Genomic DNA, 57671 nt, shown 5'->3' with positions numbered 1-57671 from the left:
TGATCACCCTGGTGCGCCCGCGGGTGATGCCGGGCGAAGCACCGGAGCCCTGCAGCACGTCGCCGACGTTGACGGGCTCGACACTCGACTGGCCCTTCCGTCCCAACGTGGACAGGGCCGGCAGAGGTTCGCGGGCATCGAGGAAGGTGGGCAGTTCGAGCCCGAACAGACCCTCCCACTCCTTGTGCCGCTCGGCCAATGTGGCCTTCATCGACCCCGGCGCGCTCGCCAGCGCGTCGAGCTCGTCGTCGACGGCCATGAACACGTGGTCGGCGGCTTCGAGGTGCCCCTCTGCATGCAGCCGGCGACCGAGTTCGACCAGCGGCACCCGGGCCTCGTGGATGACCTTGATGCAGTTGGTCTTGGCGCGCTCACGCCAGGCAGCGAAACGGCGCGCCGAGGCGAGTGCCGCGGTGAGAGTGGCCTGACCTTCGGCGTCATCGCCGACGATCGCAACAGCCTTGGCGAGGGCGGCGTCGGTGTCAGAGGCATGGTCGCCCAGGCGTGCGGTCGGCGACGCCGAGTCGTCCTGCAACCTCAGCCGGTCGATCAGTCCGAGGACGAGTTCGGGCTGGGTCTCCCACGAGACGGACCCGAGGTCCCACTCGTTCGGTCCGCGATATCCGAAGTCGAGGATGAACTGCTCGAAGGTGGCGTCGAACTTGGGATCGATCCCCTTGACCCGGGCGCCGACACCCTGGACGCCGGCGTCGAACGCGGCCATCAGCTTCTCGTCGGCCCGCACCATGCGGCCCAGCTCCCAGAGGGCGTAAGACGGCAGCGCCGAATCCACATCGCCCGCTGCGCCGACCAGGGTGACGATCAGGTCCTGGTGCTCGGCACCGAGCAGCTGCCCGAGCACGGCGGGGCCGACCGCGGCGCAGTTGGTGGCGACGACCTCTCCGCGCCAGGCGACACGCTCGAGCGGCATGACCGAACGTGCCCGTGCGACGAGAGCTGCCGGGGTCAACAAGGTGAGGTCTGGGCGTTCGGTGCGCAACTTGTCGGCCAGGGTCCGATCCTCTTCCAGCTCGGGGAAGGTCTCGGTCGAGAGCGCCCACGCGTTACGCGCGGCCAGTCGCTCGGTGGCCTCGGCGTTCTGGTCGTCCGGGTGACCCACGTAGGGCGGGATGTTGGGATCGCCGCCGTACCAGAGCTGGTCGACGAGTTCCACCGGCAGGCCGCCGCGGATACCGACAAGCCTCGACATCGACATGTTGATGTAGAGGTGGCCGTAGAAGATGCCTGACGACGCAGCGACATCCGGCTTCTCCGCGAGAGAGTAACTGCCCAGGCTCGCATACCCGAAGTTCCAGCCCGGCAGGATGTTCTGGATCCATCCGAGGTCCGCTCCGAGAGGCGTGATCGGGTCCGAGAGCACATCGCTCGCATTGAGGCGCGTGTACACGGGGAGACGGTTGCTCGGGTCGGTGTCGACCAACCAACGCTGTTCGGCCATTGCTGTATCTCGTCTCTCTGCAGCACCGATCGTGATTCACGACGGGTAGTTTCTTTATTTGGACTTCACACAGTGTGTGACTTATGACACTGTACATGCAAGGCTGTAGTCGATCACAAGTTACTTGTCTGTGGTCAGCCCGAATCTGTTTAGGAGACACTCGATGAAACTGCAAGACAAGGTCGTTGCCATCACCGGCGGCACCCAGGGAATCGGCCGCGGAATCGCCGAGGCGGCTTTGGCAGAGGGTGCGAAGGTTTCGCTCAACGGCCGTTCGAAGGAGAAGGGCGACAAAGCCCTCGCGGAGTTCGGTGTCGGAGAGCGGGCTGCGTTCTTCGCCGGCGACGTCACGGTGCAGGCCGATGTGGAGGACTTCATCGAGCAGACGGTTGCGACCTTCGGCCGTATCGACGTCTTGGTGAACAACGCCGGCGGCGCCAAAGACCTCCAGCCCACCGCCAACCTCAGCGATGAGGAGTGGACCCTGGTGATGAACTGGAACCTCAACTCGAACTTCTGGGCCACCCGTCGCGCCCTACAACACATGTTGCCCAACAAGTACGGCCGCATCATCAACATCTCGTCCGTCGAGGGCAAACACGGCAAGCCGGTGTTCACCGCCTACGTGGCCGCCAAACACGCGATCAACGGCATGACCAAATCGATTGCCCGCGAGGTGGGCACCGAAGGCATCACCGTCAACTCCATCTGCCCCGGCCTGGTGATCACCGACATCATCAAGAACAACGGCCCTGACACGGCCAAGGCCATGGGCATGTCGTTCGACGAGATGGTCGCACTGTTTGCGGAGGAGTCGGCGATCAAGCGTCCGAACACCATCGAGGAGGTCGCGGCGGTGGCGATGCTCCTCGCCTCTGACGCCGGGGCCGGTATCACCGGGTCAATCCTCAGCGTCGACGGTGGAACCGCGATGTACTGAGATTCACCCGACCTGCAGTGGCGCCGTCACCTCACCGGTGACGGCCCACGACAGGCACCGCCCCAGAATGGTGTGGAACTCGGGCACGGCCCAGCTCCCGAGATCGACCCGGCCGAGATCGTCGATCCCCAGATCCTGGACGTCGAACCGTCCGCGGCAATGCCCCAGCGTGAAGTAACAGACGCTGCCGGCGCCGTGATCCTTGATATACAGGACCGGCCGCGGCTCGTCCACAGAGGTGTGCCCCTCTTCGAATCCCGTTGACTCACCGACGAATCGAGTGTGCGCGAGAACCTGGATCGGCGGATGGAGCTCGCTGACGTAGAGTTCATCGGTCACCTCGAACGGCTCGACACCGGAGACGAACGGGTGCTCGGGGTCGGTCAGCTCGACCAGATACGGCGCGATCGGCGGATGCCCGAGGAACTGGCTACCGAGTACTGACGGCAACTCCCCCAATGTCCGCGGCGTCACGTATTTGCTTGCCGAACCGGGCGGAGTCCGGTCGATCGCCGAGTTGGTCCCGTGCAGGGCCAGCCAGCGGCCGCCCCGAGACACGAACTCGACCAATGCCTTCTGCTGCGCCTCGTCCGGCACCCGATTGCAGGTGTAGGTGATCAGCAGATCTGCCGACGCCAGGGCTTCGAGACAGTTGTAGTCCTCGAAGACCCGCGTGCGGACGTGCTCATACCCGGCCAGCGCCGAGAGCAGTTGCAGTCGCGCGTAATCGAAGTCATGCCACTGTCCGCCACAGACGACGACTGCGTCGAGCCTGCCCGCTGGTCCCGCCATTGTTTCTTCTCTCAGTACCTGGTGCCGAACGCTAACTGTGCGCGTGCAGTGCCTTGCCGGCCAACGCCAGATGCGCCTCGCCCAAGGCCTCGGCCTGGGTCGGATGGGCGTGGATGTGTTGGGCGACATCGCCTGCGGTGGCTTCCCAGTTGTAGATGAGCTGGGCTTCGCCGATGAGCTCACCGACACGGGCGCCGACGAGGTGGATTCCGACAACCGGACCGTCCGGGCCGGCCGACACGAGTTTGACCCCACCCGAGGTGCGCAGGATCCGGCTCTTTCCGTTGCCCCCGAGGTCGTAGACCACCGTCGACACGTCGTCGTACTGTGCGGTCGCCTCGACTTCGGTGAGACCGACCGACGCAACCTCGGGGTTCGAGTACGTCACCCGTGGAATTCCTTTGTCCGCGATGGGAACACAATCGAGTCCCGCGAGCTGCTCGGCCACCAGGATGCCCTGGGCGAAGCCGCGGTGCGCCAGCTGCGGTCCGGCGACGATGTCGCCCACGGCGAAGACGCCGGGCGCAGAGGTCTGCAGCCATTCGTCTGTCACCACGAACCCGCGCTCGAGGTCGATACCCGCTTCGGCGAATCCCATGTCCGCGGTGCGCGGGCCCCGGCCCACCGCCACGAGCATCACGTCGGCCTCGATGTGCGATCCATCGGCCAGTTCGACGTCGACGCCGCCGCCGGATTCGGTCACCGAGCTGAAGGCGGTTTTGGTCCGCAGCACGAGCCCGCGCTTGCGGAACGCGCGCTCGACCTGCTTGGACGTCCATGGATCCTCGGTCGGGAGCAGGTTCGGCGCCGCTTCGACGATCGTGACATGTGCGCCCAGAGACGACCAGACGCTGGCGAACTCGCACCCGATCACGCCGCCGCCGAGCACCACGACACGTTCGGGAACGCTGTCGAGCTCCAGCGCGCGGTCGCTGGTCATGACTGCGCCGCCGATCGACAGACCTGGCAACGACTTCGACTGTGAACCGGTCGCGAGCACAAGTGCTTCACCGTGATAGCGCGCGGTGCCGCCGTCGGCCAGTTCGACCTCGACGGTGCGATCGCCCACCACTCGACCGTGCCCGCTGACGAGTCCGACCTCACGAGAGGCCACGAGCCCCTGCAGGCCGCGGTACAGACCCGCGATGACGTCGTCCTTGTAGCTGTTCACCGCACTCATGTCGATGCCGTCGAGCGTTGCCTTGATCCCGAATCCCGGTGCCTCCCGGACGGAATCGGCGACCTCGGCCGCGTGCAGGAGTGCCTTGGTCGGGATGCACCCGTTGTGTAGGCAGGTGCCGCCGAGTTTGTCGGCCTCGATGAGGATCACCGACATACCCAGCTGGGCAGCCCTCAGAGCACAGGCATACCCGCCTGATCCGCCACCGAGGATCAACAGATCCGCCGACTTCTCGCTTGCCATGTCAGGACTCAGAAGTCGAAGCGATTGGTGAATCCGCCGTCGACCACCAGGTTGGTTCCGGTGATGTGTCCGGCAGCCGGGGAAGACAGGAAGACGACGGCGTTGGCGACGTCTTCGGCGCCACCGAGCTTGCCGAGCGAGGCGGAGGCGAGTGCGGCCTCGTACAGGGCCGGGCGAGCGGTCTGGATCGTGTCCCAGGCGCCACCTTCGAAGAATATCGGCCCGGGGGAGATGGCGTTGACGCGGATTCCCTTGGGCCCCAGTGCGCGCGCCTGCGCAGATGAGTGCTGCAGCACGGCTGCCTTCAGCGCGCCGTAGCTGTTGGCGGTGCTGATGGGGCCGGCCTCCAGCGCGGAGGTGGTGCTGATGGTGACCACGGAGGCCGACTCGCTCGCCTCGAGATGCGGCGTGGCGGACTCGATGAAGTTCACCAGGCTCATCAGGTCGACGTTGAAGCTGTTGACCCAGGCCTGATGTCCCTTGCCGGTGGCTGCCGAGGCGTTGACCACCACGATGTCGATACCGCCGAGGGCCTCGGCCGCTTCGTCGACGAACGACTTCACCGAATCGGCGTCGCCCACGTCGACGGCCTTGTGAAACACCGTCCCTTGCTCCGACAGCTCGCTCGCAACCTCGGCGAGGTGCTCTTCCCCGCGGGCACAGATGCCCACCGAGGCACCCTCGGCGAGCAGGGTCCGGGCGATCGCCAGGCCGATGCCGCGGCTCGCACCGCTGATGAGTGCGCGTTTTCCTTTGAGATTGAGATCCATGGCAAGACTCCTTCACTACTGCGGGGTGGTACCCCGTTCGATGTACGGCGGACTAGAGGTTCATGGCTCCGACGTGTGTCTGGAACGGCAGGACGTGTGAGAAGTCGTTGATCGACTGCACTGCCCGCCGGGTGTCGGCTCCACGGATGACGCTGACGGACGTGTGGTGAACCCGCACGGGCATGTCGAAGCCGCTTCCGAGCGCATCGGCGAGAATGGCGTTGATGACCCCGCTGTGGCAGGTCACCACCACTCGCTCGCCCGGATGCTGGTCGACGATCGCGCTGATCTCACCGAGCACCCGCTCCCGGAATCCGACCGGATCCTCCGCATATGGGAACGCGTCGTAGCGCCGCGTTCGGATGTGCTCTCGGAAGATCTTCGAGATCTCATCGTGAGGTAGCACCTCGAATGGCGACTGATCGGCCGGAAACTTCTGCCACGGTTCGTATTCCGTCAATTCCTCGCGCACGACCGGGATCAGCCCGTGTTCGTCTGCGATCGCGGTCCCGGTACGCAGCGCACGACTGAGCGGCGAGCTGTACACCGCGTCGATGTGGCGTTCTGCCAGTCGCTGCGCCACCGCCCGGACCTGGTTCTCACCGAGTTCCGACAGCGGCGGGTCCACGGTTTCTGCTGCGCTGAGCTCTTTGCTGAGCTGCTGCTCGCCATGCCGGACGAGCACCAATTCACACAGTCCGGTCAGTGGCGCGAAGGGGTTGTCCAGGTCGATGGACCGGGCTCGAGGCTGGTTGGGCACGATGCCAAGTCAACCACAAACTGTCGTCAGTCTAAAGATACTTTCCAGAAGTGCCTGGTCAGGCGAGATCAATCCGCCGTAACTTTGTGCGCACGACCGCGACGGGGATCACACACTCGCGATGTCGGCGGCCAGCTCGCGAACCTCGTCAGAGAAGCGCCGGCGCCCCAGATTGGCCAACGTGGCGTCCTCGGTCAGCCACGACGACACCGACACCTCGAGCAGACTCGACAGCGCGGTCGCCGCAGCAGCCTGCTTCGCCTTCGTGGCGATGCCGTTGCGTACCCGAAGCTCGGCGGAGAAAAGGTTGAGCATGTCCAGCCGCACCTCGCGGCGCAGCGCCTCGATCGACAGGCTCCAGCCCGGTGACCGGACGAAGAACACCAGCGAGGCCGGGCGGTGCTGGTCGGTCCACTCCAGGATCCGCACGATGATGTCGCCGAGCGGTGCCTGCGGGTTGGCCAGCAACTGTGCCCGAAACTCGTCGAGCAGCCCCGTCGCATACAGCCGCAGGCCACCGAGCAGGACTTCGTCCTTCGACGGATAGTGGTAGTACACCGCCGCGGAGGTCATGTGCGCTTCGGCGGCTATGTCGGCCACCGTCACGTCCTCGATCGAGCGGACCGAGTAGAGGTGCATGGCTGCCTCGACCACCACCTCGCGACGAGAAGGCCGGTGCGCTGCCCGCTTGGCACCCTTGGTCGTCGGCGTGCTCGCGGCGGCTTTTCGGCCGGCACCGACCTGTCCTGACGTCACTCCTTTACCTCCCATGGGCTAGATCATGACACCCGGAGCCGGGATCATGACACCCCACGGCGCGGCCTGCGGACGCCGCGGCCCCGGTCTGGGAGTAGCTTGGGGGCAATTCAGTGATCCGCAGGTGGAGGAGGACCGCTGTGCCACGGCGAAACAGCAAGGCAGAAGACGACACTGCACGGCTCGACGTCCCCGAGGGCGGTGACACCGAGCAGTGGGGCTGGGATTCGTCCCCGGCCGCCGACGACATCCCGGCGGCGATGGTGGTCCCCGCCGACCGCGAACCGGAGGTCGAGGACGCCCCCGCCGAGCCAACGGTCCAGGTCAAGGGATCGGCCCATCGGCCGTCGCGGCGACACCTTATCGTCAAGGCCGCCGTGCGAGTCTTCTCTAAGAAGGGGTTCGCAGAGGCGTCGATCCAGGAGATCGCCGAGGAAGCCGGCATGGTTCCGACAGCGGTGTACTACCACTTCTCCAGCAAGGAAGACCTGTTCGAGAGCGCCCTGGGCTATGCCATGGACGCCAGCTCCGCGGCGGCGCAAGCGGCTCGCCCGGATGACGTCACCGGAGACGCGCAGTCGTTCAAGGATGTGGTGGAGGCCGTCTGGGATTGGACGGCCGCTCACCCGAATGCCGCCCGGATGCTGTTCTTGCAGATGGCCGGAGGTGCGACCCCGGGAACCCGACTTCTCACCAAGGAGTACGAGGATCGCCACATCCGGCGAGCCTTCGACTACTTCCCCGTCGACGAGATGCCCGCCAACAAACGCTCGGCAGCAGCGCAACAGGCGGCGCGGACACTGCGGGTGCGGACGATGATCGCCACCACGATCGCCATCCAGCCACTGCGCATCGAGGGCGGTCCACTCGCCACCATCTCGGTTCCGCGCCTGCGTTCGGCCACCACAGATGTCTGCTCCAAGATGATCGAAGGTCGCTGAACCGACTCCACGAGGCCATTCCGGTCGAGTAACTTGACTGCAACCCCAGTTGACTTACTCAGAAACGGAGTGTGGCCATGCGTGTAGCGGCCTTCACCGGCGGACACTCGTTCGACCGCGACGCCTTCACCGATTTCCTGGGCTCGCTGCCCGGCGAGATCACCTGGCTCGAGCATCCCGACGCCGACCTCGAGGCCGCCGAGCTGGCCGAATTCGATGTGTCCCTGCACTACGACATGCCCGGCACCCTGCCCGAGCCTGCCGACCCCCCGGCAACCCTGCGGGCGGCCGTCGCCGCAGCACCCGACACCGGTCACGGCTATGTGGTGCTGCATCACGCCATCGCGTCCTGGGCGAACTGGGACGGCTGGGCCGAGTTCGTCGGCGGTCGCTACCTGTACCGACCCGGCGTCGTACGGGGCGAGAGCTGCCCCGACTCGGGATACCGACACGCAGTGCCGCAGCAGATCACCGTGGCCGATCCTGCGCATCCGATCGTCGCCGGACTCCCCACGACCTTCGACCTCGTCGACGAGACGTACCTGTGCGAGGTCTTCGAAGACGACGTCACGCCACTGCTGCGCACAGACGCCGAGATGAGCGATGCGGTGCACTGGTCCACCGCGCTGGCGATGACCGGCCGCCGGGACGAACGCGAAGGCTGGCACCACCGGGCCGGATCGCAACTGGTCGGGTGGACCAAGACCACCGGCCGCAGCCGGCTCGCCTACCTCCAACCCGGGGACAAGGCACCCACGCTCTCCGATCCGGTCTACCGGCAACTGGTTGCGGGGTCCCTCGAATGGGCCGCGCACACACGCTGAGACGTTATTGGAGTGAACGTAAAGAAAAGTGTGCTCACGATCACCCTTCGCTGCTACAGTTAGTGCATTCGGTGCCAAGTAAGGCAGCAGCCCCGACAAAGGAGACCGCGATGCGACAGATCAAGCATCCGATGAGCCGCGCAATCTACGAGTTCGACGAGGACTACAACGTGCTCGTCACCACGAAAGACGGCAAGACCGGAACATTCGACCCCGAGGGTCGCTACCTCCACGGCGAGGTGAAGGCGGTCGATCCCGAGATGGCCCGGTGGGTCGGACTCGGCCCCCGCGAACCCGTCCCGATCACCCAGAACCGTCGGTTCATGGGCGCAGCCAAACTGCTCGAGAAGATGCAGGCCGACAAGGCGGCACAAGATGCTCTCGCCGTCAGCCTGGAACAAGGAGGCAAACTGTGACGAACATCGACGAACGACCGGCCGAGCAGACCAGTGACGAAGGATTCATCGACAACGGCACCGGCTACCAGCGTCTGCTGGAGACCGACACGCACCCCGTGCCCGACATCCTGCGCGAAGAGTCGTACGAGAAGTACGAGGACCAGAACTTCGTGCCGGTGTCCCGCTACATCAGCCGTAAGTACCACGAGCTCGAGCGCGACCGGGTCTGGTACAAGGTCTGGCAGATGGCGTGCCGTGAAGAAGAGATCCCCGAGCCCGGCGACACCCTGGTCTACGAGATCTGCGAGAAGTCGATCCTCATCGTCCGTGGCAAGGACATGAGCATTCGCGCGTTCTACAACTCCTGTCTGCACCGCGGCCGCACCCTTCGGGAAGAAGACGGTCCGGCAGGTAACGAGATCCGTTGTCCCTTCCACGGTTTCGCGTGGAACTTCGACGGATCACTGAAGTCCATGACCTGCGCCTGGGACTTTCCCCAGGTCGACCAGGGCAAGATGGACCTGCCGCAGGTCAAGGTCGGCACCTGGGGCGGGTTCGTCTTCATCAACATGGATCCCGCGTCCGAGTCGCTCGACAGCTTCCTCGGCGATCTCGGTAAGCATTTCGAGGCCTGGCCTCTGGAAGACCGGTACATCCAGGCGCATGTCGCCCAGGTCATCCAGGCGAACTGGAAGATCGCCCAGGAGGCCTTCTCCGAGGCCTTCCACGTGATCACCACCCACCCGCAGCGCGTGGTCGGCACCGGCGACTCGAACAGCCAGTACGACAGCTGGGGCAACTTCAACCGTGGGATCACCGCGAACGGTGTACCCAGCCCGCACATCAAGTTCGTACCCTCCGAGCAGGAGATGTTCGACTCGATGGTCGACGCTCGCATCGACGAGGACCCGATGGTGACCCTGCCCGAGGGTGTCACGGCCCGCGAGATGTCCGGCATGCTCGCCCGCGAAGGACTGCGCGACATCATCGGAGATGTCAAGGCCGACAACATGTCCGATGCCGAGTCCCTGGACAGCATCTACTACACGGTGTTCCCGAACTTCCATCCGTGGGGCGCATACCAGCGCATCGTCTACCGGTTCCGGCCCAACGGCGACAACCACGAGACGTCGATCATGGATGTCTACCTGCTCGGCCCCTTCAAGGGCGAGCGGCCGAAGCCCGCCAAGACTCAGTGGCTCGACCCGGAGCAGTCCTGGCTGGAGGCAACGGTTCTGGGCAGTTCGGCTCGGGTGTTCGACCAAGACGCGTACAACATGCCGAAGGTCCACAAGGGGCTCAAGTCGGCTCAATCGAAGTCCCTTCCGCTGGCCCGCTACCAGGAGGTCAAGATCCGCCACATCCACCATCTGCTCGCGAAGTGGATCGGCGAGGAAGTCGACGACTGACATGACGACGATGCGGGCGCTGCAGTATCGCGAGTTCGGGGCCCGCCCCGAGGTCGTGGAGATCGACAGACCGGTCCCGGGTGCCGGTGAAGTCCTGTTGCAGATGACCGCCTCCGGCGCCTGTCATTCCGACGAGTTCATCATGTCGACCCCGGCCGATCAATATGTGTTCGCGCCACTCCCGCTCACCCTCGGGCACGAGGGGGCGGGAGTGGTCGCCGAACTGGGACCCGGTACCACCGGTGTCGAGGTCGGCGATTCGGTGCTCGTCTACGGCCCCTGGGGCTGCGGCGTCTGCCATTCGTGCGCGCAGGGTAGCGAAAACAACTGCGTGCACGGGATTTCCGCTCCCGGAATCCATCGACCGGGCACCATGGCCGAATACATGATCGTCGACGACGTCCGGCATCTGGTACCGCTCGGCGAGCTCGATCCGATCCCCAGCGTCTCACTCACCGATGCCGCACTGACGCCATATCACGCGATCAAACCGTCTTTGCCTGCCTTGATCCCCGGAACGACCGCACTCGTGATCGGGGTCGGCGGACTCGGTCACGTGGGAGTGCAACTGCTCAAGGCGCTGACGCAGGCCACCATCATCGCCGTCGACATCAACCAGGCGAGCATCTCCCATGCCCTCGAACTGGGAGCCGATCACGCGTTCGCCTCGGATGGTGATGCGGCTGAGCGGATCCGGGAACTCACCGGCGCACGCGGTGCAGATGTCGTCTTCGATTTCGTCGGTGCCGAACCGACGGCCGCACTTGCGCAGTCGACGGTCGCCATCGCCGGTCAGATCGTGATGGTCGGCGTCAGCACCGGCGCGGTCCCTGTCGGCTATCTGACCCTGCCGTTCGATGTGTCGGTGCGGGTGGTCAATTGGGGAACCCGGGCGGAGCTGATCGAGGTTGTGGAACTCGCCCGCCGCGGTGCGATCGAGATCGCCGTCGAGGAGTTCGCGATGGACGCTGCACCCGACGCCTACGAGCGGCTCCATGCAGGCCAGATCCGCGGGCGGGCGGTAGTGGTGCCCACCCGCTGATCCGGCCCCGCCGAGCGCGGCCGTCGGCTAGCATCCGGACGTGATCTTCGCCCGCATCCGCGACCGCAAGCAGTTCCATCCGGACCTCCGATCGGCGTCCGTGCTCATTCCCGGCCACCTCATCACGAAGCGCACGCTGCCGGTGGTGCGCACCCTGAGCAGGTTGGTGCGAGGTAGCTCACGAGCTCAGGTGCACGAGGTTGTCCCCGGCGTCAGCGTCAGGGTGTTCCGGCCCCGGGTGCCCTCCGCCGTGCCCGGACCTGCGCTGCTGTGGATTCACGGCGGCGGCTATGTGATCGGCACTGCAGCCCAGGACGACAAGATGTGCCAACGATTCGCGGACGACGTCGGCCTGACCGTTGCGTCTGTGGAGTATCGACTCGCACCCGAGTTCCCGTTCCCCACCCCCGCCGAAGACTGCTATGCGGCGCTCCAGTGGCTTGCCGCCAGAGGCGATGTCGACGCGGCGCGCATCGCCGTCGGTGGTGCGAGCGCAGGGGGTGGCCTGGCTGCCACCGTCGCCACCTTCGCTCACGACCGCGGTGAGATCACACCGGCACTCCAATTGCTCGTCTACCCGATGCTGGACGACCGCACCGCCACCCCGAACACCCTGCACCGCCTGTGGGATGCGACCAGCAACCGATTCGGCTGGTCCTCCTACATCGGCAGCGCGGCCCCGGCGGACGTAGCTCCGGCACGCCGCGCGGATGTCTCCGGTCTGCCACCCGCGTGGATCGGCGTCGGATCGCTGGATCTGTTCCGCGAAGAGGACGAGGTGTACGCGAAGCGCCTGGAAGAAGCCGGCGTCGCGGTGACATTCACGGTGATACCCGGCGCATTCCACGGGTTCGACGCGATCATGCCCTCCGATGTGGGACGGGATTTCTTCGACCAGCAGTGTGCAGCCCTACGAGAGGCCCTGAAAGTTCAGTAGATCGCGTCGCGTCCCGGATCGCTGAACTGTTTGACCAAGTGGGGCGACATTCAGTAGATCGCGTCACGGCCCGGATCAAAATAGTGCCCGATCCGACGCGCCGACAACTGCCGAAAGATCTCACCCGCCGCCGCAGGCCACGCGGACGTCGTCACCGACTCGCTCGCCCGCAGCACCGTGACCGACACCAGCGCCACCCGCCCGAGGGGGGTGTCGAAGCCGCTCGGGGCACCCCAGCCCTTGTTGCTCAACAGCACACCCATGGTGTTGCCGACGAGCCACTCCCTGGGGGCGGTGACGCCCGATAGCTCCACGTAGACCGCGTCCGGTGACCCGGTGATGGTGGCGACAAAATCCGATCCTCCGGCAGCTCCCTGGGCGGCGACGGCAGACAGGACGCTGAACAACCAATGTTCGCGGGCACTTTCGTCGGCCCGCAGCTCGGGATCGATCGTCTCCACGAAGAACTCGGCGCCCACACCCAGGATCGACCCGCCGGGGATCGGTCCGAATGCGGCGCTGGTTCCGCCTCCGATCAAACTCGGAGCCGACAGCCCATCGGTCGCGAGCAGCGTGGTGCGGGTACGTCGGATCACCCGGTAGCCTCGCATGCCGCCCGGCCACAACTCGGCATTGTCCGCGAGCGGCGGGAGCAGCTGCTCGTACATCTGACCGACGCCGCGCCACATGTTGTCGCGCGCGACCTGGGCCTCACGGGCGCCGGGCACATCCTGGGTCGACTCCTGCGGACCCCTCGTGGCCACCCCGACGCCACCACCGGACTGCTCAGGATTCGGCCCGGATTGCGCGGGGGTCAGGACGGACGGCATCTGATTGCGCAGCCTGGACCGCTCGAACGTCCGCTGCGTGAACATCAGTTCGTTCGCCTCGGGTGTCATCGCGGATGACGGCATCTCGACGACCCCGTCGTCGGCCACCAGGAAGATCAACCGCATCCGGCCACCGGCCCTGGCAGGATCGACGGGGGCCTGCGTGAAGACCCGCCAGCCGGCCTGGATGCGTTGAGCTGTCAGCGAATACAGATTGTGCCCGGTGAAGTCGAGGTTGCGGACCCGGATGAAGTCGAGAGCGATGGCCACCGCGGCCTGGCCGTTCGTGGCGTGAGTGGGGACGGATGCCGCCGGTGGGAACGGGAAGTACGACCCGGACGTCAATTGCGCCAGAGGTGTCCCGCCGACGTATTCGACCAACCACGCGGGCGCTCGCCGTGGGTAGCGCATCAGGTCGTCGCGGTACGCATCGGCCGGGAAGATCAGACCCTGGTCGATCGGTCCGTTCTCGCCGTGATCGAAGCGGATCACCGGAGTCCCGACGCCGACGGTGATCTCCATGAGAAGGCAGGCGTCACCACCCGACTGATAGCGGCCGACCCGGAGATCCCTCGCCAGCTCGAGGGTCTGCGGCGGAATCTGGACGGGGTACTGCGGCACCTGACCGAAGTAGGTCACGGCGTACCGCGTGCCGGTCCCCGCAAAACCGAAGGCAACCCGCGCGCCGGTCGCACCCGGCGGCGCTGCGGACTGCAGCAGCGCCGCGATGGCAGCGATGAACTCGGGCTCGCTCATCAGGCGTCCCTGAGAGTTGGACCAGTAGGTCATCGCAGCTCACCTCCCCATGTCAGTGTGCGGCCGCCTGCGCCGGGACCATTATCGCCCAGATTCACCGCGATGCGGCCGCCATCACCGGTGCACGCGGCTCAGCCGTTCCTGCGGTCGCGCCACTCGCACAGGCCACGGGCCAGATCGAGGTCGTAGTCGGGTCCGTTCACGGCAACGGTGAACAGGGTCACACCTTCGGCTACGAGCGCGTCGGCGAGTTTCACGGCGTCGTCGATATTGCCTTCGCGGGACAGTTCACTGGATCGGACGATCTCGCCCGGATCGCGGCCCACCGTCGCGCAGTGGTCGGCCAGGACCTGCGACTTGTGGCGATAGGTCTCCACATCGACGAACGAATGCCAGATGTGGGCATGCTCGGCGACGTACTTGAGGGTCTTCTTCTCCCCGCCGCCGCCGATAAGGATCGGGATCTCACGGGTCGGTGCCGGGTTGAGGGCGTCAAATCGACTCTTGATCCGCGGCAGCGCCTCACCAAGGGCATCGAGGCGTTTGCCCGCGGTACCGAACTCGTAGCCGTATTCGGTGTAGTCCTTCTCGAACCAGCCGGATCCGATCCCGAAGATGAGTCGGCCGCCGGAGATGTGATCGACCGTCCGTGCCATGTCCGCGAGCAGATCCGGATTGCGGTAACTGTTGCAGGTCACCAGCGCACCGAACTGGATCCGCGAGGTCTGTTCCGCCCACGCGGCGAGCATCGTCCAGCACTCGAAGTGCGCCCCGTCGGGATCGCCGTAGAGCGGGTAGAAGTGGTCCCAGTTGAAGGCGATGTCGATCCCGATGTCCTCGGACCGACGCACCGCGTCGCGAATGTTGCCGTAATCGGCCGAGTGCTGCGGTTGGAGCTGGACTGCGATCTGAATAGGTGTGCTCATCATTCCAGCATGCCTCAGCCACGAATCTTAACCACCGATTAACCACGGGTTGGCCGTCGGTTTCCTCCGGCCTCATAGCGTTCCGTGGGTCTGTGCCAATCCCAACAGCCCAGGGGGCCACACCGGTGCGAGTTCCACTTGCCCTTTTCGACAAGACCGAAGGCGTTTCGAAGCGCTCGCGGATCACCTGCCACTACAAATGCGGCGATGCCTGCTGGCATCAGCCGCCGAACACCAGCGACAACGCCTACTTCCGCGACATCGCCCGCGCGGCGGTCTCCCGCCGATCCGTGCTGCGTGGATCGGCAGCGGCGGTTGTCGCGGTCGGCGCGACGTCGGCCCTCGCAGCCTGTGGCGACAACGGCTCGTCGGCAAGCAGTTCGACCACTTCGGGCAGTTCCGGCACGTCGGGCGGAGCTGCCGGTGCCGCGGTCGCCGGGATGAACTTCGCGACCGTCGCACCCAACACCGAAGACGCACTGATCGTCCCCGAGGGTTATGAGCAGGCCGTGGTCATCAAGTGGGGCGACCCCGTGGTGCCCGGCGCGCCGGCCTTCGACTTCGACAACCAGTCACCGGAGGCACAGGCACAGCAGTTCGGCTTCAACAACGACTTCGCGGGTCTCATCCCGATCGAAGGACAGGCCGGCCACTTCTACCTCGTGGTCAACCAGGAGTACACCACCGAAGAGTTCATGTTCAAGGGGTACAAACCCAAGGAGCCCACCGAGCCGCAGGCGCGGATTTCGATGGCCGCGCACGGCATCACCGTCGTCGAGGTCACGAGCGAGAACGGTTCCGGAAAACTCACACCTGTTGTGGGCGCCCGTAATCGGCGACTCACCGCATCCAGCCCGTTCACCTTGACCGGACCCGCCGCGGGCAGCGACTTCGTCAAGACCTCTGCCGACCCGGCCGGCACCACGATCCTCGGAACCATCGGGAACTGCTCCGGCGGACTCACCCCGTGGGGAACCATGGTCTCGGGTGAAGAGAACTTCAACAACTACTTCACCGGCGCCGCGTCGGTCACCGACCCTGTGGCGAAGGAGCGTCTCGACCGCTACGGGTTCGACGACGAGGACAATTACCACCAGTGGGGAAAGTACGAGAACCGGTTCGATCTGTCCAAGGAACCCAACGAGGGCAACCGATTCGGCTACATCGTCGAGGTCAACCCACACGATCCGAACTCGACCCCGATCAAGCATTCTTCGATGGGCCGCCTCAAGCACGAGGGTGCCAACATCTTCGTCACCGGGGACGGAACCGTGGTGGCCTACACCGGCGACGACCAGAAGTTCGAGTACATCTACAAGTTCGTCTCCGACAAGAAGGTCCGGCCCGGTGTCGGCGCGGCCTCGATGCAACACAACATGAGCATCCTGTCGACGGGGACGCTGTACGTCGCTCAGCTCACCGGCAATCAGCCCGACCAGATCGACGGCAGCGGTAGCCTTCCGAGCTCGGGATCGTTTGCAGGCACCGGTAAGTGGTTCCCGCTGCTGACCGTCACCGACGACGGCGCGGAGTCCCGGGTCGAGGGCATGACCGCGCAGGAGGTCGCGGTCTTCACCCGCGCCGCGGCCGACAAGGTCAATCCCACCAAGATGGATCGGCCCGAAGACATCGAGGCCCATCCGGTCACCGGCAAGGTGTACTGCGCACTCACCAACAACGACGACCGCGGGACCGCCGGGGAAGCGCCTGTGGACGAGGCGAATCCGCGCAATGAGAACAAAAACGGGCAGGTCATCGAGATCACCGATGACCACGCGGGCACCACCTTCACCTGGGACCTGTTGCTGGTGTGCGGCGACCCCGCGGCCGCCGACACGTATTACGGCGGATTCGACAAGACCAAGGTCAGCCCGATCTCCTGCCCGGACAACGTCGCATTCGACCCGCACGGCAACCTGTGGGTCTCCACGGACGGCAACGCCCTCAAGAACAACGATGGGTTGTTCGCGGTTGCACTCGAGGGTGAGAACCGCGGTCAGACAAAGCAATTCCTCACCGTCCCGCGTGGCGCGGAGACCTGCGGCCCCATCATCGGGACCGACCGGGTGATCGTCTGCGTCCAGCATCCCGGCGAGGAAGACGAGTACTCCGCCGACAAGCCGTATTCCAACTGGCCCGAAGGCGGCAACGCCCAGCCGCGGCCGGCCGTCGTCGCCGTATGGAAGCCGGGCGGCCAGATCGGCGTCTAGGTGAGCATCGACTCCATGACGGTGGCGACCTGTGCGGCAAGCGATTGCGGCGCGGTGTCGTCACCGTTGTGCAGGCGGAACAGCGCCTGCTGGAACAATCCGTCGAAGAGTGCGTAGGCGATCGGCGGAGTGATCGCGGGGACCGCTCCGTCGAGTTCGCAGTACCGCGAGACCACCCGCCAGATCATGGCCTCGAGGCCACTTTCTATCTCGCCAACCGCGGGTCGGAATCCCGCATCGAAATAGCCCTGGGCGCGCATGTCGTACCAGAGACGGTGCATCGAGGCATCGTCGGTGAGCGTCGTCGCCATTGCTTCGGCGAAACGCGCGGTGAGGTCTTCGGTACTCGTGGCCCCTTCCGTCGCTGCGTCGTAGCGGGTCACGCATTCGGCTTTGTACTCGAGGACGCCGAAGATGATGAGCTCGTTCTTGTCGGCGAAGTAGTAGTGCAGCACGCCATGGGTGAAGTCGGAGTTGTTCGCGATGTCGCGCAGGCTCGTGTTGGCGTAGCCGCGTTCGGCCAGAGTGAGCAGCGCCGATTTCGCGAGCTGACGACGCCGCTCGCCGAACTTGTCGGGGCGACGTTCAATTCGCTGCTTCCTCGTGGGCGTGCTCATCACCCAGGAGTGTAGGGCCGTGGGACCGATCCAACAATTGTTTGTCCAGTTGTCCAAAAAAGTCTTGACGATTGTCCAAACATTGCTAGTGTGAGCACCGTCACTGCATCTGGAGTGGCCTGAGTCACAGGCGATGGAGGATCGATGAGCGTGCACGACTTATCCGGACGTAGGGCACTGGTTACCGGAGGTGCCCAGGGATTGGGCCGGGGCATGGCCGAGGCCCTCGGCCGCGCGGGCGCCGCCGTGGCGATCGCCGACGTACAGGCAGACGTCGGAGTACAGACCGTCGCGGATCTCCAGGCCGCAGGTATCAAGGCGACCTACATCGGGCTCGACGTCACCGACGACGCGAGCTGGGAGACGGCCATCGCCGACACCATCGCCGAACTGGGTGGCCTCGACATTCTGGTCAACAACGCAGGCGTCGAGATCACCTCGCTCATCGTCGACGTGCAGCCGGAAGACATCCGCAAGATGCTCGACGTCAACGTCCTCGGCACCGCACTCGGACTCAAACACGCATTTCGCGCCATGGCTCCCGGCGGGGCCGCCGGCGCCGGCGGCGCGGTGGTCAACATCGGATCGGTCGCGGCGACCATCGCATTCCCGGCGATCTCGGTCTACTCGGCCTCCAAGTCGGCCATCGATCGGCTCACCCGGGTCGCCGCCATGGAGTCGGGCAAGCTCGGCTACGGCGTACGCGTGAACACCGTCTTCCCGGGCCTGGTACCGACTGCCATGGGGTCACAGCTCGCGGTCGACGTCGCGGACGCGGGCCTGTTCGACAACGCCGAGGCCGCAGTCGGCGCCGTCATCGATCTCACCCCGCTCGGCCGCCTCGGAGAGGTCGCCGACATGGCGGACGCGGTGGTCTTCCTGGCCTCCGACGCCGCCCGCTTCATCACCGGCGCCGCACTCCCCGTCGACGGCGGCATGGGCATGTAGCCCACCGCTCTGTTCCCCACCTTCCCGTGAAGACCCTGAAGACCCTGAAGACCCTGAAAGGCACCACACCGCATGAGTGACAAGAAGCCAGTCGTCGTCTATGGCGTATCCGGATACACCGGACGTCTCGTCTGTGAATACCTGCGTGAGTACAACATCCCGTTCATCGCAGCCGGACGCGACAAGGCCCGGGTGCAGGAGGTGATCGACAAGGTGCCCGGCATCGAGACCGTCGAGCACGAGGTGGTCGAAGTAGAGCACACCGTCGAGGCCCTGACCGAATTGTTCACCGGTGCACAAGTTGTCAGCAACATGGTCGGCCCGTTCATCGAGTACGGTCCCGAGGTCGTGGAGGCCTGCCTCGCAGCCGGCGCGCACTACCTCGACACCACCGGCGAGCAGAACTGGGTGCTCGACGCGCAGGAGCGGTGGGGTCAGGCCTTCGCCGACAAGGGTTTGCTCCTGTCCCCCGGGGTCGCACAGATGTACACCACCGGTGAGATCGCTGCGAACATCGCCTTGGAGACACCGGGCCTGGACACGCTCGACATCCTGGTGCTGTGGAAGGGCTTCCCGACCTACGCCTCGACCCAGACGATCTTCACGATCCTCAACGCCGACCACTTCTACCTCGAGCAGAATGAGTACCAGAAGTGGAGCGGCACACAGACTTTCGAGGTAGTGGTTCCCGGGCAGCATGAAACCGCGCTCGCCGTCTCCTGGGGTGGTACGTCACATCCGGTGTGGTTCAAGAACGACCCGCGAGTGGCCAACGTGAAGGTGCAGGGCGGCGTCTTCAATCGCCCCGTCATGGAGGGCGTGGTGCAGACGATGACCATGTTCGAGGAGCAGATCAAGAAGATGTCGCCAGAGGAGCAGGGGCCGGCGCTCGCCGAGATCGCGGCGTCCGTGCAGGCCGGGATGCCACCGCGCGAGAATCCGCGCCTGAACATCTCGCTCGATTCGGTGTACGCCTCGGGCCCGCTGGGGCGTAAACATGTGGTGATCCACGGCAACTGCAACTACAAGCAGACCGGGCTCCTGCAGGCTTTCGCCGCCTATTCGCTGTTGCAGCAGCCACCGCTGAAGACGGGCCTTGCCTCGGCGTGCCAGGCCTTCGGACACCGGAACCTGCTGGGAGTACTCCGTTCCTTCGGACTCGTCCTCGAACCTGTTGTCACCGAGAACCGCTGATGAAACTGGTCGACTACCTCGACAAGGGGGCATCGATCAGTCCCGCGGCGCCGTGTTTGACCACTGGCGGCGAGAGCCTGAGCTATGCGGAGGTGCAGCAGACGTCGCACCGCGTGGCCCGGGCTCTCGCAAGGTCAGGTGTCCGGCCGGGTGACAAGGTGGCGATCCTGTCTGCAAACGACCCGATCGCGTTCTCGTGCGTCTTCGGCATCTCCCGGGCCGGCGCGGTGTGGTGCCCGATCAATCCTCGCAGCGAGGCCTCCGAAAACCAGGAAGTCCTCGGTCGCTTCGACTGTGTGGCACTGATCTACCAGGCCGAGTTCGCGTCGCTGGTCGATCAGATCGCCCCGGGCTTACCGGGTCTGGTGCTACTGGTGTGTCTCGATGGGCAAGCACCGGGTGGGCTGACGATGAGCGAATGGACGGCCGGACTCGGTGACACCCCGGTGGCCGAGGTCGAGTCCCCGGGCGACGTCGCGATGATCGTCGGAACCGGGGGCACCACGGGGCGCCCGAAAGGGGTGCAGCTCACCAATCGAAACCTCGAGACGATGACCGCGATCGTGTTGATGAGCTACCCCTTTGTCGGCAGGCCGCGGTATCTCGCGCTCGCGCCGCTGACCCACGCGGCGGGTGTGTTGTGTTTCCCGATCCTCGCTCTCGGCGGTGAAGTCGTCATCATGCGCACGCCCGACACCGGGGATTTTCTCTCCCACGTCGAGCGGCACCGGATAACTCATACGTTCTTGCCGCCGACACTGATCTACATGGTGCTCGGACACGAGCGGTTGTCGTCGACAGATCTGTCGTCGCTCCAGTGCTTCTGGTACGGAGCCGCTCCCATCTCGACGACCAGGCTCGCCGAGGCGCTCGGCCGAATCGGCCCGGTGATGGCGCAGCTGTTCGGGCAGAGCGAAGCACCGATGATGATCTCCACGATGGCACCGGCCGATCACTTCGACGCAGGCGGCAACGTGGCGACCGAGCGCCTCGCGTCAGCCGGCAAACCTGCACCACTGGTGCAGGTCGCGATCATGGCCGACGACGGCTCGATCCTCGCCACCGGCGAACGGGGCGAGATCGTGGTGCGCAGTTCGCTGGTGATGGCCGGCTATTACAAAGACCCTGACGCCACCGCCGAGGCGTCGGAGTTCGGCTGGCATCACACCGGCGACATCGGCCGGCTGGACGATGACGGTTACCTCTACGTCGTCGACCGGGCCAAGGACATGATCATCACCGGCGGGTTCAACGTGTATTCGACGGAGGTCGAGCAGGTGGTGATGTCCCATCCGGCAGTGCAGGATTGCGCTGTCATCGGCATGCCGGACGAGAAGTGGGGCGAACGGATCACCGCCATCGTCCAGCTCCAGCACGGTGCAAGCGCCGACCCGGACGAGGTCCGCCGCTACGCCCGCGAGCGGCTCGGTGGGGTCAAGGCGCCCAAGGAAGTCCTGATCTGGGACGACCTGCCCCGTTCGAAGGTCGGCAAGGTCCTCAAGACTGAGATCAGAGCGGGTCTCGGCTGAGGTAGTCGATCACCAGGCCGGCGACGACGTCCGGTTGCTCGAGCTGCAAGAAGTGCCCGGCACCCGGCACCAGGCGAACGTCGCTGCCCGGCGGGAGTGTGGCGCCCACCCGGTCGGCGAAGCCTGCCTGCATGCAACCATCGCTGATGCCGTGCAAGTACAGCAGCGGCGTGCGCACCTCATCGAAGCCGGCAGCCTGCAGAGCCCGATACGGTTGTGCGGGCTTGCCCGGCCGCAGCGTCGCCCGGTAGTACCGCAGGACCGCGCTCCGGTGCTCACCGGTGGGAAGAGCGTCGAACACGTGACCCAGATCGTCCGCGGCGTCGTAACCCGGCGACCATCGCTTCCACAACAGCGGGATCAATCTGTCGAGAGACTTCTCGGAGAGCCATGGCAGTTGGACGTACAGCATGTACCAGCTCATGAAGGCCTGCCTGCCGAGCAGTTTCACCAGCTGTGCGGCGCCGTCCCCGACCGACGTGAACGCGCCGACCGGCGGAACAGACATCGACACCACCTTTCGAAAAGGTGATTCCCGATAGGCCGCCAGACCGTTCGAGGTGAGGCAACCCCAGTCATGCCCGATCACCACCGCGCGATCATCGGCCCCTAGCAGCCGGTGGATCTGGACGGCGTCGTACATCAGCGCACCGACGTTGTAGTCACCGTCCGCAGCGAGTGTCGACGGCGCGTACCCACGAGTGAACGGAGCCACCACCCGGTACCCCTGCGCCGCCAGCCGAGGTCCCAGATGGCGCCAGCTGTATGCGGTGTCGGGAAACCCGTGCAGGCACAACGCCAGCGGGCCATCGTCTGGCCCCCAGGCGAAGGCCTGCAGGGTCGCGGTCGGCAACACCAGTTCGATCTGGTCGGCACCGGCCGGTGCGTCGAGGGTCTGTGTCATCAGTCCAGCCAATCCAAAACGGCGGCTGCTGTCCAGGATTGCTGCATGCTGCCCAGCGGCGCACCGGTGAAGGGTTCGTAGTACTCGGCAAATGATCCGTCCTGCGCCTGACGCAGCCCCTCCTCACGCAGGCGTGCTGATCGTTCGGTCCAGCCCCGCCGGGCGAACGCCCAGGAGAACAGCCACGTCATCACCGGCCACACCGGACCGCGCCAGTACTCGCGGGGTTTGAAATCACCGGAGATCGGTGATGTCGACGGTGGTACCGCGTACTTCAGATCGGGATGCCCACAGAATCGCGGGCCCTCGAACAGCTTGACCAGAGCCCGCTCCCGCTCGCGTGGCAGTCCGCCACACAGCAACGGCGCGAACATCGCAATGGTCTCGGTGTTGATCCACCGGCCGGCCTTGATGTCGAAGTCCCTTGCCGCACCATTCCTCTCGGCCGATGCCGCCGCGACCCCCGATCGGAACCGGTCGGACCAGGCTCTGAGGTCGCGGATGTCGGAGCGGGGTTTGGAGTACTCCTCACCGATCGTGGCGAGCACCTCGCAGGCCACCGCGAAGATTGCGCTGACGAACACGTCCTCGATGGCGAAACTCATCACCTCGGGCAGCTTCGCGTCGTCGTAGTTCGCGCGTTTCATCTGCTCGACGAGCCAGAGATAGCGGTCGTATTCGACGTCGCTGGGCCGCATCGAGGCGTCGGCGCCATGGGACAGATCCGCTCGGGTGTACGGCGGCAGGTCAGCGCCGGGGACGACATTCCCGTAGGCGGCGTCCCAGCGCGGCGAGTTGTCCATCCCGGATTCCCAGCCGTGATACAGCGTGATTCGACCGCGTCCCTGCGGGTCCCGGGCATGTGCGAGCCAGCGGTGCCAGCGCACCAGATCACCCCAGCGCCGGTCGAGGAACTCCTCCGCGACCGACCGCGTCGTGCGGCCCTGACGCCGCGAATGGTCGAGAATGCGCTGCACGGCGATCGCGTGCACAGGCGGCTGCGTGATGCCGGAGGTCTGCGGGGACCGGGGCGCGTTGAAGGCCAGCTCGGAGCACTCCCACCGGGCGGGGCCGGGAAAGTAGCCATCGCGCCCGTTCGCGAAGACGATGTGCGGAATCATCCCGTTGCCCCACTGCGCCGAGAGCAACGTGTCCATCTCGACCACCGCGCGCTCCACACTCAGCGGTGCGAGCCCGACCGTGACAAAGGCCGCATCCCAGCTCCACATGTGCGGGTAGAGGCGGGGTGCTGCGCTGGTCATGGTGCCCAGGTCGTTGCCGCGCAGCAGGTAGGCAGCGCGAGCCGACAGCTGGGTGTTGGTGAAGCCGACGGATCTCACATCGACATTCTGGCCCTCCTGACCAGATCGTGCTCGCCCGGTCGCGGTCCCCGGCGCCCTGGTTAGGCTGGCGAGCATGCCAACTGCCTTGATCACCGGCGCCAGCCGCGGGCTCGGAGCGGCCATCGCCCGCGGCCTCGCCCCCACCCACGACCTGCTGCTCGGAGGACGTCCGTCGTCCGAACTCGACGAGATCGCGCTGGAACTCGACGGCGCGGCCACGTGGGAGGTCGAACTCACCGACCACGATGACCTGTACTCCGCCACGGAGATGATCACCTCACTGGACGTGCTGGTGCACAACGCCGGGATCGGGTCGCTGGGCACCATCGAGGAGACACCCGCCGACGAGTGGCGCCGCGTTCTGGAGGTCAACCTGATCGCTGCCGCCGAGCTGACCCGGCTGCTGCTCCCAGCCCTGCGGCAGGCACGCGGCCATATCGTCTTCATCAACTCGGGCGCAGGCCGGCGGGTGAACCCTGGCTGGGGCGCCTACGCCGCGAGCAAGTTCGGATTGCGCGCCCTCGCTGACGCGGTCCGGGGTGAGGAGCCGGATCTGCGCGTCACCACCGTGTTCCCGGGCCGCATCGACACCGACATGCAGCAGGAGATCGTGGCCATGGAAGGCGGCGACTACGACGGGACGCGGTTCCTGGTCCCCGAGACAGTGGCCGCGGCCGTGGTCAACGCCATCCACACGCCCATCGATGCGCACCCGGAAGAGATCGTGCTCAGGCCGACGGGCCGGAGGTAGACCAAACCGAATCTGTAGATCGTTGAGCATGGCTCGCACATGCTGAAAGATGTCGACCATGAGCACTCGAGCCAGAGGCACCGCACTCGTCAGGCGACCGGCCGCATCGTTGGCCGACGGCATCGTCACCTTCATCGAGCGCCAGCCGATAGACCTGGACCTGGCGAACCGGCAGTGGCAGGGCTATGTGGCGGCGCTCGAGGAGGCCGGTTGGCGGATTCGTGAAGTCCCGCAAGATGACTCACTTCCAGATTCGGTGTTCGTCGAGGACACCGTGGTGATGTTCGACGGACTCGCCGTGATCACCAACCCGAAGGCACCGGCCCGAAACCCCGAGATCGTCGCGACCGAGAAGTTCGTGCGGGATCTCGGACTCGACGCCGCCACGATCACCGACCCTGCCACCATCGATGGCGGCGACGTCCTCAAGGTCGGCAAGCGCGTCTACGTCGGCTTGACCGGCAGCACCAATCAGGCTGCTGTCGACCAGCTGACGGACCTGCTCGCGCCCCGCGGCTGGAAGGTGATCGCGGTGCCGGTCACCAAGGCCCTGCACCTCAAGAGCGCGATCACCGCGCTGCCCGACGGCACGGTGATCGGATATGCGCCGGTAGTCGACGATCCGTCGATCTTCCCGAAATTTCTTGCCGTGCCGGAGGAGCCCGGCGCCCACGTCGTGGTTCTCGACAAGAACACCGTGTTGATGAGTTCCGCTGCGCCGGACAGCGCCACATTGTTCATCGACCGCGGCTACGACGTTGTGGTGGTCGACATCTCGGAGTTCGAGAAACTCGAGGGGTGCGTCACCTGCCTGAGCGTGCGGATCCGCTGAGTATCGGGCGGACCCGCTCGCCGAGAAACCGGCATAATCCCGGCAGGTCGGGTTCGTCTTCGGTCGGTTGAATCGCCACTGATGTCACGCCCATCTCGGCCAGCCGGGCGATGGTGGCCGCGATCGTCTCTGCATCACCGGAGACACCGACGTCATCGCGGTCGGACTTGCCCCACCGGACCACCTCCGCGGCGACACGTTCGGCCGCGTCTGGGCCGATGGCGGTGATCAGCGGCACGACTACGGGCGGCATCGTCCTGCCGACGTCGGCGGCTTCCGCTCGGATCAGGTCGCACGCCGCGGCAACCTCATCTTCACCCAGGCCGGCGGTCAGCAGGACACCATCCCCGCGGCGGGCAGCGAACCCCAGCGACCGTGGCCCTTCGCCACCCACCAGCAGTGGGACGCGACCCTCCGGCGGCCAGTTGAGCTTGACCGCGTCGATGTGAAGGTATTCACCGTCGAAAGTCACCTCCTCACCCGCGAGGAGATCTCTGAGCACCGAGTCGTATTCGCCGAGCAGCGTCATCGGTGACGCTGCCTTGACGCCGACCTGCCCCATCCAGTGCTGCACCCCGTGCCCTATCCCGGCGATGACCCGACCGGGAAACAGCCGGTGCAGACTGGCCAGTTCCATGGCCGTGACCCCGACGTTGCGCAGTGGCACCGGGAGCAGCCCGACCCCGACCTTGATGTCGTCGGTCCAGGCCAGCGCGCTCGACGCTGTGACGAGGCCGCCGTGCCGGAAACAGTCCTCCCACAGCCACAATTCGTCGAGGCCGGCGCCCTCGGCCGCCGTTGCCACCTCACGAAGCTGCTCCGGCGCGAAAGCCGGTAGGAACGTGATGCCGAGCGCCGGGATTCCCACCCCACGAAGCTAGCACTGACGCAGATCAGTTCCAGTCGAGTGAGGTTGCGAACGCCACAAGCGCGTCACTGACGTCGTCGGCTTGTTCCATCTGGATGAAATGCCCGGCACCGGAGAAGATCTCGACACCACGCAGGTCCGGCATCATCTGGCGCATCCGATCGATGGAGTCGCGGCCGGCGATGGTCGACACCGGGTCCCGGTCGCCGCAGAGAAAATAGGCGGGCACATCGAGTAGCCGCGGTTCCACGCTCTGCTGCGCCCAGTTGAGGTCGGCGGCCCGATACCAATTGAGGCCCCCGGTGAAACCCGATCTCCGGAACGCCGCGTCGTACACGTCGAGCTCCCCCGATGTCAGCCACGACCAGGGCAGCTCAGGCGCCTCGGGTAGCACGTCGAGGTAGCCGAGCCGGCGGCCGTCCCGCTGACTCGGGTGCTCCCAGATATCGAGGTACCTGTAGTCGCCCGAGAGTGCATGGAAGATGCGCGCCAGGAACTCTCTGGGCCGTCCGTCGAGTTCGACGTCCGCCAGGGCGGGTTGCATGAAGTAGTCGAAATGGAAGAAGTGCTTCTGCGCCAGGTACCCGAACGCTTCGGAGGGCCGGATCGGAATGCGATCCGGTGCGTATGGCATAGCCAGCAAAGCCAAACCCACCACCCGTTGCGGGTACTCCAAAGCGAGCGTCCACGTAGTCGGTGCACCGAAGTCATGTCCGACAACGACGGCGCGTTCGACGTCCAGCGACTCGAGGAGGGCATCAAGGCGACCGGTGGCAGAGAGGTACGTGTACTCGGCTACCGCCGCCGGTGAATCGGTGCCGCCGTACCCGGGCATGTCCGGGGCGATGACCCGGAACCCCGCAGCGACCAGTGGCTGCACCTGATGCCGCCAGCTGTACGCCAGACCGGGGAACCCGTGGCACAACAGCACCACCGGCCCCGAGCCCTCGTCGATGAATGCCCACCCGAAACCGTCGACCGTCAGCCGGCGGTACTGCATCTACAGGGTCTGCAGATCTTCCGCACTCCAGACCGCCCGCATCGTCTTGATCTTGCCCGCGTCGTCGAAGACCATGATGTCGACCGGCGTGATCTTGAATGCCGAGCCGCCGGCTTCGGTGATCAGGGTGAACTCGAAGACCGCGGTGTCGCCGGCGATCTTCGACCAGTGGAGTTCGGAGGTGACCTTGTCCATCGCGGCGATCACGCCGTAGAACTCGATCAGCGATTCACGGGTGTTGCGGATGTCGGCACCGATGGGGTCCTCGACGGTCGCGTCGGCGGCGTACAGGTCTGCGACCTGCTCCGGGGTGCCGTTTGCGACCAGGTCCACGTAGGACTCGACAACCTTCTTGATTTCTTCGGCACTCGGCATATCAGCATCTCCTCGGGGATTAGAACGTGTTCTAGTTCGAGGACGTTACCCTCACTTGGCGGGAGGCGCGGTCAATTCGATGTTGATGTCGTCGGGGTCTTGGAACGACATGATGAAGCCGGCGCCGTCGAGGTCTGTGATCTCACCGCGAGTGATACCGGCGCCGTCGAGCGCTTTCGCCGCAGCCTCCAGGTCGTCGCGCGAGTCGACGGCGAAGCTGACGTGATCGAGGCCGGTCGTGGTGGAGTCGAAGGTGTCGGAGCCGACGGGACGTAGGCCGAACAGAGTGCCCTGCGGGGTCGCGTAGATGGTGCCGCCGTAGAACTTGTCGGGCGATTCACGCACCCCGTTGTCGTCCACCGACTCCGACGAATCGATGACGATCGGCCAGCCGAACAACTCGTCGTAGAAGGCCTTGGAGCGGGCGATGTCGGTGACCGTCAGACGGACGTGTGCGAATCCAGAGCTTGTGATGAGTGGCATGACACGACGTTACCGGTCATCGCAGGATCGGTCGAGGCTGATTCGGGATGAATAACGCTGTACGACAACAGGATAGGAACATTCGCACAGCCGTCGAGGCACCCACATCCGTGGGTGCCTCGACGATGGCTTTGTTGGCGTGTGGCCGGAGTTTCGGGTCAGCGGGCCTGGTCTGCGGCAGCGGCTTCGCTGTTGGCGCCGGCGTTGGACAACTCGCCTGACGGGTTCTCGAGGTGTGCGCGAACGAACCACTGGAACTTCTCGAGTTCGGCGGTCTGACCGATCAGGATGTCCTCGGTCACCGGGTCGATGTCGCCTGCGACAGCGATGGCTTCCCGGTGGGAGGTGATGAAGCCGACGTACACCAAGTCGAGTGCGCCCAGGTGCGCCTGCACGGTGTCCCGGCCCACTGAGTAGTCACTCCACGACCGATCTTCTTCGATCGCCTTAGCGGTCCCGCGGGGCGATCCGCCGAGGGTGGCAATGCGCTCGGCCAGGGTGTCGGCATAGCCACGCGCCAACTCGACCTGGGGATCGATCATCTCGTGGACGCCGATGAAGTTGGTACCCACGACGTTCCAGTGGATGTGCTTCAGGGTCAGATGCAGATCGTTGAACGCGCTGAGACGTTCCTGCATGACGGAGATCAATTTCTTGGTGGCGTCATCCGAGAGGCCGGGTGCTGTGAAAGTCATGACTTCCGGGTGCCCAGCCGACCCGCACCCCAAACCTCGGGTCGACCCACCGCGACCGAATTGCGACCTTCCGGTAACAGAATGATAACGGCGGGCTTCGCAGACGGTGGTCGCCTGTGGTTGTCTAGCCCTATGGCGGTAGCGCGAGCAATCACTTGGTGACTCGAACCGACGGCGAGGGAGTCTTCGGAGGACTCGATCTCGTGCACCAGTACGCGCCCGTAAGGCGTCTTGCCGACGGGGCGCTCGTCGCTGCCGAACTACAGATCACCGGCCATCCGGGCTCAGCTGTCTCCACCCCTGAATCGCTGCGCCGCACCGCGCGCCTCATGCAAGAATCCGTCGTCGTGGATCGCCGGAAGCTGGCGCTCGCCGGGGACAACACCACCGAGACCGAGTTCCCTCTGCTCCTGACCGTCGATATCGGTTCGATCGATCACTCGGCGGCGCCAGGGCCCTGTCGGCAACTCGCCTCCGTGGATCCCGACGAGTTCCTCCGGCGGCCCGACGACATGCTCGCCGCGGTCGAGCGGGCACGAGAGGCCGGTCACCTGATCTGTGTAGATCTGCTGGGCATCACGAACCGCGCCATGACCTTGTTGTGGCTGATCGACCCCGACGTCATCATCATGACGGCCGAACTGCTCGCCCGAGACGATGCCGCGACGGCACAACTCGCGCACGGTCTGACCGCACACGTGGAGCGCAGTGGTGCACTCGTCATAGCCGAAGGCGTCGACACCGAGGCCAGGCGGCTCGCGGCGCAGACGATCGGTGCGGACTACGGCATCGGTGCCCTGTTCCCACCGACCACCGAGCTGACTCGGTTGGCCAACGAACCATCGGAACCGCTGCCGCTGCAGCGGTCGCGCAGACACCCCAGCGAAGCCGCAACGACGCCGTACCTCATAGCGTCCGCCGAACACAGGTCGCGCCGCGGCGACAAACGACTCCTGATCGAGATGAGCAAGGCGCTCGAGGTGCAGGCGTCGAACGCAGGGCCCGGGGTACTGGTCCTCGGGACCTTCCAGGAGGCCAAACAATTCACTCCGCTGACGGCGAAGCGCTGGCGGGTACTGGCCGACAAAGCGGGCTTCGCCGGCGTCTACGGCGTCGGGTTGTCCCACATCATCGACGGCAACGTTCAGCACGCACCACTCGACCCCAACGACGACCTGGTCAACGAATGGACGGTCGTCGTGCTCGGACCGCACTCGGCGGCTCTGCTCGCGGCGCGCGACCGCGACGATGACGTACCCGACCTCGACCGGACCTTCGACGTGGTGCAGACCTACGACCGGGACCTCGCCACCCGCGCCGCTCACTCCATCCTCACCCGGTTCACGTCCCCGGTCAGCGACTGACACCATGGCCACCCGCCCCGGTCCGGTCGACCTGCGCACCTACGTCGACGCCGACGAGGTCCTGGCCCGCGGTCGTGCCCTCCGCTCCGAACTGCCCGCGTCCGCGCATGACCACCGCGCGGCCGGCCCCGACCGCCCGGATGTCCTCGACTACATCGCCGACAGCAACGTCGGCAGGCTCGCCGATCTGACACCACTGCGGATCGGGCGGATGACGTTGTCTCCGTTCGCCTTCTTTCGCGGCGCGGCCGGTCTGATGGCCGCGGACTTCGCCGGGACACCCGACAGCGGGCTGCAGGCTCAACTCTGCGGCGACGCCCACGCCGCGAACTTCGGGCTCTACGGCACTCCCGACGGCCAGATCGTCATGGACATCAACGACTTCGACGAGACGATTCCCGGCCCCTGGGAGTGGGATCTGAAACGGTTGTCGGCCAGTCTCGTGTTGGCCGGCCGCGTCGGCGGGGTGTCCGAACAGGGGTGCCGCGATGCAGCCCAGGACGCCGTGAAGTCATATCGCAAGACGATGCGCACGCTGGCCGAGGCGCCCTTCCTCCGGTCATGGTCAGCGCTGTCCGATGCCTCGATCCTCGACAAGGTCAAGGCAGACGCGCTGCTCGACGACTTCGACGAAGCCTCGAAGAAAGCCCTTCGCAACACCAGCGAGAAGGTCGTCGCCAGGTGGACCGAGCACCTCGAGGACCACACGACCGGTATCCGGCGGCATCGGTTCGTCACCGATCCGCCCATTCTCACCCGGGTCGATGCAATCACGGCCGACCGAGTCACCGCAGGGCTCAACGACTACGTCGACACCTTGCGGGAGTCGAGGCGCAACCTGATCTCGCGGTTCGCCGTGTCCGATGTAGCTTTTCGTATCGTCGGCACGGGCAGCGTCGGGCTACGCAGCTATGTGGCGCTGCTGCACGGCAACCGTTCGGAAGATCTCGTGTTGCAGATCAAGCAGGCAAAGCAGTCGGCCCTGGCTCCGTACGTCCAGGCCGAGACCCCACGGCACGAGGGCAAACGCATCGTCCGCGGCGCCCGGATGGTGCAATCGGAGACCGACATCCTGCTCGGCTGGACCACCATCGACGGTCTGCCCTACATCGTTCGGCAGTTCCGAAACCTCAAGGGCGACATCGATCCGACGTCACTGAAGCGGAGTCTGCTCGACGACTACGGTCGGCTGGCCGGCGCTCTGCTGGCGCGGGCACATGCCCGCTCGCTCGATCCGCGACTGCTGGCAGGTTATTTCGAGGACGGCAAAGCACTGGACAGAGACATCGGGAGCTTCGCGGTGCGGTACGCGGACCAAACCGAACGCGATCATTCCGAACTCGTGGCCGCCGTCGCGGCAGGCGCGATCGAAGCGGCCGACGGCTGACTGGCTAGCCTGAGAACGTGAGCGCAGAACCCGGCAAAAGCCCCATCTCTTCTCCACCGACCGTGGTGCTCGCAGGGTGCGCACAGCTGCCCTCCGGCGATGGCGATGACGACGGACTGATCGACGCCCTCACCGCGGCCGGGCTGTCGGCCCGCTGGCTCGCCTGGGACGACCCGGAGATCAACACGGCCGACGGTGTCGTACTGCGGGCCACCTGGGACTATCCGGAGCGGCTCAGCGAGTTCCTGGCCTGGGCCGACGGTGTCGACCTGCTGATCAACAGCGCGGCGATGGTGCGGTGGAACTCCGACAAGGGGTACATGCTCGACCTCGAGGCCGCCGGTATCCCGATCGTCCCGACAGCGGTGTTCGCCCCGGACGAAACGGTGTCGATCCCGGACGGCGAGGTGGTGGTGAAGCCCGCCGTCGCCGGAGGCTCACGCGGTGCGGCGCGATTCACCGACCCCCGGCACGCGGCCGACCACGCCGCCGGACTGCAGGCGGCCGGCCACCGCGTGCTGGTGCAACCCTTCGACGCTGCCGTGAACGACGGCGAGACCGCACTGGTCTATATCGCGGGCCAACGCTCGCACGCGTTCACCAAGGGACCCATGCTGCCCGAGCCCGGCGAGGAGGGCCAACTGGATGAGTCCGGCCTCTACCTGATCGAATCCCTGACTCCGGCAAAGCCTTCGGACGATCTCTGGGAACTCGGCGACAGCGTCCTGACCGCAGCCGCAGCGGCGGTCGGTGTGATGCCTGCCAGTCTCCTCTATGCCAGGGTCGACCTCCTCGGCACCGGTGAGTCCGGTCCCCGGCTACTGGAGTTCGAGGCGGTCGAGCCTTCGCTGGGCTGGCGACAGCTCCCCGCGACCGAGCGAGGACCGGCGATGGCGCGGTTCGCACTCGCCACCGCGGCTGCGCTCGCGCGCCGGTGACTCTCACGAGGTGACTCACGACGTGACCGTGGCCGGCCGGACCTCTGCCATCTCTCGGCGAGCACGCTTGCGATTCACCAGGATCCCGATGGTCGCGACGATCCAGACGGCATATTGCACCGTCCAGGCGACCCGGAAGCTCTCGAACGAGTAGCCGCCCATCGCATCGATGATGACGCCCATCGCCTGCATCACGAGCAGCGAGGCGATGAAGCCGCCCATGTTGACCATGCCCTGAGCGGTTCCGAGCATGCTGCTGGGATTGAAGGTGCGCGCGAAGTCGAAGCCGATCACCGAACCGGGGCCACCGATCGAGACGACGACGACCAACATGATCAACAGCCATAGCGGCGCCGGGCCCGGCAACAGCAGGATGATCGTCCACATCAGCGCGTTGCTACCCATGATGAACAGGACCAACCGCGAGCGGCGCGCGGGGAATCGGCCGGTGAGCAGCCCGATGACCACGCCCGACAGCACGATTGCCACCACCGAGATCGTCAGCAGCCCACCGGCCAGACCGGGCGAAAGGCCCTGAGCGGTCGTCAGATACGGGATGCCCCACATCAGTGCGAACACCGTGATCGAGAACTGGGTGCCCATGTGCGCGAAGAAACCGAGTCGGGTGCCGGGACGTTTCGCGACCGCCTTGACGTTGCCGAGCGAACCCCGCACCGACACCTTCTGCGCGATGACAGCGGTCCCGCGCGGAGCGTTGCGCACCAGCGCCAGGGTGAGCACCGCCGACAGGACGCCGAGCGCGGCAGCCGAGATGAATGCGGTGGTCCAGCCGCGTGCGTCCAGCAGCGCCAGGAACGGTACGGCCGACAACACCTGACCGAGCTGACCGGTGATCCCGGTCAGCTGGGTGATCAGCGGCACCCGCTTCGGGGTGAACCATCGAGGGACGAGGCGCAGCACCGAGATGAACGTGAACGCGTCGCCGACCCCGACGAGCGCCCGCGCCGCGATGGCGAGTGGCAGTTCCTCCGTCAACGCGAGGGTCATCTGCCCGGACGCCATGATCAGCGCACCGGCAACGATCATGGCCCGAGAACCGAATCGATCGAGCAACAGCCCCGCCGGGATCTGCATCGCCGCGTAGACGATGACCTGCAGCACCACAAAAGAGGACAGCACGCTGGGGGATGCGGAGAAGCGATCTGCGGCGTCGAGGCCGGAGACCCCGAGTGTGGTGCGATCGAGGACGGCGACGATGTAGACGAACACTCCCGTTGTCCAGACGACCCAGGCGCGCACACACCAATCGTAGGGGGTCGACCAACGGGTCGCGGACGTGGATGATTGGCGGGTGCCTGCCTCGGACGATGCGCCAGATCCCGCGACCACCCTTCCGGGCTCGGTCGATGCGCGCTTCACGCTCGCCGCCGAACGTACCGTGCTGTCGTGGTTCCGAACCGCGCTCGGTCTGGTCGCCGCCGGCCTGGCCGTGATGCACGTGCTGCCCGACTACTCGACGCAGACCTCCCGCGACCTTCTCGGCATCTGCCTCGTCGCCTTCGGGACGGCAACGGCGATCGCAGGCGGATTGCGGTGGCGCCAGACCACCAACGCGCTGCGCGACGGCGGACCGATGCCGGGACCGCTCCCCATCTGGGCCCTGATCTCGCTGCTCACGGTGTTCTCCGTGCTCGCCGCGATCCTGGGTCTGCAGTCTCGATGAGCTGTGGAACACCAGAGCGCCGGGAGTCGTTGTACACATCGAATGCGTCCCGCAGCCAGCGGTGACGAATCCTGAGGAGGACCCACGTGTCGCAGCAATACCGTAAAGACCCGGACGCCATCGCCCGGCTGACCCCGGACCAGTTCGCCGTCACCCAGAAGTCGGCCACCGAGCCCGCCTTCCGTAACGAGTTCTGGGACAACCACGAGGCCGGTCTCTACGTCGACATCGTGTCCGGAGAGCCCCTGTTCACGTCGACGAAGAAGTTCGACAGCGGATGTGGCTGGCCGAGCTTCACCCACCCCATCGACCCGGCGAACGTCGTCGAGAAATCCGACAAGGGGTTCGGGATGATCCGCACCGAGGTGCGGTCCGCTCATGGCGACAGCCACCTCGGTCACGTGTTCAACGACGGACCCGTCGATCAGGGCGGTCTGCGTTACTGCATCAACTCCGCAGCCCTGCGGTTCATCCAGGTCGCCGACCTCGAGGCCGAGGGTTACGGCGACTACGTCGAGCTTTTCAACACCCAGGAGGCAAAGTAGATGACCGACAAGGCAATCCTCGCGGGCGGCTGTTTCTGGGGCGTCCAGGATCTCGTTCGCAAGCAACCCGGTGTCGTCTCCACCCGCGTCGGGTACACCGGTGACGACAGCAAGCCGAACGCCACCTACCGCGATCACGGCAACCACGCCGAAGCCCTGGAGATCGAGTTCGATCCGGAGCAGACCAGTTTCCGCGATCTCCTCGAGTTCTTCTTCCAGATCCACGACCCGTCGACCAAGAACCGGCAGGGCAACGACCGCGGGGCCAGCTACCGCTCGGCGATCTTCTACACCGACGACGAGCAGAAGCAGATCGCTCTCGACACCATCGCCGACGTCGATGCGTCGGGTCTGTGGCCCGGCAAGGTCGTGACCGAGGTTGTCCCGGAAGGCCCCTTCTGGGAGGCGGAGCCCGAGCACCAGGACTACCTGCAGCGCATCCCGAACGGCTACACCTGCCACTTCGTGCGCCCGGGCTGGAAGCTCCCGCACCGCGCGGATGCCGCCACCAGCTAGAACTCAATGCTCACTGACTCTGCGGCGGGACGCCTACTGGTCATCTCCGGAAGTACGCGTTCGGAATCGGCCAACTCGGCGCTCTGCCGCACTGTCATGTCCTTTGCATCGGGCGAACTCATCGTCGATGGCGTACTCGACGTCGCGATGCTGCCGCACTTCAATCCAGACGACGATCACGAGCCACTCCCTGCAACCGTCAGTGCGCTCCGCTCCGCGATCGCTGCCGCCGATGCTGTGCTGTTCTGCAGCCCGGAGTACGCGGGAACACTGCCGGGGTCGTTCAAGAACTTGCTCGACTGGACGGTGGGCGGGAACGAACTGACCGGCAAACCCGTCGCGTGGGTGAAAGTCGCCCCGGATGCACGCAGGGGCGAGGGTGCCCACGCCACGCTCGCCACGGTCCTCGGCTATGTCCAGGCCGTCGTCGTCGACGATGCCTGCCGCCATATTCCGGTGACCAGTGAGCTGATCGGGCCGGACGGGTTGATCACGGACGCCGTCACCCTCCGCGCGATAGAGGAGACGGTCCGCGCTGTGCTGCCCGCATGAGCCTGCGACTCCTTCGACGCGAAAACTAGTGTGATCAGACCACACCCGATCGAAGGAAACGCGATGCCCCAGCGCCGACTCCCCAAAGTCCACGATCTCGCGCCGCTCATGCAGTTCAAGAAGCCGAGCCTCGACTTCAAGGCGAACCGGCTCGCGAAGGCGCAGACCGTGTACGACCTGCGCCGCATCGCCCGACGCCGGACCCCGAAGGCCGCCTTCGACTACACCGAGGGTGCCGCCGAGGCGGAGATCTCACTCGGCCGCGCGCGGCAGGCGTTCGAGGACATCCAGTTCAATCCGTCGATCCTGCGGAATGTCGCCGAGGTGTCGACCGGCTGGGACGTCCTCGGCGCGCCGGTCGCTCTGCCGTTCGGGATCGCCCCGACCGGGTTCACGCGGATGATGCAGACCGAGGGCGAGATCGCGGGAGCCCACGCGGCTGCCGCACACGGGATCCCGTTCTCGCTGTCGACGATGGGCACGACCGGCATCGAGGACGTCAAGGCCGCGAACCCCGATGGTCGCAACTGGTTTCAGCTCTACATGTGGAAGGACCGCGATCGGTCCATGGCTCTCGTCGACCGCGCCGCAAAAGCCGGCTTCGACACACTGTTGGTGACCGTCGATGTCCCGGTCGCCGGGGCCCGTCTGCGCGACAAGCGAAACGGCTTCTCGATACCACCGCAACTGACGCTGGCCACCGTCGCCAACGCGATCCCGCGCCCCTGGTGGTGGTACGACTTCTTGACCACCGAACCGCTCTCCTTCGCCTCGCTGGACCGCTGGTCCGGGACCGTCGGCGAACTGCTGGACACGATGTTCGACCCCACCGTCGACTTCGACGACCTGCGCTGGATCCGCGATCAGTGGCCCGGCAAGGTGGTGGTCAAGGGCATCCAGAGCCTCGACGATGCGAAGAAGGTCGCCGAGGTGGGCGTGGACGGGATCATCCTGTCCAATCATGGTGGACGCCAACTCGACCGGGCACCCATCCCGTTCCATCTGCTGCCCGAGATCGTCCGCGAGGTGGGCAGCGAGTACGAGGTGCACCTCGACACCGGCATCATGTCCGGCGCCGACATCGTCGCCGCCATCGCCCTCGGCGCCCGCTTCACCCTGCTCGGCCGCGCCTATCTGTACGGATTGATGGCCGGCGGTGAGGACGGCGTGAACCGCATGATCGAGATCGTCGGCGAGCAGGTCGCGCGGACCATGCGCCTGCTCGGGGTCAACGCCCTCGAAGAGCTGGGCCCGCAACACGTCACCCAGCTGGTACGGCTGGCGCCGCGAATTCACACGTCGTTGTCGCCGACCCCATAGATTGTGCTCATGCGGCACAGACTGAAGGCCTGGCTCCTGAGTGACATCACGGAAGAGCCGGCCGGCCAGCTCGGACCGCTACGCAAGCCCACTCGCGAGGAGCACAAACACTCCTGGTGGAAGGTCATGTGCCTCACGGGCGTCGACTATTTCTCCACGCTCGGCTATCAGCCCGCCATCGCGGCCCTTGCCGCCGGGTTGCTCGCGCCGCTGGCGACCCTCGTCCTTGTCCTGCTGACCCTGTTCGGGGCGCTGCCGGTCTATCGCCGGGTGGCCAGGGAGAGCCCACACGGCGAGGGTTCGATCGCCATGCTGGCCAGCCATCTCCCGAAGTGGGGCGGCAAGCTGTTCATCCTGGTGTTGCTGGGGTTCGCCGCCACCGACTTCTTGATCACGATGACGCTGTCGACCGCCGACGCATCTGCCCATGTGATCGCCAATCCCTTTGCGCCCTCGTTTCTCTCGGGCAAGCAGGTGATCGTCACCATCGTGCTGTTGATTTTGCTCACCGCGGTGTTCCTCAAAGGTTTCACCGATGCGATCGGCATCGCGGTCGGCCTGGTCACGGTGTTCCTGACCCTCAACTTCGTCGTGATCCTCGACAGCTTCTGGGAGATCGCCCAGAACACCCACCTGATCACCGAGTGGCGATCAGCCCTCACCACCGAACACAGCAACCCTTGGATGATGATCGCCATCGCGCTCATCGTGTTTCCCAAGCTGGCGCTGGGTTTGTCCGGATTCGAGACCGGAGTCGCGGTGATGCCCCAGATCGAGGGCGATCCCGGTGACACCGAAGAGAACCCCCGCGGCCGGATCCGCGGGGTGCGCCGCCTCCTGACAACCGCGGCGCTGATCATGTGCGGCTTCCTCATCACCTCGTCGATCGTGACCACGATCTTGATTCCGCAGAAGGAGTTCGAGGCGGGCGGCGAAGCCAACGGGCGGGCCCTGGCGTACCTGGCCCACGAGAACCTCGGCAATGTGTTCGGCACGATCTACGACCTGAGCACCATCGCGATCCTCTGGTTCGCAGGCGCATCTGCACTGGCCGGACTGCTCAATCTCGTGCCCCGCTACCTGCCCCGCTTCGGAATGGCCCCGGAGTGGGCGCGCGCGGTGCGACCGCTGGTCCTGGTGTTCGGTCTGATCGCCGTCTTCGTCACCGTCTACTTCAAGGCGAGCGTGGACGCCCAGAGCAGCGCCTACGCCACCGGCGTCCTGGTCCTCATCACCTCGGCCACCATCGCGGTCACCATGTCTGCGCACGCCCACCATCACCGGTCGAGAACGTGGATGTTCGGTGTCGTCGCCGCGATTTTCGCGTACACCACCATCGTCAACATCGTCGAACGTCCCGAAGGCGTCCAGGTCGCCTCGTTCTTCATCGGCGCCATCCTGGTGGTGTCCCTGCTGTCGAGGATCAACCGAGCTTTCGAATTGCGCGCCACCTCGCTCCAGTTCGACGAGACAGCAACGGAATTCATCAACGAGGCAGCAACGTGGGGCCCGGTCGAGATCGTCGCGCACGACCCGCATCCCTTCGACATAGAGGAGTATGCCGACAAGGCGGCGCAACAGCGGGCGGACAGCAGGCTCGGCCCCGAGGCCCACATCATCTTTCTCGAGGTCAACGTGACCGATTCGTCAGAGTTCGCCACCGATCTGCTCGTGCACGGCCGCCTACGTGGACGTCACCGGGTGCTGTGGGTGGACAGTCCGGCCGTCGCGAACTCGATTGCGGCGATCATGCTGCGCATCCGTGATGAGACCGGCACCAACCCGAATGTGTATTTCGAGTGGTCCGAAGGTAATCCGCTGCTGAACCTGCTGCGGTTTCTGTTCATCGGGATGGGCGAGGTGGCACCGGTGACCCGTGAGGTGTTGCGCCGGGCCGAACCGACGGTTGCGAACAGGCCGCGGGTCCACATCGGTTGAGGCCGGGCTAAAGCGGGTACGTCGAGAGCACCCCGGTCGGATCGTGGATGGCACGCAGCGCTCGCAGCCGCTGCAGATTTCCGCCGAACGCTGCCACGAGTTCGGACTCGGTTTCCGCGAAACCTGGTCGTACTTCCACGCTGTACACCCCGGTCGTGTGGTCGGTCAGCACCGCCAGGGTGTCTCTGGCCCACGCCATACACGCGGGCCCGTCTGCCGGATCGTCCCAGATGGCGTTCAGGGGGATGTTCCACTCACTGCCCCTGCCCCAGAACGCGGTGTCGGTGTCGCCGATATCGGCGAGTGCACCGCCAGTTTGCTGGAAGTCGATGCGGCAGAACGGTGTAGGCGCCGCCTCGACCTGTTTCGTCAGCGCCTCGGCGACGTCGTCGTCCAGGGTGGGTCCGACGAACACTGCTTTGCCGAAGAAGGACCCCCGCGGGTCCCCGGGCTGCGGTAGTGCGAGCGGCGCAGGTTCGGCGCCACCCGAGCCAGGCGGAGTGTATTGCGGTAGTCCGGCGAGATACCGGCCCGTCATCTCGGACCGGTAGTGGTGCGATCGGGAAGCCGATTCCACTTGCGTTGCTGCCGAACGGCTTATCGCGATATCGGACGGATCCTGGCTGGAACAGGTTGTGTAGACGAAGAATATCGGCACGCCGGGTACCAGATCGCTGTACCCCAGGACGGCGCCCATCATGGTGTTCCGCGGCACCGCGGGAGCAACCCGGAAGTATGTCGGCAGCGCGTCGAGCCCGATCACCATCCGGTCCACCCACATGGGGCCGGCCTCGTGGGTACGCAGCGTCGCAGAGGTGATGACGCCGAACGGGGGCGCACATCCGCGTACGGCCCACCACAGGTCGGCTTCGTCGCCAGTACTGTTGTTAGACAAACGAACAACACGGCCCGAGGTAAGCACCATCTCGACCTCGACGAGGTGGTCGAGGGTAAGCCCGAGGTCACGGGTGAAGTATCCGACGCCGCCCCTGGCGATCAGACCGAAGCCGGCATGCTCGGCGATCCCGACGGGAACGACCCGGCCGACAGGGTCGAGTGCCTCCAGCATGGCTCCCACCGTGGCGCCGCCCGCGACCACCACCTGGTCATCCTCTCGACGTGCCGAATTCATGTGCCTCGACAGGTCGAGCAGAACCGCGCCGTCGGCAACGCAATTCGAGCTCAACCCGCCACCGCGGGCAGTGACACGTAAGCCGCATTCATCCGCCACGCGCATCACGGCGACGACGTCAGCGGTTGTCGCCGGTGTCACCACACACGCGGGATGCCTTCGCGAGGCATCCGGAAAAAACACGCGCCCAAGGGTTTCGGTATAGACCGCCGTGTCCGGCAGATGGACCGACCCGGGCACCTCTGCTGCCAATCGGTCGAGGTGAGCCGCCTGGATGTTCACGAAGTGCCTCCTGGTGGTGGGCAATGCAGCGCCCACCGGTGCCTGAAGTCTCCCAGAAAGGTCTGGAGATGGCCCATGGATCACGGACCTGTGATATTCCTTCACGTACGCCGCGCGGATGCGGATGCGGCAGTCGGGGTGGACCAAGGGGCAATTGATGAGGTTCTCGCGCGGTGCCGTGCCGGCGGTGGTACTGCCGGTCATCGCCGTGTGCTGGCTGATGTGCGCGAGCGCAGCCGCGGCCCCGTCCGGCATCAATGACTGGTCGTGTCAGCCGTCCGACAGCCATCCCCGTCCGGTGGTACTGGTCCATGGCAACGGCGCTGGGATGTCAGCCACCTGGGAGACGCTCACGGAGACGTTGACAGGCCAGGGGTACTGCGTATTCGCCCTCGACTACGGCAAGCACCGGCCCGGCAGTTCGGAGAATCTGCTGGATGTCGCAGGCGGGACAGACATCGAGACGTCATCGCGCGTCCTATCCGTGTTCGTCGACCGGGTGCGCACGGCCACTGGTGCCGAGCAGGTCGACATCGTCGGCCACTCGATGGGTGCCCTCACCGCACGCCAGTATCTCCGCTTCGACGGCGGTACGGACGTGTCCGATCCGTCGAACAACGCGGTGCACACCCTCGTCACCGTGGGTGGAACCAATCAGGGAACAACGTTCGGGAACAACAAGGTACTGCGCGACGACGCCGCCGCCATGGGTTTGCCTGCAAATGAGGCCATTGCTGCTGTTGTCGGTCCGGCGTACGCGCAGCAGATGGCGGGTTCACCGTTCCTGCAGCAACTCAACGCCGGCGGCGACACCCTCCCGGGCATCGATTACCTGGCGATCGCAACGCGCGGCGACGAGATCATCACGCCCGCCGACTCCGCCTTCCTGACCCCTGGCCCGGCGGTTCGCAATGTGTGGGTCCAAGACGGTTGCCCGCACCTGTCCGTCGACCACATGGCCCTGACCACGTCGCCGCGTGCTCTGTGGCTCATCCTGACCGGCCTCGATCCCGACCATTCGACGCTCCATCCGGCGCCGTGTCCATGACCATCCGACGACTTGGGACTCCCATGAAGAATCCAGCCACTCGAACGCGCCGCAGTCCGAAACTTCTCATCGGCGGCCTGGCCGCCGCTCTGATCCTCGCGACCACGCCCGCGGCGATCGCGTCGGGCGACGCCGACCCCGGTGCCGCGGTCACTGCCCCCGACGGCTCACATCTGGTGAGTCTGACCCTCGGCGAGGGCCGCACGGCGGACGCCGAGGTCTACTCCGCTGCGATGGGCAAGAACATCGCACTGAAGTTGCTCATCGCGCCTGGCGACGAACCGAGACCGACGCTGTACGTCCTCGACGGCGTGGGCGGCGCCGAGCCGGAGAACGGGGTACTCGACTGGGCCGACGCCGCCGAGTTCTACGCGACCAAAGACGTCAACGTGGTCGCGACGGTCGGCGGCGACTCCAGCTACTTCACCGACTGGCAGAAAGACGATCCTGAACTCGGGCGCAACAAGTGGGCCACCTTCCTCACCGAGGAACTGCCCCCGATCGTCGATTCGACCCTGAACACGACGGGCAAGAACGCGATCGTCGGCCTGTCCATGTCGGCGACGTCCGTCTTGGCACTGTCGATCAAGAGTCCAGACCTCTACGAGGGGGTGGCGTCGTTCAGCGGATGTGCGCAGACGAGCGATCCGTTGGGGCGGGCCTATGTGTGGATCACAGTCGCGAACTTCGGTGGTAACCCCGAGAACATGTGGGGCAAGCCGGATGACCCGGCCTGGGAGGCCAACGATCCCTACATCCACGCCGCCGGGTTACGCGGCACGGCGCTCTACATCGCCAACGCATCCGGACTGCCCGGTGAGTACGACCATCTCGAGGCCGACAACGTCGACGGTGAAGTCAGCCAGTTGATCGCCCAGCTGACCGTCGGCGGGGTGATCGAGGCCGCCACCAATCAGTGCACCCACAACCTCAAGAATCGCCTCGACTCGCTCGGCATCCCTGCGACCTACGACCTGAAGGACCGCGGCACCCACTCCTGGGACTACTGGCGCGACGACATCCGCAACTCGTGGCCGGTGCTGGAGAAGTCGATCAACTGACACTCAGAACCCGAGACCCATCCAGTCGGTCGCGACGAAGTCCCTCTCCAGCGCTCGCGCCTCGAGCTCGACCTCATCCGGATCGGGGTCCAGTCCGTCGGCGGCGATGGCCCGCAAAGCCGCGGTCACGCCTGCCTCGTACGTCTCGAACCCGCCGATGATCTCGCTGTCGGCGCGCCACCACACCAACAGATGAGTTCCGTTCGGCGAGGGGCAGAAACCGATCACCTGGCCGTCTCGGGCCAACGTGGGGCAGTCGTCGGGAAAGCCGTCGGTGTCGCTCATGATCCGCACTGTATGCGAATGCACGGACATGATCGTCTCCGCGCCCGCAGCTCCGAGAACCGTGTTTTGGTGACCCGCCACGAGGGCATTCGACAGGTCAGCAAGCTCGGGTCGAACCAAGGTTCGGGAGGTGAACGACGAAAGGGCAGCTGCCGATGACATCGCACTACAGCGGAATGGAATTGCTACCGATCGCGGGCAACTGGGTTGTGGGCGGCAGCTCCAAAGCGCTCGAGAACAACGACCCGTACACCGGTGAGCAGCTCTCACGCATGCACTTGGCCACGACTATCGACGTGGACCGGGCATTCGCGGCTGCGGCAGAGCAGCAGCCCAAATGGGCGGCGCTCCCGGCGCAGGACCGTGCCGAGGTGTTCCACCGGGCCGCTCGGATCATGGAGAGCCGCAAAGACGAGATCGTCGGTTGGCTGACCCGCGAGGCGGGCGCGATCAGGGCGCGAGCCGAGTGGGAATGGATGGCAGTCCGGGCAGTGATGCTCGAGGCCGCCTCATATCCGAGCCGGGTCAGCGGCCGTATCTTGCCGGCCGACCTCATACCGGGCAAGGAGAACAGGGTCTATCGGAGACCGTTGGGGACAGTCGCCGTCATCAGCCCGTGGAACTTCCCGATGCAACTGTCGAACCGATCGGTGGCCCCCGCTTTGGCCGTCGGCAACGCGGTGGTTCTCAAACCGTCCGGCGACACCCCTGTCACCGGTGGCCTGCTGCTGGCCAAGATCTACGAAGAGGCCGGACTGCCGCCGGGGCTCCTCAGTGTTGTCGTCGGGAAATCGAGCGAGATAGGTGATCACCTCGCAGCGCACCCATCAGCGAGACTGACGTCGTTCACCGGCTCGACCGAAGTCGGTCGGCATCTCGCACAACAGGCACCGCTCCAGAAGATGTCCCTGGAACTCGGCGGCAACGGCCCACTCGTGGTTCTCGACGATGCACCGATCGAAAGGGCCGTCGCTGCTGCCGTTTTCGGCTCCTACTTTCATCAGGGACAGGTGTGCATGGCAACCAATCGGATCATCGTCGACGAACGTGTGCATGATGAGTTCGTCGACCGACTGCGCGAGCGCGCGAGCGGCCTGACGTTCGGTGACCCCTCGGATCCCGACACGGACATCGGCCCGGTGATCAACCAGAAACAGTTCGACTCCGTGGTCGACAAGATCGATTCTGCACAGAAGCAGGGCGCCGATGTGTTCGCTGCCGGTTCACCGTGCGGCCCCAGCGGTCTGGTGCTCGCGCCCCACGTGATCCTCGGTGACAACCGGACTGCGACCGCGCGGGAGGAAGTCTTTGGTCCCGTTGCGACCGTGATCAAGGCGGCGGACGAAGACCATGCGTTGGCGATCGCGAATGACACGGAGTACGGCCTGTCCAGCGGGGTGATCACCGCCGATACCGAGCGCGGTGTCCAGTTCGCCCTGCGCATGGAGGCGGGGATGACGCACGTCAACGACACCACCGTCAACGACGAACCGAACACCGCGTTCGGAGGCGAGAAGAATTCGGGCATCGGACGTTTCGGGGGCGATTGGGCCATCTCCGAGTTCACCACCGACCACTGGATCAGCGTGCAGCACTCCGATCGGACCTACGCCATCTGACCCCACGCGGCTCGATCCCCACACCTGCGTGTTTGCCGTCACACCCCGCCGGGTACCCGGCGGAAACATCAAACATGTCTGGAGCTGATCGTGAACACCGCAGTTTGGATCGTCATAGCCGTTGTCGTGGTACTTCTCGTGATCGCGCTCATTGCACTGTTGACCCGGAAGCGGCGCGCGCAGCGTCGGGTCGAGGCCGGTCAGATCCGCGAGGAGGCGTCGCACCGTGTGAACGATGTGCAGCGCCGGGAAGCCATCGCCGAAGAATCCGCCGCAAAGGCCCGTCGCGCGCAGGCCGACGCCGAAGCCAAGGCGGCCGAGGCCAAGCGACTTCAGCATGAAGCGCAGTCACACCAGGGGCAGGCTGCGTCCTCACGCCAGGATCTGGACGCCGAGTTCCAGCGTGCCGACAAGCTCGACCCGGACGTGCCCCGTTCAGGCCATCACGAAGGTGATGTGCACGACGTGAACGCACCGCGCGGCAACCAGACGCCTCCCGGTGTTCAGGGCGGCGGCAACCGGGGTGGTGGAGTCAACCTGGACCCGAACGGACAAACGCCGCGCCAGGACGGTCAGCCGGGGCGGCACGCACCGCACTGACCTGTCGGCGGTCGGCGCTACAGTTCCCTCATGCGCTACGGGATCTCGATTCTGCCGGACCAGTCGTGGCACGAGGCGCGCCCGAAGTGGGAGCGCGTCGAAGAGATGGGTTTCGACCACGGCTGGGTGTTCGATCACCTCGTCTGGGGCGGTCTACCCGAAGCGCGGTGGTTTTCCAGCGTTCCGACGATGACCGCCCTGGCGTTGGTGACGTCAGAGCTCAAGCTCGGCTCGTTCGTGGTGTCCCCCAACTTTCGGCATCCGGTGTCGTTCTCGCGTGAGGTCGAGACCCTTCTCGACATCGCCGGCGACCGACTACTGCTGGGTCTCGGTGCAGGTGGCACCCCGGACGACGGTCTGCAGGGCGAGCCCCCGATGTCGCCGAAGCAGAAGGTGGACCGCTTTCAGGAGTTCACCCTGCTCCTCGATCGGCTCCTCGACGAAGACCATGTGAGCGCTGACGGCGAGTACTACCAAGCCCGCAACATGCGACTCGTCGGCGGCTCGGTCCGCAACCGTGTTCCGTTCATCCTGGCGGGCAACGGTCCCCGGTCAGTTCGTTTCGCTGTCGAACACGGCGACGCCTGGATGACGACCGGCGTGAAGTCCGAGACCCTCGACGAGTGGTTCGCGGGGGTCGCCCGAAGCTGCGACGTACTCGAAGAATCACTGGACCGCACGGGCCGCGACCCGTTGACGTTCGACCGCTACCTCAACGTCGATGCATCGCCCCAGTTCTCGTTGGCGAGTCTGGATTCGTTCGACGAACTGGTGGGGCGCGCGGGCGACCTCGGCTTCACCGACGTGATCATCCACTGGCCGCGCGACGGCGATCCGTTCCGAGGCTCGGTCAAGGTACTGGACGCCCTGGCCGAACGTGGTTTCACTCCGTAGTTCGGCCGAAAACCGCGACACCCGGCGCGAACAACGGGTTCATGTTAAAAACGTCACGTGAGCGCTACGCAGCTCGTCCTGGCCATGCCCGAGGTCGATCCGCTGCCCTGGGCCCGCTCGCAGATGGCGTTCACCCTCGCTTTTCACATCATCTTGGTTCCACTCGGGGTCTCGTGGGCGTTCATGACGCTCATCGCGAACTACCGGGGGATACGTCACGGCGATGCCGACGCGATGCGCCTCGCGCAGCGCTGGTCGAAGTACATGGCGGTCACTTTTGCGGTCGGAGCAGTGACCGGGACCGTGCTGTCGTTCGAATTCGGTTTGCTCTGGCCCGAATTCATGAGTCAGTGGGGTGAGGCGTTCGGGATCCCGTTCGCGTTCGAGGGATTGTTCTTCTTCACCGAGGCGATCTTCGTGGCCATCTACATCTACGGATGGAAACGGCTCACACCGTGGACGCATTTCATCACCGGTATCCCGATCGTTCTCGCCGGCATCCTCGGCAGCGCATCGGTCATCGCCGCCAACGCGTGGATGAACACGCCCTCCGGGTTCACCCTCGACGAGGCGGGCAAGGTTGTCGAGGTCGACCCGCTGGAGGTCATCTTCAACAAGTCGATGCCGCTGCAGTCCGCGCACATGATCGTCGCGGCGTACGTCGTCGGCGGGTTCCTCGTCGCCTCGGTCTATGCGGTTGGCATGCTGCGCGGCAGACGCGACCGCTACCACCGTCTCGGGTTCGTCATCCCGTTCTCGGTCGCGAGCGTGGCCATGATCCCGCAGATGGCGATCGGGGATGCGTTGGCGCGCTGGGTGTATCAGAACCAGCCCATGAAGTTCGCTGCGATGGAGATCGTTCCCGAGACCAGCAGCGACGTGCCCGAGACCCTCCTCGGCCGGATCAACGAGGACGGCACGGTCAGCGGCGGCATACCCATTCCCGGAATGGCGTCCATCCTGTCCGATCCCTCCTCCGGTACATCCACGGTGGTGCGGGGACTCAACAGCTTCCCCGAGGCCGACCGCCCCACCTACTCTCAGGCCAACACCGTCCACCTCGCCTGGGATGTGATGGTGGGCCTCGGGTCGTTCCTGATGGTGATCGCCCTCTGGTACGGCCTGTGCTGGATCTTCCGCAAGGACATGCCGCAGAGCAAACTGTTCCTTCGAGTCGCTGCGTGCTGCGGGGTGCTGGCGGTGATCACGATGGAGGCGGGCTGGATCGTCTCCGAGGTCGGCCGACAACCATGGATCGTCTACAACTACATGAGGGTAGAGGACGCAGCCACCGGAAACACCAGCGTCTGGATCACTTTCATCGTCGTCGTGCTGATCTACCTCGCGCTCGGGGTGACCACGGTCCTGGTTCTGCGACACATGAGCCGGCGGTTCCGTGCAGCCGACGCGGCAGAGCGGTCCGACGACGATGTCGGCGTTCCGTACGGCCCGACCGATGACCCCGAGCCTGTCCCATCGGGGTCGGATCCATGAGCGACATCATCGCGATCGTCTTGATGATCGGCATCATCGCGTATGCCGTTTTCGGAGGAGCCGACTTCGGGGCGGGCTTCTGGGACCTCGTCGCCGGCGGGACCGAAGCCGGGGCACGACCACGCGAGCTGATAGATCGCTCCATCGGACCCGTGTGGGAGGCGAACCACGTGTGGCTGATCTTCAGTTTCGTGGTGCTCTGGACGGCATTCCCACAGGTGTACGCGTCGATCACATTGACCCTGTTCGTCCCCCTCACCATCGCTGCGCTGGGGATAGTGCTGCGAGGCGCCAGCTTTGCCTTCCGCAAGGCCGTGCTGCGCACCCGCGACCGTCGGCGCTTCGGCGCAGTGTTCGCGACGTCGTCCGTCCTCGTCCCGTACTGCCTGGGCGCGGTCATCGGCGCCATCGCCTCGGGGCAGGTGCCGCCGGGGGGCAAAGCCGGTGACTCGTTCGCGAGCTGGATGGACCCTGTATCGATCCTGGGTGGTGTGCTCGCGGTGGTCGTGGCCGCCTACCTGGCAGCGGTCAACCTCATCGCCGATGCACGCCGACTCGGCGACGACGAGATGGTCGAGTACTTTCGGCGACGGGCCATCGGCGCGGCCGTCGTTGCCGGGATCACGCTTGCTGCCGGCGTTCTGATACTCCGCGAATACGCCCCCTACCTCTTCGACGGGCTGACGTCGAGGGCGTTGCCCCTGATGATATTGTCCGGGCTCTGCGGTGTCGCATCACTGGTGCTGATCGTCCGCCGCGACACCCGGTTCTCACAGTGGCTGTCGGGTACGGCCGTGGTGGCGGCGCTGGTGGCGTACGGCGTCGCGCAGACGCCCTACCTGCTGCCCGAGACGGTCACGGTGACCGAGGCGGCAGCACCGTCGGGCACGCTGGGCGCGCTACTGGTAGCCACGGTCGCGGCCGGACTGATCGTGCTGCCGTCCCTCGGTCTGCTCTATGTGCTGGACCGGAAGAACCTGTTGCCTGAAGAGGGCTGAGCGAGCCTGCCTCACAACCGCGGATCCACCGGCTCGGACTCCATGGCGAGAACACCGAAGACGCACTGGTGGACCCTGAACACAGGTTCACCCGCAACGGCGCGGCGGATCGATTCGAGACCGAGGGCGTACTCACGCAACGCCATCGACCGTTTGTGGCCGAGATTGCGCTGCTTGAGACGCGACAGCGTCGACTGGTCGGTGTAATCGGCGCCGTAGATGATGCGTAAGTACTCGGGTCCGCGGACCTTGAGTCCTGGCTGCACCAGCCCCTTCGGCCCGCGAACCAGGTTGCGCAGCGGCTTGACCACCATGCCCTCACCGCCGTCGGCAGTGAGGTCCCCCCACCACGCGACGCCCGCGGCACGCGATGCCTCGTCGGTCGTGTCGACCACCAAACGCCTTGTTGACCTGAACAACTCCGGATCGACGCCCACGAGCCGATCCGCGATCTCGAGGTGCCACTGATGATCGCGTGTCTCGTAAGTGCCTGTGTCGCTGGCGAGCACCTGGAACGGCGCCACCTGAACGCCCAGTGGGTTGTCAATCGGTTGCACATAGTGGCGGTACGAGTCGATGAAGCGCTCGGCGTTGCCCGCCCGTGACCGTGTTCTCGCGAGCAGGTCTCCGACGTCGGCGCCGCGCGCTGCGGCAGCCTCCAGTACGCCGATCGCCGCGGGCAGCGAGGCCATCGCGGCAGCACCGACCCTCGCGTACTGACTGCGGACCATCGCCTCTGCCTTCGCGGTCCACGGCAGTATCTCGGTGTCGAGTAGCAGCCAGCCGGCGTCGAGTTCGGTCCAGATATTTGCTGCAGCAAGAGCATCAGCGATCCGCGTCAACACCGTCGCCTGCTGGTCGGCGTCGAAAAATGCCCGTCCGGTGCGGGAGTGGATGACACCGGATCCGTCGGCGGACACGCGCACGATGGCACGCGAGCCCATGTGCTTCTCTTCGCAGATCACCTGATCGACCGAGCGCTTCGCGTAGTGACCGAACGCTTCATCCGGGTGCTCGAGAACACCGTCACGTGTCGAACTGTCGACAGGCGACATGGTCGGAGGAAGGTAGACCAGCTGTGCAGGAGCGATGGCGAACCTGCTCATCACCTCCAGGGCACCGGCCGCATTCTCTTCTCGGAGCGACAGTCGCCCCATGTGTTCGGTCTCGATCACCCGGTGACCCAAAACATCGGTCAGGGTGAACACTTCCGGATCGCGTTGAGGCGGGGCGAGCGGGCGCACCGGCTCGTAATGTGTCGCGGTGGCAGGCACCGAGACGACCTCACGCTCGGGATAGCGCAATGCGGTCAGCTCGCCGCCGAACACACAACCGGTGTCAAGGCACATCGTATTGTTGATCCACTCGGTCTCCGGGACCGGCGTGTGCCCGTACAACACCGTCGCTGCACCTCGGTAGTCATCGGCCCATGGGTAACGAACCGGCAAGCCGAACTCGTCGGTTTCACCACTGGTGTCGCCGTACAGGGCGAACGCACGTACGCGGCCCGATGCACGGCCGTGGTACTTCTCCTTCAGGCCCGCATGAGCGACAACGAGTTTGCCGTCGTCGAGCACATAGTGGGCGACGAGCCCGTCGCAGAACCGACGCACATCAGCGATGAACGACTCGTCTTCGTTCGCCAGTTGATCCAGCGTCTCCTGCAGTCCGTGGGTCGGTTTGACATCCTTGCGGCCCAGAGCGCGCACGAGCTTCGCCTCGTGGTTCCCCGAGACGCACAGTGCACTGCCGCTCCGGACCATGCCCATCACCAGACGCAGGACGCCCGCTGAATCCGGTCCACGATCAACCAGATCACCGACGAAGACTGCCCGGCGACCGGCAGGATGGGAAGCGTCGACCGGGCGACCACGGTCGTCGCTGGTCAACACGTAGCCCAGGCGAGCGAGCAGCGACTCGAGTTCCTCTCGGCACCCGTGCACGTCACCGATCACATCGAACGGACCGTGCTGGTCACGCTGATCGTTGAACAGTCGGGTTCGGACGATCGACGCGTCGGCGACGGCCTCGACCGAGTCCAGCACATGGATGGTCCGAAATCCCTCGCGTTTGAGGCTTCGCAACGACCGCCGCAGTTGATCATGCTGACGTTTGATGACGTGGGCGCCGAAGTCCCGGTCCGGTCGAGACGCGTTACGCTCGGCCGCGACCGACGTCGGCAGGTCCAGGACGATCGCCACCGGCAGCACATCGTGGTCCTTGGCCAACGCGAGCAACGATTTTCGGGATGCGGGTTGCACGTTGGTTGCATCGATCACCGTCAGGCGACCACGGTCTAGCCGCTTGCCCGCGATGTACTCGAGCAGGCCGAAGGCGTCCGACGTTGCCGCTTGGTCGTTCGGATCATCCGAGACCATCGCGCGGCACGCGTCGCTGGATACCACTTCCGTCGGTGCGAAGTGTGTGGCTGCGAAGGTCGACTTGCCCGACCCGCTGGTGCCGACGAGAACGACGAGCGACAGTTCGGGAATACTCAACTGGCTCATGCCTTCTCCTCCAGTTCCGTTCGTCGGCCGAAGATGGCCATCTGTGTCGGTGATCCCACTTCGTCGTCCACGTCGCCCACCGGGCGCAGATCGACGTCATAGCCGTAGCTCTCCCCCACCGATCCGGCCCAAGCGGCGAACTCGAGGCGGGTCCACTCGAAGCGGTGGTCGGGGTGCCGAAAGCCTCCGCCCGCCAACGCCGGGTAGCGCACGTTGTATTCGGAGTTGGGGGTCGTCACCACCACATGACGTGGCCGCATAGCGCCGAATACGTTGGCCACCACAGCCGGCAAACGGTCTGGATCAATGTGCTCGATGACCTCCATGAGGATGGCCAGGTCGAGTTCTCCGAGGCGTTCGTCTTCGTACTGCAGCGACGACAGCAGCAGCGACAGCCGACCGGATTGGCGTTCGGTCATGTCCGCGACGTGCAGTCGCTTCGCGGCCTTCGACAGCCCGGTGTCGGATACCTCCGTACCGATCACTCGTGCGACGCCCTGCACCTTCAGCAATGCCCCGAGCAGAGCGCCGGAACCGCATCCCAGATCTGCGATCGACGCCGGCCGCAGTTCGTCGACAACCCTGAGCACCGCCTCGTGGCGGAGGTGAACCAGCGGGCGCGACGCCGCAGATTCGTCGTCGTCCAGCGCCTCCTCGACGGGCCGATCGTCGAGTTGGATGAGCCTTAGTGTCGCTGCATCTTTCAGTCCCCGCTGGTGCGCAAGGTAGCGGTGCGTGATCAGTTCCCGCTCCGGGTGAGTCGCCAGCCATCCCGATCCCGCCCTGACCAGCTTGTCCACCTCGGCATCATCGACCCAGTAGTGTTTGGCATCGTCGAGAACCGGTAGCAGTACGTAGAGATGGTTCAGTGCGTCTGCGAGCCGCAGCGAACCCGTGAGGGTCAGCGACACCAGTGGCGCATCACCCCATTCCGGCCGGGTCGCATCCAGCGTTATCGGCTCCGCGTGCACGTTCCATCCCATCGGCTCGAACAGACGGACCAGCAGGTCCGGGTCGCCTGGGACAGCAGGCAACGTGATGGTCAGCGGCAACACGGTGTCGACCAGTTCTGGTCGTGCCGAACAATAACCGTTCAGCGCGGACCGGAACACTTTCGCCATGGCAACCGACAACAGCGAGGACGCCACGTACGCGCGATCGTTCACGTATTGCCCGAGCGCGAACCCGTCGTGCGCATCAGATCGGCCACGAACCAACGCGACCGGGTCGACCTCCAGGACCAGCGCAACCGTGCACCGGTCGTCGGTGACCTCGGGGTAGAAAACATGCGCAGTGCCTCCGTAGACGCTGAACAGTTGCACCTTTTCCGGATGCTTGTGCAGGAGAAAGCCCAGGTCGCTCGGCACCGCAAGAGACGCCGAGCGTTCGACGGAGATGGTCAACAGCATCGGGTCAGTCTGACGTATGCGCCGCAGCCAGAACACCGGTTATTCATCGAGCAACTCACGACGTAGCCGGTTGCGATTGCGTTCCTGTTGTCGTCGTTGGTGTTTGGCCTCGGTTCGGGACCGGGTCCGGGCTGGTTGATCCGGTGGGCGTCTCCGCGGCGGCGCCGGAGCTGTGTCCTCCCACACGATGCGGCGCAGCGCGGGAAAGAGGTCGTCGCCGGTCCAGGCGGGACCGTCGTAGGTGCGTCCTTCGGGTGTGATGACCACCGTTCGGGTACGCCCCTGACGGTCGACGTACTGGTCATCTACCCAGTCCGCGTGCGTCTTGAGCAGATGATGGAAACGACAGAGCGCTTTCATCCCCGTCGGGTGCGTATGGCCACCGGCGGCGGGGTCCTTGTGGTTGTATTCGGTGCTGTGATCGAGATCGGCGGTCCAGGCGGACTGGTTGCAGCCGGGCCACATGCAATACAGGTCACGCATGCGAAGGTGGGCATCGAGAACCGCGGACGGTCGGTAGTGATCACCGGGCTTGACCGGAGGAAGCGGAATGACCTCGAAATCGGGCGGTTTGATTGCATCCCAGTCGACGTTGCCGAGATCTCCGATACGCGAACTCCGTGGCGGTGCCGGCATGTTCATTGTCGTGGTGGCAGCCTTCTTCGCCGCACGGCGGGCTTTGCGGTTACCGGCGCGTTCGGTCTCGGCCTTGGTCTCGCTTGGGCCGGGCGACACTTCGGGTTCGTCGGTGACGTCACCGGCGGGGTCGGTACTGGGAGGCGAATCCGAATGCGTCTGCGCAGCTCGGCTTTCAGGCTCAGAGCCCGCAGCCGGTTGCGGATCCGTCTGCCGCTGAGGTTCTGGTTCCGGCTTGGGTCGTGTTCTGTTGCCCGTCGGCCGCACTTTTGTCGTGTCTTGCTTGGCGAGGTCGCGAGCGTGTTCGGCGGAGATGACGCCGTGGCCTTCGAGGTAGCCCGGCTCGTCGTCCTCACCGTCGAGCGTGGACTGGTTCGCGATGGCATGGAGGACAATTTTCACGTCGACCCCACCGATCCCCTGCGTCCTCGGCAGCGGCCAGATCTCCGCCAAGCAAGGATACTCTTCGTCCTCGTCGCACAGGCACTCGAACTCGCGGCCCATCGTGATCGCGAACAGTGCATCAGACATCCGCTGGGGCTTCTTGCGCGGATCGCGTCGGCAGGTGGACTTCGCGAGCATTTCCAAGCGTTTCATGATCATCGCCGTGTATTCAGCCGACAAAGTCGCGGTCAGGGTGCCCATCCCGTTCTGCTCACCCTCGCTCCAGACTCCACGCTTGTCTTTGGCGTCCTTACGGTCTTCGCGTATCAGATCGGGGTCGCGCCGAAAGATGGCGGCATCGATCATGTCCCGCATGGCGCGGGTCGACCACGAACCCTTGTTGCGCAGATTCTCCGCTATGTCTCGGTCTATGTCGGCGGCATGGTCGGTACCTTCGATCAGGTCGGTTCGCGACACGATCTTCGAGATGTGATGCGCGGCCACCAGCCCGTCTTTGAGGGCCAGTGCAACGTTGGGCAACCTGTCTCGCAATGCGAGCGCGCAGGTGAGATGACTTTCGGCTGCCGTCTGGGATAGACGGTTCGCCAAAGCCAAGCGAGCTGCGGCCTGGACGTATGCGTCCTGCAGGAAGTCGTGGGAGGCAACGCTTTCGGCCTCGAGCTGGCGGTGCAATTCCGCGGCATAGGCGTAGCGGGCCCATTCCAGATAACCCTGCCCGGTCAACGCCCGCTCGATCGAGGCCAACAAGTCATTGGCCCGCAACGCGTTTGCCGGCGCTATCCCGGTGATGGAAGGGTCCAGACTCGGCCACGGCTCGAACATACTTGCTAATGTACGGCAGGGGTCTGACACAGAAACGACCCAAACAGGCCAGCCGCGACATCAGAGCAGGATTCATTCATTCAGATGACAAACCGCCCTGTTCGCGACTTCAATTTCTCGTCCGGCGGTAATTCCGAGTCGATGATCGCCATGCGTGACGGCTTGGCAGGCTTGCGGCCTGCCCGGTCTCGAACGAGCGCTTAAACCCAGGAGCTATTGCGCCGTGTTCGTGAGAGTGTGGGTCAATGCCCATCCAACCGACATCGACGCAGTTCCGTCGCCTCGCCCAATCATCGCCATGGCGTTGGTCAGGCATCGAGTTCCGTTGGACAACAGCGGCATCGGGACCATGGCGCCGCGCTGTTGTACGGCGACCCGGCTCCGTCCGCGTAGAAGATGCCTCGCGTGAGGTACTGACGACGCAACAGGCCTTGCGGCCATTCGATGGTCAGATGCACCGCCGCGGCGATGGACCATGGCTACCCGTCGAGGGGTCGTGGCCGGCCGCGACAGCCCCTACCGTAGATCACGATGGTCTGGTCATCGCTCGCCCGAATGACTCGCGCATCGACTACGGACACGGAACCTTCTTCGAGAACTATCACTGGGTGGCGATGCTTGATCCGGCAGAACTTGCCGGCAGCGCGCATTCCAACGTCATCGACGACGTGTCCGCGCCGTCGGTGGAGTTCACCGGTATCAGTGTCGGCGTGCATCACGGCCGCAAAAGCTGGCAGGCCACTGCACGATCGACGACTGCCTACGATCCGCGGTGTTCGTGCTGCCCCCTACTGGACGGTCACTTCGATGACGTCACCGATGAGTGGGTGATCGCACCACCGGCACTGGTTCGACTCGACTGCGAGACCGGGATCTGTGTTCACATCGTTCACCAATACGAAGTCCCACGAGTCGACCTGGATGTGCGGATCGAAGCTGTCGACTGACCGGGAAGCCGATCTACTTCTTCTTGGTTCCCGGAAGCACACCCGAGTCGATGACTGCTTTCACGAAAGGCTTCGTGGCAGAGAGCAATTCCTCCGACTTCGGATCGCCGGCCCACGCGGCACCCGCGGCATCGTCGGTGAGTTCTTCGATGTGGTCGTATAGTTCGCCGCCCGCAGCCGTCATGGCCTCCCCGCTGTCCGTCCGTTCGAGTAGTCCGCGTGCAACGAGGCGATCGACTGCAGCTTCCCAATCGTCTTCGCTCCAGCCACGAGTGATCATCACCAGCTTTTTACCGAGCGCGCGACGCCGCAGGGTCGGATCGGGGTGCGGCGATTCGTGTAGCACCAAGGCCTCGAGCCGGTCCAGACCCGCGATCACCAATGCCGCGATGTGGGCATCGCCACGCCATTCGCGGATGATCGCGATCGAATGCCACAGCCGCACATGCGGCTGGGGCGGCGGTGTCGACGCCGCCCACGCTGCGGCCAGTGGTCGTCCGCCCATGGGCAGAGTCGACGCCTTTTCGGCGTAGCGGTCGGCCAGCTCATCCAAGACGGGGTCACCGATCCGGTCGCCGAGTATCGGACGGAGGGTCTCGTCGAGCATTTGATAGCGGCGAGCGTTCACGACGTCGAGGCCGACAGCTTTTGCCGCATCCCAGCCAGGGGTGACCACGGTCGGACTGAAGTTGAAGAACGCGGCTGCGACGACCGACGCGTCACACTCTCCCAGCGGCGCCCCTCGGGCCCCGACGTACCAGCCGTGAAAGTCCAATCCGGTGTCGGCGCAGGCGCCCTTGATCTCGGGACTGAAGTAGGCGAGGACGTGGAACGGCTCGAGGGTCTCGTACGCCACGCGGGCGAGCGCGCGGTCGGATGCCGAGTACTTGAATGTCATCCGTTCTTCCTACCTGACAAAACCGGGTTCCCCGACCGGATCACCGGGTTCCGAGCACGGAGAGCAGCTGCAGCTTCTCGTAACTCTCGGTTCCCGGGACAGCCGTGTAGACCAATAACGCGTGCGACTGCACCGGGTCGAGCAGTGTTTGGCAGGTGAGTTCCAACTCGCCGAGCTCAGGGTGCATGAACTTCTTCACCTCATGAGGGCGAATCCCGACTTCGTGTGTGTCCCAGACCTGACGGAACTCCTCGCTGCGCGCGTGAAGAAGTTCGACCAGGTGTGCCGCATGGGACTCCGGCCCTCGCAGGGTGACCACCCCACGCAGGCCCGATACCCACATACGGGTGAGAAACGGATGCTCTTCAGGCGCGTAGAGCGATCGACTCTCGGGATCGGTGAACCACCGGTAGCCGATGCTGCGGGCAGGGCCGCTGTACGCGGTCAGGTCACCGGTGAGCGCAACACCGAGTGCGGTCTGCCGCAACGTCTCGCCGAGTTCGGTGACGATCTCTGCGGGGGTGTCGTGCAGGCGGTCGAGGATGCGTTGCAGACCGGGGCTGATGTGTTCACTCGCAGGGCCCCGTGACGGTGGGTGATGGCCGGCGAGGCGGAACAGGTGGTCGCGCTCATCGACCGACAGGTGCAGGCCCTGTGCGATGGCGGCGATCATCTGCTCGGACGGCTGCGGTCCGGTCTGACGCTCGATGCGCGCGTAGTAGTCGGTCGACATGTGGCAGAGCAATGCCACTTCTTCTCGCCGTAATCCACTGGTCCTTCGACGCGCACCACGCGGGAGCCCGACGTCCTCAGGCTGCAGCGCCTCCCTGCGGCGTCGCAGGAAATCCGCCAGTCCGATCCGATCGATGACCATCGCGCCTCCAGTGTTCGTCCTTCTTCCTACCTCGCGGGACACCGCTTATCCACGACCTGCGAATCAGTGGATGAACGAGCCCTGCCCAACTCGGCCACCACCGGTGACAGTGAAGACACCACTCACAACCCCAGGAGATACCGATGCCACGCTCACCCATCGACACCACCATCCCCGATCTGTCCGGTCAACGCGCTGTGGTCACCGGCGCCAGCGACGGTATCGGGCTCGGTATCGCCAGCAAGCTCGCGGCCGCGGGAGCCGAAGTGCTGCTGCCGGTTCGGAATACGGCCAAAGGCGAGGCCGCGATCGCTGCGATACTTCGTGAGCACCCCACCGCAGACGTCTCATTGCGCGCGCTCGACCTTTCCTCACTCGCCTCCGTCGCTGCTCTCGGCGAAACCCTCAGGGAGGAGGACATGCCGATTCGCATCCTCGTGAACAACGCCGGTGTCATGACCCCGCCTGACCGGCAAACCACGGCCGACGGCTTCGAGCTCCAGTTCGGGACGAATCATCTCGGCCACTTCGCGCTCGTCGCTGAGCTGTTGCCGCTGCTCATCGCCGGGCATGCGCGGGTGACATCGCAGATCAGCGTCGCGGCCAACAGCGGATCCATCAACTGGGATGACCTACAGTGGGAGCGCTCGTACGACGGCATGAAGGCCTACAGCCAATCGAAGATCGCGTTCGGGCTGTTCGGCTTGGAACTCGACCGACGTAGTCAGGTGAACGGCTGGAACATCACCAGCAACCTCTCCCATCCAGGAATTGCTCCGACCAATCTCCTCGCCGCGCGCGCTG

Annotated in this window: 55 protein-coding genes (2 of these 55 cut by a window edge); 31 read left to right on the top strand and 24 right to left on the bottom strand. The window is 65.2% G+C overall.

The features are described from left to right. On the bottom strand, positions 1–1459 hold the 5' portion of the coding sequence (locus tag DFR67_RS09250; protein WP_110469214.1) for a PEP-utilizing enzyme. It extends 266 nt beyond the left edge of the window; only the first 1459 of its 1725 coding nucleotides appear in the window; the start codon lies at positions 1457–1459; the stop codon falls past the left edge of the window. A gap of 163 nt (positions 1460–1622) precedes the next feature. Here DFR67_RS09250 and DFR67_RS09245 point away from each other — a divergent pair, with 163 nt between their 5' ends. After that, positions 1623–2399 carry an SDR family NAD(P)-dependent oxidoreductase gene (locus DFR67_RS09245; protein WP_110469213.1) on the top strand — a complete coding sequence of 259 codons (777 nt, stop codon included), beginning with the start codon at positions 1623–1625 and terminating at the stop codon, positions 2397–2399. Positions 2400–2402: 3 nt separating this feature from the next. Here the strand turns inward: DFR67_RS09245 and DFR67_RS09240 are convergent, their stop codons facing one another. The 5 genes from DFR67_RS09240 to DFR67_RS09220 all read right to left on the bottom strand — a co-directional run bounded on the left by DFR67_RS09240 (position 2403) and on the right by DFR67_RS09220 (position 6915). Beyond that, the gene (locus tag DFR67_RS09240) at positions 2403–3191 is read right to left on the bottom strand and encodes a ThuA domain-containing protein (protein WP_110469212.1); all 789 of its coding nucleotides are present in this window, start codon (positions 3189–3191) and stop codon (positions 2403–2405) included. Positions 3192–3222: 31 nt separating this feature from the next. Then, positions 3223–4614, bottom strand: coding sequence for a dihydrolipoyl dehydrogenase (gene lpdA, locus DFR67_RS09235; RefSeq protein ID WP_110469211.1), 1392 nt, complete (start codon positions 4612–4614; stop codon positions 3223–3225). A gap of 8 nt (positions 4615–4622) precedes the next feature. After that, the gene (locus DFR67_RS09230) at positions 4623–5384 is read right to left on the bottom strand and encodes an SDR family NAD(P)-dependent oxidoreductase (protein WP_110469210.1); all 762 of its coding nucleotides are present in this window, start codon (positions 5382–5384) and stop codon (positions 4623–4625) included. 52 nt (positions 5385–5436) lie between these two features. Then, positions 5437–6144 (bottom strand): histidine phosphatase family protein, encoded by a 708-nt coding sequence (locus tag DFR67_RS09225; RefSeq protein ID WP_110469209.1) that lies wholly within the window; start codon positions 6142–6144, stop codon positions 5437–5439. Between the two features lie 108 nt (positions 6145–6252). Beyond that, entirely contained in the window at positions 6253–6915 is a 663-nt protein-coding gene (locus DFR67_RS09220) for a TetR/AcrR family transcriptional regulator (RefSeq protein WP_110469208.1), read from the bottom strand. 125 nt (positions 6916–7040) lie between these two features. Between DFR67_RS09220 and DFR67_RS09215 the strand changes: the two genes are divergently transcribed. The 6 genes from DFR67_RS09215 to DFR67_RS09190 all read left to right on the top strand — a co-directional run bounded on the left by DFR67_RS09215 (position 7041) and on the right by DFR67_RS09190 (position 12451). Continuing rightward, positions 7041–7841: a TetR/AcrR family transcriptional regulator gene (locus DFR67_RS09215; protein WP_110469207.1), complete on the top strand. Its 801-nt coding sequence runs from the start codon at positions 7041–7043 to the stop codon at positions 7839–7841. 77 nt (positions 7842–7918) lie between these two features. After that, positions 7919–8665, top strand: a complete 747-nt coding sequence (locus tag DFR67_RS09210; RefSeq protein ID WP_110469206.1) for a ThuA domain-containing protein — start codon at positions 7919–7921, stop codon at positions 8663–8665. 110 nt (positions 8666–8775) lie between these two features. Beyond that, complete coding sequence (locus DFR67_RS09205; protein ID WP_084837817.1) at positions 8776–9081, top strand: hypothetical protein; 306 nt, start codon at positions 8776–8778, stop codon at positions 9079–9081. Further along, the gene (locus DFR67_RS09200; protein WP_110469205.1) at positions 9078–10472 is read left to right on the top strand and encodes an aromatic ring-hydroxylating oxygenase subunit alpha; all 1395 of its coding nucleotides are present in this window, start codon (positions 9078–9080) and stop codon (positions 10470–10472) included. Before DFR67_RS09205 ends, DFR67_RS09200 begins: the two co-directional genes overlap by 4 nt. A gap of 10 nt (positions 10473–10482) precedes the next feature. Continuing rightward, positions 10483–11514 (top strand): NAD(P)-dependent alcohol dehydrogenase, encoded by a 1032-nt coding sequence (locus tag DFR67_RS09195; RefSeq protein WP_170135207.1) that lies wholly within the window; start codon positions 10483–10485, stop codon positions 11512–11514. Between the two features lie 43 nt (positions 11515–11557). Continuing rightward, positions 11558–12451 carry an alpha/beta hydrolase gene (locus DFR67_RS09190; protein WP_211324985.1) on the top strand — a complete coding sequence of 298 codons (894 nt, stop codon included), beginning with the start codon at positions 11558–11560 and terminating at the stop codon, positions 12449–12451. A gap of 50 nt (positions 12452–12501) precedes the next feature. Here the strand turns inward: DFR67_RS09190 and DFR67_RS09185 are convergent, their stop codons facing one another. Both DFR67_RS09185 and DFR67_RS09180 read right to left on the bottom strand, forming a co-directional pair. Further along, positions 12502–14070: a hypothetical protein gene (locus tag DFR67_RS09185; RefSeq protein ID WP_110469203.1), complete on the bottom strand. Its 1569-nt coding sequence runs from the start codon at positions 14068–14070 to the stop codon at positions 12502–12504. A 98-nt stretch (positions 14071–14168) separates the two neighbouring features. Next, on the bottom strand, positions 14169–14963 hold the full coding sequence (locus tag DFR67_RS09180; protein WP_110469267.1) for an LLM class F420-dependent oxidoreductase: 795 nt from the start codon (positions 14961–14963) through the stop codon (positions 14169–14171). Positions 14964–15088: 125 nt separating this feature from the next. Between DFR67_RS09180 and DFR67_RS09175 the strand changes: the two genes are divergently transcribed. Next, positions 15089–17173 (top strand): PhoX family protein, encoded by a 2085-nt coding sequence (locus DFR67_RS09175; RefSeq protein ID WP_110469202.1) that lies wholly within the window; start codon positions 15089–15091, stop codon positions 17171–17173. Here DFR67_RS09175 and DFR67_RS09170 read toward each other — a convergent pair. Next, the gene (locus DFR67_RS09170) at positions 17170–17790 is read right to left on the bottom strand and encodes a TetR/AcrR family transcriptional regulator (RefSeq protein ID WP_110469201.1); all 621 of its coding nucleotides are present in this window, start codon (positions 17788–17790) and stop codon (positions 17170–17172) included. The genes DFR67_RS09175 and DFR67_RS09170 overlap by 4 nt on opposite strands. A gap of 144 nt (positions 17791–17934) precedes the next feature. Here DFR67_RS09170 and DFR67_RS09165 point away from each other — a divergent pair, with 144 nt between their 5' ends. The 3 genes from DFR67_RS09165 (at position 17935) to DFR67_RS09155 (ending at position 21461) form a co-directional block, all read left to right on the top strand. Further along, a complete protein-coding gene (locus DFR67_RS09165; RefSeq protein WP_110469200.1) occupies positions 17935–18738 on the top strand; it encodes an SDR family NAD(P)-dependent oxidoreductase in 804 nt (267 codons plus the stop codon). A gap of 72 nt (positions 18739–18810) precedes the next feature. Beyond that, entirely contained in the window at positions 18811–19932 is a 1122-nt protein-coding gene (locus DFR67_RS09160) for a DUF5938 domain-containing protein (protein WP_110469199.1), read from the top strand. Then, positions 19932–21461 carry an acyl-CoA synthetase gene (locus DFR67_RS09155; RefSeq protein ID WP_110469198.1) on the top strand — a complete coding sequence of 510 codons (1530 nt, stop codon included), beginning with the start codon at positions 19932–19934 and terminating at the stop codon, positions 21459–21461. Before DFR67_RS09160 ends, DFR67_RS09155 begins: the two co-directional genes overlap by 1 nt. On the opposite strand, the gene DFR67_RS09150 is transcribed toward DFR67_RS09155, so the two are convergent. Both DFR67_RS09150 and ggh read right to left on the bottom strand, forming a co-directional pair. Continuing rightward, a complete protein-coding gene (locus tag DFR67_RS09150; protein ID WP_110469197.1) occupies positions 21442–22365 on the bottom strand; it encodes an alpha/beta fold hydrolase in 924 nt (307 codons plus the stop codon). The two genes, DFR67_RS09155 and DFR67_RS09150, sit on opposite strands and share 20 nt — an antisense overlap. Beyond that, positions 22365–23705, bottom strand: coding sequence for a glucosylglycerate hydrolase (ggh, locus tag DFR67_RS09145; RefSeq protein ID WP_110469196.1), 1341 nt, complete (start codon positions 23703–23705; stop codon positions 22365–22367). Before ggh ends, DFR67_RS09150 begins: the two co-directional genes overlap by 1 nt. A gap of 76 nt (positions 23706–23781) precedes the next feature. On the opposite strand from ggh, the gene DFR67_RS09140 reads away from it, so the two are divergent. Beyond that, positions 23782–24459: an SDR family oxidoreductase gene (locus DFR67_RS09140; protein ID WP_110469195.1), complete on the top strand. Its 678-nt coding sequence runs from the start codon at positions 23782–23784 to the stop codon at positions 24457–24459. Between the two features lie 58 nt (positions 24460–24517). Next, positions 24518–25291, top strand: a complete 774-nt coding sequence (gene ddaH / locus DFR67_RS09135) for a dimethylargininase (RefSeq protein ID WP_110469265.1) — start codon at positions 24518–24520, stop codon at positions 25289–25291. On the opposite strand, the gene DFR67_RS09130 is transcribed toward ddaH, so the two are convergent. The 5 genes from DFR67_RS09130 to DFR67_RS09110 form a co-directional block, all read right to left on the bottom strand. Further along, positions 25263–26159 (bottom strand): LLM class flavin-dependent oxidoreductase, encoded by an 897-nt coding sequence (locus DFR67_RS09130; protein WP_245937831.1) that lies wholly within the window; start codon positions 26157–26159, stop codon positions 25263–25265. The two genes, ddaH and DFR67_RS09130, sit on opposite strands and share 29 nt — an antisense overlap. 25 nt (positions 26160–26184) lie before the next feature. Beyond that, positions 26185–27159 carry an alpha/beta fold hydrolase gene (locus DFR67_RS09125; protein WP_110469194.1) on the bottom strand — a complete coding sequence of 325 codons (975 nt, stop codon included), beginning with the start codon at positions 27157–27159 and terminating at the stop codon, positions 26185–26187. Further along, entirely contained in the window at positions 27160–27534 is a 375-nt protein-coding gene (locus tag DFR67_RS09120) for a nuclear transport factor 2 family protein (RefSeq protein WP_110469193.1), read from the bottom strand. A 51-nt stretch (positions 27535–27585) separates the two neighbouring features. Further along, on the bottom strand, positions 27586–28017 hold the full coding sequence (locus DFR67_RS09115; protein ID WP_110469192.1) for a VOC family protein: 432 nt from the start codon (positions 28015–28017) through the stop codon (positions 27586–27588). Positions 28018–28175: 158 nt separating this feature from the next. Continuing rightward, positions 28176–28712, bottom strand: coding sequence for a Dps family protein (locus DFR67_RS09110; RefSeq protein ID WP_110469191.1), 537 nt, complete (start codon positions 28710–28712; stop codon positions 28176–28178). 158 nt (positions 28713–28870) lie between these two features. Here DFR67_RS09110 and DFR67_RS09105 point away from each other — a divergent pair, with 158 nt between their 5' ends. From DFR67_RS09105 to DFR67_RS09095, 3 genes are read left to right on the top strand one after another with little or no spacing between them, the layout of a single operon-like run. After that, a complete protein-coding gene (locus DFR67_RS09105) occupies positions 28871–30076 on the top strand; it encodes an EAL domain-containing protein (RefSeq protein WP_110469190.1) in 1206 nt (401 codons plus the stop codon). Between the two features lie 4 nt (positions 30077–30080). Beyond that, complete coding sequence (locus tag DFR67_RS09100) at positions 30081–31463, top strand: DUF2252 domain-containing protein (RefSeq protein WP_110469189.1); 1383 nt, start codon at positions 30081–30083, stop codon at positions 31461–31463. A 17-nt stretch (positions 31464–31480) separates the two neighbouring features. Beyond that, positions 31481–32401 (top strand): ATP-grasp domain-containing protein, encoded by a 921-nt coding sequence (locus tag DFR67_RS09095; protein ID WP_245937830.1) that lies wholly within the window; start codon positions 31481–31483, stop codon positions 32399–32401. Positions 32402–32416: 15 nt separating this feature from the next. Here the strand turns inward: DFR67_RS09095 and DFR67_RS09090 are convergent, their stop codons facing one another. Next, the gene (locus DFR67_RS09090; RefSeq protein WP_110469188.1) at positions 32417–33661 is read right to left on the bottom strand and encodes an MFS transporter; all 1245 of its coding nucleotides are present in this window, start codon (positions 33659–33661) and stop codon (positions 32417–32419) included. Between the two features lie 52 nt (positions 33662–33713). Here DFR67_RS09090 and DFR67_RS09085 point away from each other — a divergent pair, with 52 nt between their 5' ends. The 6 genes from DFR67_RS09085 to DFR67_RS09060 all read left to right on the top strand — a co-directional run bounded on the left by DFR67_RS09085 (position 33714) and on the right by DFR67_RS09060 (position 38956). Continuing rightward, a complete protein-coding gene (locus DFR67_RS09085) occupies positions 33714–34085 on the top strand; it encodes a YidH family protein (protein WP_245937829.1) in 372 nt (123 codons plus the stop codon). A gap of 86 nt (positions 34086–34171) precedes the next feature. Beyond that, positions 34172–34630 (top strand): peptide-methionine (R)-S-oxide reductase MsrB, encoded by a 459-nt coding sequence (gene msrB, locus DFR67_RS09080; protein WP_110469186.1) that lies wholly within the window; start codon positions 34172–34174, stop codon positions 34628–34630. Continuing rightward, entirely contained in the window at positions 34631–35146 is a 516-nt protein-coding gene (gene msrA / locus DFR67_RS09075; RefSeq protein ID WP_110469185.1) for a peptide-methionine (S)-S-oxide reductase MsrA, read from the top strand. Positions 35147–35152: 6 nt separating this feature from the next. After that, positions 35153–35698: an NADPH-dependent FMN reductase gene (locus tag DFR67_RS09070; RefSeq protein ID WP_110469184.1), complete on the top strand. Its 546-nt coding sequence runs from the start codon at positions 35153–35155 to the stop codon at positions 35696–35698. 63 nt (positions 35699–35761) lie between these two features. Then, positions 35762–37018, top strand: a complete 1257-nt coding sequence (locus DFR67_RS09065) for an alpha-hydroxy acid oxidase (protein ID WP_110469263.1) — start codon at positions 35762–35764, stop codon at positions 37016–37018. Between the two features lie 9 nt (positions 37019–37027). After that, positions 37028–38956: an APC family permease gene (locus tag DFR67_RS09060; RefSeq protein WP_110469183.1), complete on the top strand. Its 1929-nt coding sequence runs from the start codon at positions 37028–37030 to the stop codon at positions 38954–38956. Between the two features lie 7 nt (positions 38957–38963). On the opposite strand, the gene DFR67_RS09055 is transcribed toward DFR67_RS09060, so the two are convergent. Further along, positions 38964–40370: an FAD-binding oxidoreductase gene (locus DFR67_RS09055; RefSeq protein WP_245937828.1), complete on the bottom strand. Its 1407-nt coding sequence runs from the start codon at positions 40368–40370 to the stop codon at positions 38964–38966. A gap of 157 nt (positions 40371–40527) precedes the next feature. On the opposite strand from DFR67_RS09055, the gene DFR67_RS09050 reads away from it, so the two are divergent. Both DFR67_RS09050 and DFR67_RS09045 read left to right on the top strand, forming a co-directional pair. After that, a complete protein-coding gene (locus DFR67_RS09050) occupies positions 40528–41418 on the top strand; it encodes an alpha/beta fold hydrolase (protein WP_110469182.1) in 891 nt (296 codons plus the stop codon). Positions 41419–41441: 23 nt separating this feature from the next. Further along, positions 41442–42479 carry an alpha/beta hydrolase gene (locus tag DFR67_RS09045; RefSeq protein ID WP_158539930.1) on the top strand — a complete coding sequence of 346 codons (1038 nt, stop codon included), beginning with the start codon at positions 41442–41444 and terminating at the stop codon, positions 42477–42479. Between the two features lie 3 nt (positions 42480–42482). Here DFR67_RS09045 and DFR67_RS30215 read toward each other — a convergent pair whose 3' ends face one another. Continuing rightward, a complete protein-coding gene (locus DFR67_RS30215) occupies positions 42483–42764 on the bottom strand; it encodes a hypothetical protein (RefSeq protein WP_146240405.1) in 282 nt (93 codons plus the stop codon). Between the two features lie 155 nt (positions 42765–42919). On the opposite strand from DFR67_RS30215, the gene DFR67_RS09035 reads away from it, so the two are divergent. The 5 genes from DFR67_RS09035 (at position 42920) to DFR67_RS09015 (ending at position 48369) form a co-directional block, all read left to right on the top strand. Next, on the top strand, positions 42920–44383 hold the full coding sequence (locus DFR67_RS09035; RefSeq protein WP_110469179.1) for an aldehyde dehydrogenase family protein: 1464 nt from the start codon (positions 42920–42922) through the stop codon (positions 44381–44383). A 90-nt stretch (positions 44384–44473) separates the two neighbouring features. Beyond that, positions 44474–44983 carry a hypothetical protein gene (locus DFR67_RS09030; protein ID WP_158539929.1) on the top strand — a complete coding sequence of 170 codons (510 nt, stop codon included), beginning with the start codon at positions 44474–44476 and terminating at the stop codon, positions 44981–44983. 30 nt (positions 44984–45013) lie between these two features. After that, on the top strand, positions 45014–45877 hold the full coding sequence (locus DFR67_RS09025) for an LLM class flavin-dependent oxidoreductase (RefSeq protein ID WP_110469177.1): 864 nt from the start codon (positions 45014–45016) through the stop codon (positions 45875–45877). Positions 45878–45934: 57 nt separating this feature from the next. Next, complete coding sequence (locus DFR67_RS09020; protein ID WP_110469176.1) at positions 45935–47371, top strand: cytochrome ubiquinol oxidase subunit I; 1437 nt, start codon at positions 45935–45937, stop codon at positions 47369–47371. Continuing rightward, positions 47368–48369 (top strand): cytochrome d ubiquinol oxidase subunit II, encoded by a 1002-nt coding sequence (locus DFR67_RS09015; RefSeq protein WP_110469175.1) that lies wholly within the window; start codon positions 47368–47370, stop codon positions 48367–48369. Before DFR67_RS09020 ends, DFR67_RS09015 begins: the two co-directional genes overlap by 4 nt. 11 nt (positions 48370–48380) lie before the next feature. Here the strand turns inward: DFR67_RS09015 and DFR67_RS09010 are convergent, their stop codons facing one another. Genes DFR67_RS09010 through DFR67_RS09000 form a run of 3 tightly spaced genes read right to left on the bottom strand, consistent with a single transcriptional unit; the run spans position 48381 to position 54148 of the window. Continuing rightward, positions 48381–50876: a polynucleotide kinase-phosphatase gene (locus tag DFR67_RS09010; RefSeq protein WP_110469174.1), complete on the bottom strand. Its 2496-nt coding sequence runs from the start codon at positions 50874–50876 to the stop codon at positions 48381–48383. Beyond that, positions 50873–52285 (bottom strand): 3' terminal RNA ribose 2'-O-methyltransferase Hen1, encoded by a 1413-nt coding sequence (locus tag DFR67_RS09005; RefSeq protein WP_110469261.1) that lies wholly within the window; start codon positions 52283–52285, stop codon positions 50873–50875. The genes DFR67_RS09010 and DFR67_RS09005 overlap by 4 nt, the downstream gene beginning before the upstream one ends. Before the next feature lie 39 nt (positions 52286–52324). Beyond that, complete coding sequence (locus DFR67_RS09000; RefSeq protein WP_110469173.1) at positions 52325–54148, bottom strand: DUF222 domain-containing protein; 1824 nt, start codon at positions 54146–54148, stop codon at positions 52325–52327. A gap of 452 nt (positions 54149–54600) precedes the next feature. Between DFR67_RS09000 and DFR67_RS08995 the strand changes: the two genes are divergently transcribed. Next, on the top strand, positions 54601–55095 hold the full coding sequence (locus DFR67_RS08995) for a hypothetical protein (RefSeq protein ID WP_110469172.1): 495 nt from the start codon (positions 54601–54603) through the stop codon (positions 55093–55095). Positions 55096–55108: 13 nt separating this feature from the next. On the opposite strand, the gene DFR67_RS08990 is transcribed toward DFR67_RS08995, so the two are convergent. After that, the gene (locus DFR67_RS08990; RefSeq protein ID WP_110469171.1) at positions 55109–55993 is read right to left on the bottom strand and encodes an SCO6745 family protein; all 885 of its coding nucleotides are present in this window, start codon (positions 55991–55993) and stop codon (positions 55109–55111) included. A gap of 40 nt (positions 55994–56033) precedes the next feature. After that, positions 56034–56867 (bottom strand): helix-turn-helix transcriptional regulator, encoded by an 834-nt coding sequence (locus DFR67_RS08985; RefSeq protein WP_110469170.1) that lies wholly within the window; start codon positions 56865–56867, stop codon positions 56034–56036. Between the two features lie 143 nt (positions 56868–57010). Between DFR67_RS08985 and DFR67_RS08980 the strand changes: the two genes are divergently transcribed. After that, positions 57011–57671 carry the 5' portion of an SDR family oxidoreductase gene (locus DFR67_RS08980; RefSeq protein ID WP_110469169.1) on the top strand. It continues 278 nt past the right edge of the window, so 661 of the gene's 939 nt are visible here — the first part of the coding sequence; it begins with the start codon at positions 57011–57013; the stop codon falls past the right edge of the window.

It is taken from the genome of Williamsia limnetica (assembly GCF_003217475.1).
GTDB classification, from domain to species: domain Bacteria; phylum Actinomycetota; class Actinomycetes; order Mycobacteriales; family Mycobacteriaceae; genus Williamsia; species Williamsia limnetica.
This window is presented reverse-complemented; position numbering and strand designations above follow the sequence as displayed.

Excerpts from the sequence above, each read along its gene's own strand:
- DFR67_RS09245 (WP_110469213.1), top strand. The coding sequence starts at position 1,623 with ATGAAACTGCAAGACAAGGTCGTTGCCATCACCGGCGGCACCCAGGGA.
- DFR67_RS09240 (WP_110469212.1), bottom strand. The coding sequence starts at position 3,191 with ATGGCGGGACCAGCGGGCAGGCTCGACGCAGTCGTCGTCTGTGGCGGA.
- lpdA (WP_110469211.1), bottom strand. The coding sequence starts at position 4,614 with ATGGCAAGCGAGAAGTCGGCGGATCTGTTGATCCTCGGTGGCGGATCA.
- DFR67_RS09230 (WP_110469210.1), bottom strand. The coding sequence starts at position 5,384 with ATGGATCTCAATCTCAAAGGAAAACGCGCACTCATCAGCGGTGCGAGC.
- DFR67_RS09220 (WP_110469208.1), bottom strand. The coding sequence starts at position 6,915 with ATGGGAGGTAAAGGAGTGACGTCAGGACAGGTCGGTGCCGGCCGAAAA.
- DFR67_RS09210 (WP_110469206.1), top strand. The coding sequence starts at position 7,919 with ATGCGTGTAGCGGCCTTCACCGGCGGACACTCGTTCGACCGCGACGCC.
- DFR67_RS09205 (WP_084837817.1), top strand. The coding sequence starts at position 8,776 with ATGCGACAGATCAAGCATCCGATGAGCCGCGCAATCTACGAGTTCGAC.
- DFR67_RS09195 (WP_170135207.1), top strand. The coding sequence starts at position 10,483 with ATGCGGGCGCTGCAGTATCGCGAGTTCGGGGCCCGCCCCGAGGTCGTG.
- DFR67_RS09185 (WP_110469203.1), bottom strand. The coding sequence starts at position 14,070 with ATGACCTACTGGTCCAACTCTCAGGGACGCCTGATGAGCGAGCCCGAG.
- DFR67_RS09180 (WP_110469267.1), bottom strand. The coding sequence starts at position 14,963 with ATGAGCACACCTATTCAGATCGCAGTCCAGCTCCAACCGCAGCACTCG.
- DFR67_RS09170 (WP_110469201.1), bottom strand. The coding sequence starts at position 17,790 with ATGAGCACGCCCACGAGGAAGCAGCGAATTGAACGTCGCCCCGACAAG.
- DFR67_RS09165 (WP_110469200.1), top strand. The coding sequence starts at position 17,935 with ATGAGCGTGCACGACTTATCCGGACGTAGGGCACTGGTTACCGGAGGT.
- DFR67_RS09160 (WP_110469199.1), top strand. The coding sequence starts at position 18,811 with ATGAGTGACAAGAAGCCAGTCGTCGTCTATGGCGTATCCGGATACACC.
- DFR67_RS09155 (WP_110469198.1), top strand. The coding sequence starts at position 19,932 with ATGAAACTGGTCGACTACCTCGACAAGGGGGCATCGATCAGTCCCGCG.
- DFR67_RS09150 (WP_110469197.1), bottom strand. The coding sequence starts at position 22,365 with ATGACACAGACCCTCGACGCACCGGCCGGTGCCGACCAGATCGAACTG.
- DFR67_RS09140 (WP_110469195.1), top strand. The coding sequence starts at position 23,782 with ATGCCAACTGCCTTGATCACCGGCGCCAGCCGCGGGCTCGGAGCGGCC.
- ddaH (WP_110469265.1), top strand. The coding sequence starts at position 24,518 with ATGAGCACTCGAGCCAGAGGCACCGCACTCGTCAGGCGACCGGCCGCA.
- DFR67_RS09125 (WP_110469194.1), bottom strand. The coding sequence starts at position 27,159 with ATGCAGTACCGCCGGCTGACGGTCGACGGTTTCGGGTGGGCATTCATC.
- DFR67_RS09120 (WP_110469193.1), bottom strand. The coding sequence starts at position 27,534 with ATGCCGAGTGCCGAAGAAATCAAGAAGGTTGTCGAGTCCTACGTGGAC.
- DFR67_RS09115 (WP_110469192.1), bottom strand. The coding sequence starts at position 28,017 with ATGCCACTCATCACAAGCTCTGGATTCGCACACGTCCGTCTGACGGTC.
- DFR67_RS09110 (WP_110469191.1), bottom strand. The coding sequence starts at position 28,712 with ATGACTTTCACAGCACCCGGCCTCTCGGATGACGCCACCAAGAAATTG.
- DFR67_RS09100 (WP_110469189.1), top strand. The coding sequence starts at position 30,081 with ATGGCCACCCGCCCCGGTCCGGTCGACCTGCGCACCTACGTCGACGCC.
- msrA (WP_110469185.1), top strand. The coding sequence starts at position 34,631 with ATGACCGACAAGGCAATCCTCGCGGGCGGCTGTTTCTGGGGCGTCCAG.
- DFR67_RS09070 (WP_110469184.1), top strand. The coding sequence starts at position 35,153 with ATGCTCACTGACTCTGCGGCGGGACGCCTACTGGTCATCTCCGGAAGT.
- DFR67_RS09065 (WP_110469263.1), top strand. The coding sequence starts at position 35,762 with ATGCCCCAGCGCCGACTCCCCAAAGTCCACGATCTCGCGCCGCTCATG.
- DFR67_RS09060 (WP_110469183.1), top strand. The coding sequence starts at position 37,028 with ATGCGGCACAGACTGAAGGCCTGGCTCCTGAGTGACATCACGGAAGAG.
- DFR67_RS09050 (WP_110469182.1), top strand. The coding sequence starts at position 40,528 with ATGAGGTTCTCGCGCGGTGCCGTGCCGGCGGTGGTACTGCCGGTCATC.
- DFR67_RS09045 (WP_158539930.1), top strand. The coding sequence starts at position 41,442 with ATGAAGAATCCAGCCACTCGAACGCGCCGCAGTCCGAAACTTCTCATC.
- DFR67_RS30215 (WP_146240405.1), bottom strand. The coding sequence starts at position 42,764 with ATGAGCGACACCGACGGCTTTCCCGACGACTGCCCCACGTTGGCCCGA.
- DFR67_RS09035 (WP_110469179.1), top strand. The coding sequence starts at position 42,920 with ATGACATCGCACTACAGCGGAATGGAATTGCTACCGATCGCGGGCAAC.
- DFR67_RS09025 (WP_110469177.1), top strand. The coding sequence starts at position 45,014 with ATGCGCTACGGGATCTCGATTCTGCCGGACCAGTCGTGGCACGAGGCG.
- DFR67_RS09015 (WP_110469175.1), top strand. The coding sequence starts at position 47,368 with ATGAGCGACATCATCGCGATCGTCTTGATGATCGGCATCATCGCGTAT.
- DFR67_RS09010 (WP_110469174.1), bottom strand. The coding sequence starts at position 50,876 with ATGAGCCAGTTGAGTATTCCCGAACTGTCGCTCGTCGTTCTCGTCGGC.
- DFR67_RS09005 (WP_110469261.1), bottom strand. The coding sequence starts at position 52,285 with ATGCTGTTGACCATCTCCGTCGAACGCTCGGCGTCTCTTGCGGTGCCG.
- DFR67_RS09000 (WP_110469173.1), bottom strand. The coding sequence starts at position 54,148 with ATGTTCGAGCCGTGGCCGAGTCTGGACCCTTCCATCACCGGGATAGCG.
- DFR67_RS08995 (WP_110469172.1), top strand. The coding sequence starts at position 54,601 with ATGCACCGCCGCGGCGATGGACCATGGCTACCCGTCGAGGGGTCGTGG.
- DFR67_RS08990 (WP_110469171.1), bottom strand. The coding sequence starts at position 55,993 with ATGACATTCAAGTACTCGGCATCCGACCGCGCGCTCGCCCGCGTGGCG.
- DFR67_RS08985 (WP_110469170.1), bottom strand. The coding sequence starts at position 56,867 with ATGGTCATCGATCGGATCGGACTGGCGGATTTCCTGCGACGCCGCAGG.